The sequence below is a fragment of the Pseudomonas sp. LBUM1679 genome, from assembly GCF_059695565.1.
Genome location: NZ_CP166774.1, coordinates 2,815,379 through 2,871,361 on the forward strand (window position 1 = coordinate 2,815,379; position 55,983 = coordinate 2,871,361).

Sequence of the window (55,983 nt, forward strand, 5' to 3'; positions counted from 1 at the left end):
TGACAAGGGTGCATTGGCACAGATGCACTTCATCTTTCCAGCGACGACAGCGGGCCACACACCGATTAGACTGCCGTATAGATCCCGGAGGTCATATGAGCGCCGAACTTTCCCCAATCGTTTCAGAGTTTGAAACTGAAGAGCAGGCCGCAAGCTACGACCGATGGTTCCGTGCCAAAGTGCAAGCCTCGCTCGATGACCCGCGCCCGAATATCCCGCATGACCAGGTGATGGCTGATATGCGAGCGCTTATCGAATCAAAGCGCAATAAGCGCGATGCTGGGAGTGGCGGCCCGAAGCACGGGCCGAACTGTGGCAAATCCTGAATTACATTGGCGATCTCCGCCTTGTGGCGGCTAGCGAGTTACACCAAGCCATTGAAGCCGCTACATCAGCTCTTCCTCAACACCCCTACCTCTATCGATTTGGCCGTGTTCCCGGAACGCGGGAAATTGTTGTACATCCCAACTACCTGGTGGTTTATCGAGTGACGGACCGGATAGAAATCGTTGCCGTGTTGCATGCCAGGCAAGAATACCCCTGACTCCAAATCTGGGCAGTTTCCCGTAGTTGCGGCTCCCTGCATGCAACTTCATCGAAATCAATGCAAAAACCTGTGGGAGTCGGGCTTGCCCGCGATAGCGGTGTGTCAGTAAACGGATGAGTCGGCTGACACGCCGCCATCGCGGGCAAGCCCGCTCCCACAGGTATTCATGTTTCTTCAGCTCGACCCCATTCAGGTTCACCACGGTCAACACCCGCCCCAAAACCCGACATCGGGGCAAACGGCCATTAGTGGGCTATAACCCTATAGGGGAATCGTCGGGAACAACGTCCATGAACATGCCAACCAAAGCGCTCCAGTCGCAGGAGGGCGATACTCGCCTGCACTCGCGCAAGCCGTCGTTCAATTTGTTGCGCTGGTTTTCGCTGATCAGCCTGGCGGTGATCGGCACGGTTGCCGTGGCGCTGGGGGCGGTGTCCACGCGGTTCGTGATTACCGAGAGCGTGCAGCGTGATGCCTTGCTGACGTCCCAGTTCATTCAGGCGATCGCCTCGGCCGAGGTACGCCATGTGTCGATTCCCAACGTGCGGACCATGGGCGAGTTGCTCGACCCTCGCAAGGACAAGGACTTTCCCGACGTCGACCCCATGGCCCGGGCCAATGCCCGTGGCGAATTCCTCGACCATATCGAACACTTGCCGGACGTGATCCTGGCCAACATCTACGCCCCCGACCGCATGGTGATCTGGTCGACGAACCCGGCATTGATGGGCACCACGATCCATACCGACGACGACCTGGATCAAGCCTTTGCCTCCAAGACCCCGGTGTCGGCCAGCTATCACAACGTCGACCACAATCGCATGGAGCAGAAGTTCGTAACGCCCCCGGAATACATCTTCATCGAGAACTACATTCCGCTGTTCGATGCCGACGGCGACACCGTCACCGCGATGGTCGAGATCTACAAGGAGCCCAAGGACCTGATCAGTCGCATGGAGCGCGGCCTGGTATTGATCTGGCTGGCCACCGCCCTGGGCGGCGGGCTGATTTACCTGGGGCTGTACTGGATCGTGCGCCGGGCCGCGATCCTGCTGGCGGCGCAACAGCAGCAACTGATCACCAACGAAACCTTTGTCGCCCTGGGCGAGATGTCGTCGGCGGTGGCCCACAGCCTGCGCAATCCGTTGGCGACCATTCGCTCCAGCGCTGAACTGGCGCTGGAATTCGACAGCGGCGCGGCGCACAAGAACATCAACGACATCATCGGCCAGGTCGATCGCATGTCGAAATGGGTCAGGGAGCTGTTGCAATCCTTGCGCCCGCTCAACGACGAGGCGGAGCCAGTCAATCTGGTGGCGGCGTTGCACGACAGCCTCATGGCCTTCGAGCAGCAGATCGCCAAGGCCAACGTCCTGGTCGTGTTCGAGCCCGGGGAAACGCCCATGGTCCTGAGCCAGCAGGTGCAGTTGACGCAGATCCTCAACAGTTTGCTGGCCAATGCACTGGAGGCGATGGAGAAGGGCGGCACGCTCACCATCACCCTGGAGCCGACCGATGCCCACGGCGTTTGCGTGGTCGTGAGCGACACCGGCAAAGGCATGAACGAAGAGCAGCGCCATATGGCCTTCCGACCGTTTTACACCACCAAGCGCGGTGGCCTGGGGGTCGGACTGGTGTTGGTCAAGCGGATCATGGATCGTTTCGGCGGCGCGGTGACTCTGGAAAGCCGCGAGGGTGAGGGCACGACGGTCCGTCTTTCGTTCAAACGGCTCACTTGAAAATGGGTGTGAACTTTCCCCGATAGCGGGTGTCATTCCCCAGTCGCTTCCCGGTCATGGCACATTGATGTTGATAAGCCACTGTTTTGGCAGGTGTTAATACTTTGTAAAAACTAGTTACAAATATGGCGAGCTACTTGCAAATCACCATTACCCCTTCATGACTTCGAGGCGGCTGGTGATGGACAGTAGAGCGCGGTTCCCCTTCAAGCGGTTTGGCTTCCTGACGCCTTTGAGCGTCCTTCTGACGATGGCGCTGGGAACAGCGAGCCTGCATGCCAGCCCCATCGATGACGAACGACAGCCCGAACCCACCGACCCGTCGGCATATTACGACGAACCCGCCGATAAACCGGCCGCGCTGAACGCCATCCTGACGATGCCGGAAGCCAACGAAGACGCCTTCGATTTGCCCAATGGCGTCAAAGGCAGCCGCGACACCCCGCGCCAGGAAAACATCCTGCCGCCCAGGGTGCAGACCAGTTTCAATTACCCCACCAATGGCAAGCCGAGCCCGCTGTTCGGCGCTCAGCCATTTACTCAGCAACTGGTGTTGTTCGAAGAGTTCGGCCCGGAAAAACTCGATCCCACCACACCGGCGGCGCCCTTGGGATTTCCACCGGCGGCGATCGGCCCGGCGCCTGCGCAGGACCCCACCAGTGTGGCCCGCAGTGCGCCACCCGGCGCGGCCCTCGATGCGTTCTTGCGCCAACCGGGACTGACGCCATTTCCGAGCCAGTTCTCCAACGTGGTCGATCGCAATCCGTGGCAGGCGCAGATCGAATATTTTCTCAATCGCCACATCGGCTCTTCCGCCGAAGGTCGTCCGCCAGGCAAGGGTTGGTCGCATCAGCGCTGGAACGAGTTCTACCCGCAAGCGGCCTACAAGACCGTGCAGACCGGTGCACGAACCAACGGCGGCCTGCGCGACAGTCGCCAGATGCATGGCTATGCACTGGGTGAGTTCGGTCCCGGAGGTCTCTATCACAACACCGCCGGTGTACCGCTGACCGAGGGCACCGCCAAAGGCGTCGATGCGCGCTTTCACCCGAACATGCCGGTGCAGAACCACAACTCGGTCTGGACCTTCGACGGCACCTTGCCCCCAAAATTACTGATGGTGCGTTACGGTCAGCCGGTGCTGATGCGCCATTACAACGGCTTGCCCATCGATCCGGCGGCCAACATGGGCTTCGGCTTGCACACCATCAGTACCCACGAACACAACGGTCACGCACCGGCGGAAAGCGACGGTTACGCCAACGCGTTTTTCTTCCCGGGGCAGTATTACGACTACCGCTGGCCAATCCAGCTGGCCGGTTACGACAGCATCAATACCCGCGCCGAAGACCCGCGTGCGGCCTTCCCGTGTTCGCCGGGGGAAACCCTCTGGGTCAATGACATGAACCCCGGTCGCAAGACGTGCGACCACGGCACCATCAAGATCCGTGGCGACTGGCGCGAAACCATGAGCACCCACTGGTTCCACGATCACATGCTCGATTTCACCGCGCAGAACGTCTACAAGGGCAATGCGGCGATGATGAACTACTACAGCGCCCTGGACCGTGGCAACGAAGCGGTGAACGACGGCGTCAACCTGCGTTTGCCCAGCGGCAGCGGCTTGCCGTGGGGCAATCGCGACTACGACGTCAACCTGGTGATTGCCGACAAGGCCTGGGATCAGGGCGGCCAACTCTGGTTCAACCCGTTCAACACCGATGGCTTTCTCGGTGATCAGATACTGGTGAACTGGCAGTGGAAACCGATCCTGGACGTGCGCGCCCGCAGCTATCGGTTTCGTATCCTCAACGGCTCGGTGTCGCGTTACTTCAAGCTGGCCCTCGTGCGCGAGGTCAAGGGCAGCAGCGGTGAATTCCCCGGCCCGAAAAACGCCGGGGTCTCCTACAGTCGGGTGCCGTTCCACATGATTGCCAACGACGGCAACATCATGGAACACAGCGTGCCGTTCGACGGCAGCATGGACCTGGATGCCGATGGCAATAAACAGAATCACAATGCGATCCTGCCCACCCAGGGCATCGCCGAACGCTTCGACATCATCGTCAACTTCGCGAAAAACGGGATCAAGCCCGGAGACAAACTGTTCTTCGTCAACCTGCTGGTGCATGACGACGGCAAGGGGCCAAAAGAGCCCGTTTCCCTGGGTGATGTGCTCTCGGAAAAATACCTGGCGGTGATCAAGCAAAGCAGCAAAGGCCCGCAGTGGGACAAGGGCGACCCGGCCGTGGGCAAAGTCTTGCAGCTCAACGTCAAGGCCTACACCGGTCAGGACCTGGCCATGGACCCGGCCGCCTATGAACCCGCCAAACCGGGCAAGGCCGAAGGCAAGGTGATGATCCCGCTGAAGATTCATCGCGATAACGTCGCCGACAAGGCGCTGCTGGCCAAGGCCCGTCACCGCACCTTCACTTACGGGCGCTCGGACGGCACCGACGAAGCGCCCTGGACGGTCAAGACCGACGGCGGCTTCGGTTTCCATATGGACCCGCGTCGCCTGAACACTTCGACTCAGTTGGCCAGTGGCCCCACCGATGCCGGTGTCACCGGTTTCGGCACCCTGGAAGTGTGGAACATCAAGGCCGGCGGCAAGGGCTGGAGCCACCCGGTGCATGTGCACTTTGAGGAGGGGATCATCCTGAGTCGCGGCGGCAAGGCTCCGCCGGAATGGGAAAAATGGGCGCGCAAGGACGTCTACCGCATCGGCTCCGAAGACGATGGCCTGGACAGTGTCGAGTTCGCGATCAACTTCCGCGAATTCGCCGGGACGTACATGGAGCACTGTCACAACACGCAGCACGAGGACAACTCCATGCTGCTGCGCTGGGACATCGAGAAACCGGGGCAATTGCAGTTGATGCCGACGCCGCTGCCGAGCTGGGATGGCGTGCGTTACGTCAACTCCGCCGCATTGCCCACCTTCCGCACCGGCGATGGCTTCGGCCCGCAAGTGCCGGTCAAGAAATGAATCGGGAGAGCGCCGACATGAACGGGCATACGCCGCGCTCCCGTGCCTTGGGCATGCACCTGGTACTGATGCTGGTCGGCTGTCTGCTGGCGACCCGGTTGCTGGTGGCCCACGAGGTCGCCGAGGCGCCGACTGCGGCGGCGACACCTTGGGGCGCCAGTTATTTCCCCAATACCCTGCTGACCGACCAGGACGGCCGGCAGGTGCATTTCTTCGATGACCTGATCCGGGACAAGGTGGTGGTGATCAATTTCATCTTCACGACCTGCAGCGATTCCTGCCCGCTGGAAACCGCACGCCTGCGTCAGGTGCAACAGTTGCTCGGGGACCGGGTGGGCAAGGACATTTTTTTCTATTCCATCAGCATCGATCCGCTCAGCGACACGCCCGAGGTGCTCAAAGCCTACGCGCAGCGGTTCAAGGTCGGGCCGGGCTGGCAATTTCTCACCGGCGACTTCGATGCTGTCACCGAACTGCGGCACAAGCTCGGGCTGTTCATCGAAGGCGTCGACAACGGACGCAACAAAGATCACAACCTGAGCCTGATCGTCGGCAACCAGGCCACGGGCCGCTGGATGAAAGCCTCGCCCTTCGAGAACCCGTGGATTCTGGCCGATCAGTTGGCCAACACCTTGCAGAACTGGAAGCAGCCCAGCGTCGAGCAAAGCTATGCCAATGCACCTGAGCTCCGGCCGCCCAGCAGCGGCGAAGAATTATTTCGCACCCGCTGTGCCTCATGCCACAGCCTCGGCCCGCAGGACGGGCAAGGCATCGGCATGCGCAGCATCGGTCCCGACCTGATCGGCGTCACTCGCCAGCGAGCGCCGGCCTGGCTGGCGCGCTGGATTCGCGAGCCGGACCGTATGCTGGCCGAAAAGGACCCGATCGCGATGGAGTTGTTTGAGCGCTTCGACAAGATACCGATGCCCAACCTGCGTCTGGATGAGAACGCGGCGCAGTCCATCCTGGCTTTTTTGCAGGAAGAAACCGAGCGGCAGCAGCCGTTGCAGGCGGTGCAAACGCAGTAGCGGCCAAATAATATCAATGACACCATCAGCCTCGAACAATGCCACCTACACTGATTCGAAACACGGCTGAAAAGGCTTGATGCAAGCATCCAGGACCCTCCCATGCAGATATTGAAACAACACACTACAGCTGCGTCGTTGCCGACGCCGGCTACAGGACGCAAGGGCAGGCGTGGGCCGTTCAATTTGCTGCGCTGGTTCTCCTTCGGCAGCTTTTTCATCATCGCTGCCGTGGCGCTGGGGTTGGGCTCTGTTTCCACGCGATTCGTGGTGACCGAGAGTGTCGAACGCGATTCCATACTGACCGCGCAGTTCATTCAGGCCATGGGTGAGGCCGAAATCCGCCATGCTTCGATCAGCCCGAACCGAACCATGGGCGAAATGCTCGATCCGCGCCAGGACCAGGCGTATCCCGACGTCGAACCGGCGACCCGAGCCGCCGCGCGCATCGAGTTTCTCGATCATGTGGAGCATTTGCCCGACCTGCTGCTGGCCACGGTGTATGCCCTGGACCGTACCGTCGTCTGGTCGACCAACCCCGAGTTGATCGGCGTGCGCATTGAAGACGATGAAGAGCTGGATGAGTCCTTCGACATGAAGGAGGCGGTGTCCACCAGTTACCACGAAATTGTCGAGGAACGCCCCGAGCAGCGATTGCTGCGCGAGCCCGAATACCTGTTCATCGAGAACTACATCCCGATGTTCAATGCCGACAAAAGCCAAGTGATCGCCATGGTGGAAATTTACAAGGAACCGGTGGATCTGGTGGCGCGCATCCAGCGCGGTTTCAAGGCCATCTGGCTGGCGACCGTGCTGGGCGGCGCTGCGATTTACCTGGCGTTGTTCTGGATAGTGCGGCGTGCGGCCAAGCTGCTCGAGAGCCAGCAGAAACAGCTGATCAGCAACGAGACCTTTGTTGCCCTGGGGGAAATGTCCTCGGCGGTGGCTCACAGCCTGCGCAATCCGCTGGCGAACATACGTTCCAGTGCCGAACTGGCCCAGGACATCGCCAGCCTGGGCGCGCAGAAGAACATTGGCGACATCATCAACCAGGTCGATCGCATGTCACGCTGGGTCCGGGAACTGCTGATGTCGTTGCGGCCAGTGAATGACGACGATGAAACAGTGGACCTGGTGCTGGCCATCGACGACACCCGGGGTGCCTTCGACGCGCTGATCAAGCGCTACGGTGTCGAGGTGCGTTTCACGCCACAGGCTTGTCCGCTTATTGTCAGCCAAAAGGTATTGCTCACGCAGATTCTCAACAGCCTGTTTGCCAATGCCCTGGAAGCCATGCCCAAGGGCGGTGTGCTCAGTATCGATATCGAGTCGCCGCAGCCCGGGCGGGTGTGCATGACCCTGAGCGACACCGGCAAGGGCATGAACCCGCAGCAACAACAAATGGTGTTCAAGCCGTTTTTCACCACCAAACAAGGCGGGTTGGGCGTAGGCCTGGCCCTGGTCAAACGAATAATGGAGCGTTTCGACGGCTCGGTCGAACTGACCAGCCGGGAGCAGGAAGGAACCCGCGTCAGTCTCAACTTTATAGTGGCAACGGGAGGGGAATATGGAGCGCAGCATACTGCTGGTCGAGGATGATGAACTCCTCGCCGAGAATATTCAGACCTATCTGGAGCGCAAAGACTTCGAGGTGACAGTCTGCCACTCGGCCGAGGATGCACTGGAGCAATTGAGCACGTTCGTGCCTGATGTGGTGCTCACCGATAATTCGCTGCCGGGCATGAGCGGTCACGACCTGATCCAGAAGCTGCGCATCAGCGCGCCGGACCTGAAAGTGATCATGATGACCGGTTACGGCAACGTCGAAGATGCCGTGACGGCGATGAAAGAGGGCGCGTTCCATTACGTCACCAAGCCGGTGGCCCTGCCGGAGCTCAAGCTGTTGCTGGACAAGGCCCTGGCCACCGAACGGATGGAACGCACGCTGTCGTTCTATCAGGAACGCGAAGCGCAGAAGTCCGGGGTGCAGGCCTTGATCGGCGATTCGGCGCCCATGCAGTATCTGAAAAACACCATCGGCCAGTTGCTCGACGCCGAGCGGCGGATGGCCAACACCGATCTGCCGCCGGTACTCGTCGAAGGCGAGACCGGCACCGGCAAGGAACTGGTGGCCCGGGCGCTGCACTTCGACGGTCCGCGCAGCAAAGGCCCGTTCATAGAATTCAACTGCGCGTCGATTCCCTCCAACCTGGTGGAGTCGGAACTGTTCGGTCACGAGAAGGGCGCCTTCACCGACGCCAAGGACCGTCGTGTCGGGCTGGTGGAAGCGGCCGATGGCGGTACGCTGTTTCTCGACGAAGTCGGGGAAATGGACCTGTTGCTGCAAGCCAAACTGTTGAAGTTGCTGGAAGACCGGACCATTCGCCGGGTCGGTTCGGTGAAGGAGCGCAAAGTCGATTTGCGGGTGATCAGCGCCACCAACTGCAACCTCGAACAGATGGTCCAGCAGGGCAAGTTCCGCCGCGACCTGTTCTTCCGCTTGCGCATCATCTCGATCAAGGTGCCGCGCCTGTATGCCCGTGGCGAAGACATCCTGGTGCTGGCCCGGCATTTCCTGGCGGCCCATGGCAAACGCTATGGCAAGCCGAACATGCATTTCAGCGACCAGGCCGAAGAGTTGCTGCTCAACTACAGCTGGCCGGGCAACGTGCGCGAGTTGCGCAACATGCTGGAGCAGACCGTGCTGCTGGCCCAGAGCGACACCATTGCCACCCACCAGTTGAACGTGTGCCTGAGCCTGGTGGACGAGCCGCTGGCGTACCAGCAGGAACCCCAACACAACGAGCCGCGTCCGGCCTACAACGGCACCGAGTCGATGAACCTGCCGGAAGTGGAGCGCGACATGGTGCGCAAGATGCTCGACAAGACCGATTGGAACGTCACCAAGTCCGCACGGCTGCTGGGCCTGAGCCGCGACATGCTGCGTTACCGGATCGAAAAACTCGGCCTGGCACGCCCGGACAAGCGTCAGTGGTAGACCTCGGATGCCTGTTCCGGGCGGCTGAGGCAGGCGAGCAGGCAGGTGGGGTCAAGTACTTCTTCGTTGACGTAGACGCCGCGTTCCGCATCGTAGGAGCGGATGAACACCCGCACGGTGGCATCCGCGACTGTGGGTAATCGTGAATCATAGAACACATGCTGGCTCGCAATCGGAATGAAATCCCTCGGGGCCGTCGGGATATACGACCGCGGCGGCACCGTGCTCAGGGACGGCGGAACGGGATGGGCGAAGGGTTGGTTCTCGCCGTAATAGTTGAACTCGCTGCTGTAATCGGTGGTGGGGGTCAGGTCGTCCGCATGGGCGGCGGCGGTCAGGCAGAAAGCGAACGCTAGCGTCAGATCGGTTTTGTTCATGGTTACACCTGCGAAATCGGTAGTCCCGCATTTCCCCAAGGTCATTAACTATAGCTGTCCTGCGGGCACACGTTCGCGCTGCCTGGATTACAAGATCGCAACAAACGCCAAATGGGTTTTTTCAAAACGCTGATCTAGGGGGCGTTCTCAATTAGTTTCCCCTCCGCGCCGGGTCTGCTGTTGTGCAGGGCAAGGCGCGAGAAGCGTGGTTTGGTCATTCCAAATAAGCTTCGAGCAACGCAGCCCTGCACAACAGCAGGCCCGGCCCTTCGGGTTGTGCCTTAAAGCGGGCCAGGCTGCGTTGCAGGCCTTGGAAAGGGAACAACCATTCCCAGCGGCCTGCGCCTTGCCTGGCCCGCTTTAAGGCGACAACGCGGTGGGGAAACTAATTGAGAACGCCCCCTAGACTCGTGCCGGCCAATCAAGACCCGAGTTCTGGAGTGTGCAATGGAAGTGCCGACAAAAGAAAACGCCATCGCCAGCAACCGCGATGCCTGGAATGACTCCGCCCGACACCACAAGGACGCCCCTGAGTGGCAGGCCATTTTGAGTGCCGTGGGCCGTGGGAATTTTTCCTGCCTGGACGAGACCCTGACCGTTTTGCTGGAGCAGGTCGGCGTCGATGGCAAGGATGTGGTGCAACTGGGCTGCAACAACGGACGCGAAAGCCTTTCGCTGTTTGCGCTGGGTGCCCGCAGCGTGGTCGGCGTCGACCAGTCCGCAGCCTTTCTCGATCAGGCGCGGGAGCTGGCGTCCCATTCGCCCCATGCGCCTGAATTTATCGAGGCCGACATCCATCATCTGCCGGGCGAACTTCACGAGCGTTTCGACGTGGCGCTGATCACCATCGGCGTCTTGAACTGGATGCCGGACATCGGCTCATTCTTCCGCCATGTCGCGCAAACCCTCAAGCCTGGCGGCAGCCTGGTGGTGTATGAAACCCATCCGTTTCTGGAAATGTTCGACCCCGAGGCAACCGATCCCTATCGCCTGGACAGCTCGTACTTTCGCCGCGAACCCTTCGTGCAGGAACAGCCGATCGTTTACGAAGGCAAAGTCGAACAGCCCTGCGCGGCGTCCTACTGGTTCGTGCATACCTTGGGCGCGATCTTCACCGGCGCCATCGACGCCGGGCTGCGGATCAGTCACTTCAAGGAGTACCCGCATTCCAACCGCGAGGAACTTTATGACCGGTATCAACAGCAGAAGGCGCAGTTGCCGTTGTGTTTTACGTTGGTGGGGGTGAAGGGTTGAGTGTCTGAGCTGAATTATGTGTAGCTGCCACTGACGCCATCGCGGGCAAGCCCGCTCCCACAGGTATTGTGTCCGTTCACCTACTCGGCGAACGACGCGGTCTTGTGGGAGCGGGCTTGCCCGCGAAGAACGATAACGCGGTGCCTCTGCCGTCCGCTATCCTAGGCCCACTGACCTCAACGAGCCTGCCCCCATGCTGTCGGTCCAAGGCGTCTTCAAAAGCTACGCCACTCCCCAGGGTCCATTGCCGGTGCTGCAAGGCGTCGACCTGAGCTTGAAACCGGGCAGCAGCCTGGCGTTGATGGGCGAGTCGGGCAGTGGCAAGAGCACCTTGCTGCACTTGATCGCCGGGTTGGACAAGGTCGATCGCGGCAGCATCATCAGCGGCGGGCATCGCCTGGAACAGATGAGCGAAGGGCAACTGGCGAACTGGCGGCGGACGGAAATCGGCCTGGTGTTCCAGCAGTTCAACCTGATCGGCAGCTTGCGCGTGGAAGACAATCTGGCGTTTCAGGCACGGCTGGCGGGGCGCCATGATCCGCGTTGGCAGGCGCATCTGGTGCAGCGTCTGGGGTTGGCTGATCTGCTGCGGCGTTATCCGGAGCAATTGTCCGGCGGGCAACAGCAGCGGGTGGCGCTGGGCCGGGCGCTGGCATCGCAACCAAAACTGCTGCTGGCCGACGAACCTACCGGCAGCCTTGATGAAGCCACCAGCGACGAAGTGTTGAAGTTGTTGCTGGAACTGCTCGACGACAGCCCCACAACCTTGTTGATGGTCACCCACAGCCCCCGGGTCGCGGCGCGACTGGCGGAGAAAGTGGTGCTGCAGGGTGGCCGTCTGGCTGGCGCGGACGAGCGCTGAAGTGCGGATCTTCGGCGAAACCTTGCGGGCGCTGCTCAGCCATTGGCGGCAGCACCCGGTGCAATTTTTCAGCGTGCTGACCGGGCTCTGGCTCGCCACCAGTCTGCTGGCCGGCGTGCAGGCGCTGAACAGCCAGGCGCGGGACAGCTATGCCCGGGCCAGTCAGCTGATCGGCGGTGAACCCCAGGCCAGCCTCAGTACGCCCAGCGGCGCGACCTTTTCCCAGCAAGTATTTGTCGACCTGCGCCGTGCAGGCTGGCCGGTGTCGCCGGTGCTGCAGGGCCGGCTAATACTCAAGGGACATGAAGACCAGCGCTTGCAGCTGATGGGCATCGAGCCGGTGTCGCTGCCGGCCGGTTCCGCGGTAGCCGGGCAGGCACTGGCGATCGAGCAGATCGTCGAATTTTTCAGTCCGCCAGGCAGGACCTGGATTTCGCCGCAGACCTTGCAGGCCCTGGGCTTGCATGAAGGTGAACAGCCGTCGAGCCTGGGCGGTGTGGCATTGCCGCCGCTGCGTGTTGAAAACGAGATGGCCCCCGGTGTGTTGCTTGTGGACGTCGGCGTCGCCCAGCAGGTGTTGGGGCTGCCGGATCAACTGTCGCGCCTGCTGTTGCCCAGGGATTTCAGCGCGACGCTGCCCGATCAATTCAAACGCCAGCTGCAATTCAAGAGCAGCGGCGAAGAGAACAATCTCGCGCGCCTGACCGAGAGCTTTCACCTGAACCTCGATGCCCTGGGGTTTCTGTCATTCGTGGTCGGCTTGTTCATCGTTCACGCCGCCATCGGCCTGGCGTTGGAGCAACGCCGAGGATTGTTGCGAACCTTGCGCGCCTGTGGCATCAGTGCCCGGATGTTGATTGCGTGCCTGAGCATTGAACTGGGTGGACTGGCACTGATCGGCGGCCTCGCTGGAGTGATCAGCGGCTACTTGCTGGCCAGTGTGCTGTTGCCGGATGTCGCCGCCAGCCTGCGCGGGTTGTATGGCGCCGAAGTGGCGGGGCAGCTGAGCCTCAGTCCGTGGTGGTGGCTCAGCGGCGTCGGCCTGAGTCTGCTCGGCGCCTTGCTGGCAGGTGCCAACAGTCTGTGGCGGGCAGCGCGTCTGCCGTTGCTGGCCCTGGCTGATCCGCAGGCCTGGCATCAGGCCCATGCGCGCTGGTTGCGACGCCAGGGGTGGGTGGCCGGGACTGCCGCTGTGATTGCGCTGCTGGCATTGCTGCGGGGCGATAGCCTGGCCAGTGGTTTCGTGCTGATGGCCGCGCTGTTGCTCGGCGCCGCGCTGGCGCTGCCGGTGGTGCTCAATAGCGTGCTGAGCCTGGTGTTGCCGCGCAGTCGATCGGTGCTCGGCCAATGGTTTGTTGCCGATTGCCGCCAGCAACTGCCGGCCCTGAGCCTGGCGTTGATGGCGCTGCTGTTGGCCCTGGCGGCCAACATCGGGGCCGGCAGCATGACCGCCGGTTTCCGCCAGACCTTCAGCGACTGGCTCGAACAACGGTTGACCGCCGAGCTCTACCTCAACCCACAAAACCCGGCCCAGGCCAGGGAACTGCACAGCTGGCTCAAACAGCAACCGCAGCTCACGGCGGTGCTGCCCAACTGGCAGGTGTCTGTCCAGGTGCAAGGGTGGCCGGCGGATGTCTTTGGCGTGATCGATCACCCGACCTATCGCTGGCACTGGCCGCTGCTGGAAGCCTTGGGCGACAAGCCGTGGGAGCGCCTGGCCAGCGACGATGCGCTGATGCTCAGCGAGCAACTGGCCCGGCGCTTGAAGGTGCGCCTTGGCGATCACCTGACGATACCGACACCGGGCGGCCCGTGGTCGCCACAGATCGTCGGGATCTACGCCGACTATGGCAACCCCAAGGGCCACATTCTGGTCAACGCCGACCACCTGCTGCGCGCCTGGCCGCAGTTGACCCCCAACCGCTTCAACCTGCGCATCGACCCGCCGTCAATCCCGGCATTCCTGACGGCGCTGCAAGCGCGCTTCAATCTCGATGACAGCCGTATCGTCGATCAGGCGCGGCTCAAGGGCTGGTCCACGCAAGTGTTCGAGCGCACTTTCGCCGCGACTGCTGCACTCAACAGCCTGACCCTCTGCGTGGCGGGCGTGGCGTTGTTCATCAGCCTGTTGACCCAGAGCCAGAGCCGCCTGGGGCAGCTTGCGCCACTGTGGGCGCTGGGTGTGACGCGCCGGCAATTGATGCTGCTCAACCTTGGGCAAACCTGGTTGCTGGCGGTGCTGACGTTGGTGCTGGCATTGCCGTTGGGTATCGCGCTGGCCTGGTGCCTGAATGCTGTGATCAACGTCCAGGCCTTCGGCTGGCGCCTGCCGCTGCAGGTGTTCCCGCTGCAGCTGTTGCAGTTGCTGGGGTGGGCGCTGCTCGCGACCTTGCTGGCGTCGGCGTGGCCGCTGTACTCGCTGTATCGCACGCAACCGGCGGATCTGTTGAGGACCTTTGCCCATGAGGATTAAGGTCGGTGTGTTGATCCTGGCATTGCTCGGCGGGTGCGATCACCCGGCGCCTGTCGAGAAAGGCTTCGCGGGGCTGGGCAATCAGGCTGCCGCGTTCAAGCCGGTGGTGCCTGGCAGAGCCTTCAGTTTCCCGGCGGATCACGGCCCTCACGACGGTTTTCGCATCGAATGGTGGTATGTCACCGCCAACCTCAAGGACGCTCAGGGCAACGAGTTCGGCGCGCAATGGACGTTGTTTCGCAGTGCATTGAACGCGGTGCCCGAGCAAGCTGGCTGGGGTAGCCCGATCATCTGGTTGGGGCATGCTGCGGTGACGTCGGCAACGGTGCACCACGCCGCCGAACGTTACGCCCGGGGTGGCGTTGGTCAGGCCGGGGTGAACCTGACGCCGTTCAGTGCGTGGATCGACGATTGGCATTTCAGCAGTCAGGCCAGCGCTGACAATCCTTTGGCCGACCTGCAGCTCAGCGCCCGGGACAAGGCGTTCAACTACCAATTGCGGCTGACCTCTACGCGTGCGTTGGTGTTGCAGGGCGACCAGGGTTTCAGCCAGAAATCCGAACAGGGCCAGGCGTCCTACTACTACAGCCAACCGTTTTTCCAGGCCAGTGGCACACTCGAAATCGATGGCAAGGCACATCAGGTCAGCGGCCCGGCATGGCTCGATCGCGAGTGGAGCAGCCAGCCGCTGACCGCGAATCAAACGGGCTGGGACTGGTTTTCCCTGCACCTGGACAGCGGCGAACAGGTCATGCTGTACCGCATGCGGCATAAGGACGGCGCGCCGTACCTAACCGGCACCTGGATCGACGCTCAAGGGCAGACGCAGTCATTGCACGCCGCCGACATCCTGCTCACACCGCAGGGCACGGCGAACGTCGCCGGCCGTTCCATGCCCGTGCGCTGGTCGATCAAGATTCCCGGCAAGCAACTCGACATCACCCTCAATGCCCTCAATCCCAATGCCTGGATGGATTTGCGCATTCCCTATTGGGAGGGGCCGGTGCAGGTGAGTGGCAGCCATGGCGGGCAGGGGTATCTGGAAATGACCGGCTATTAAAATCAAAAGATAGCGTTGCACCCGTAGGAGCTGTCGAGCGAAGCGAGGCTGCGATCTCTTGATCTTGATCTTGGTCTTGACCCAATCCCACCGGAACTCCGAACGCCGCCCGACCCTCTACCGTACGAACGCCCAAGCTGGAGCCCGTCATGAGCGACGACCTGAAACCGCCTGACCTTGCATCGTGGCAGCGCCTGTTCGAAGACAAGGCCTACTGGCAGCAGTCCCCCGATGCCCATTTCGCCGAGCTGTTGCGAGTGGCCGATGATTTGCTGGGGCAGGGCGCCATCGACCTCGAACAGTGGCAGGCCTTGAAGGCCAAGGCCGATCAATCCCATAAAGACTCGCCTGCAGTGAACGTCGCCCAGGAAGTCGACGATCCCCAAGCCTGAGGAGAACCGTCATGAACCGCAAAGCGCCTGAGACCACGGAACACCCCGACGAGCCGCGGCCGCCCGGAGAAGTCGAACGCGACAATGACGCCCTGCGCCCCACCGATCCGACCCGGCGCAAGGACAGCGGTAAAGGCACCGACAGTGGCGAATCCACCGCGCAGGAAACGGCGAAGACGCCCTGATCAAGGTCAATGCTCGTCGACACGGACATGGAAGGGATTGAAGTTCAGAGGCAGCGCAAGGATGGCTTATTACCAACCGTGAAATGCTAGTATGAAAATTGAGCATTGACTCTATATGCAATCTTGTACAACTTTTCTGTATAAGGTCGGTCAATGATCGAACTGGTGAGTTTAATCGGTGCATGTAATGATATTGGGATTGGCCTTTGAGAAAAATGTTTCGATAAATTTCATGTTTATATGCGCGGACATATTGTTGAAGTTGCATTAAAATACCGCCCGTTCGCCCAGTGTCAGGGCTCTTTACCAGTGCATGGATTGCCGAGGCCCCTACACTGGGCGAACACCTTTGCTGGAACATCACGTTAAAAGTTCCAGCACGAAAAATGGGCGACCGTCATAGTCGCCCATTTTTATTGGCGATCAATTCTCCTGATTCTATAGATGAATGTATTTCGCGCCACGCTATGCACATGTCATTCATTTGAATAATGCGCTGCAAAAATATATAAGCCAGATCAACCGCATTCAGAATTTATTCAGAAGATTTTTCCTCAAGTGCGCTAGAAGTTGCGCAGCGTTGTGCAATTTGTTGCACTCAACTGAAGACTTTGGTGCGCAGCAGCACAAACGTTCTTTTACAGCCAGGTCATTGCGCCACCTGGCGCGCATCAAGGCCATGCGCCATCACTCAATTCCAGCGGGCGACAAGTGAAACAAACTGTCACCGTGAAGGGTCCATCACACAGGTCCCCCCACGCGGTTCAGCTTGCGAAAACCCTGAAATGGAGTGAGAACGACATGAAAATCCTGATGGTCCTAACGTCACACGATCAATTGGGTGACACCGGCAAGAAAACCGGCTTCTGGCTGGAAGAGTTCGCCGCACCGTATTACGTGTTCAAGGATGCCGGCGCTCAGTTGACGTTGGCCTCGCCCAAGGGCGGCCAGCCCCCCCTGGACCCGAAAAGCGATGAACCGGATGCGCAGACCGCGGCCACCGAGCGTTTTCGCAAAGACTCCGCCGCCCAGTCCGCCTTGGCGTCTACTGCCTTGTTGAGCAGTGTCAGAGCGGCAGATTACGATGCGGTTTTCTATCCGGGAGGCCATGGTCCCCTGTGGGATTTGGCCGAAGACCAGAATTCGATCGCGTTGATCGAGGCGCTGCACCAGGCCGGTAAACCGGTTGCGGCAGTCTGCCACGCGCCGGGGGTATTACGTCACGTCAAGGATGCGGACGGCCAGCCGTTGGTCAAAGGCAAGCGCGTGACGGGCTTCACCAACACCGAGGAGGAGGCTGTGCAACTGACGAATGTCGTGCCGTTTCTGGTGGAGGATATGCTCAAGGCCAATGGTGGTGTTTATTCCAAAGGCGCTGATTGGGCGAGCTACGTGGTCACGGATGGCCTGTTGCTGACGGGGCAGAATCCGGCGTCTTCGGAAGCGGTGGCTGAGGCACTTTTGGCGAAGCTGAAATAAGATCAAGATCAAAAGATCGCAGCCTGCGGCAGCTCCTACATGGGTTTTTGCACACCCGCAGGAGATGGGTTTGTGAACACCCGCAGGAGCTGCCGCAGGCTGCGATCTTTTGACGGCGTTAACGGTTAATCGCTTAATGCTGCGAAACACTGCTCGATCGAACGCCGTTGCGTCTCGGCATACAACCCCAACTCATCGATAGTCGGTCGCCCCAGCGCCTTTTCGAACGCTTGGCGATTGGAATGCACGCCATAGTGAGTCTGTGCCGCATCGCCCAGGTTCGACTGAAAAATCCCCGCCGCGCTGACCGGCAGGAAATCCTCGTACACCAGGGGTTCAACCCGCAAGTAGCCCCCGCTCAGCAGGTCCTCCAGGGTTGAGGATTTCAGCGCGTCTGCCCCCAGGCCTTTTGCCGTAACGAAGTAGCGAAAGTACGCCAGTTCCTGGAGCCGCATACCTTCATAGGTATCAGGGAATTCACTGAAGTGCTGCGCCATCAGCTCGTTGTAGCGGACCGCGTTGGCCTCGTTGGGGAAATCGTCGAGTTCGTCCCGGGCGGCATTGAGCAGGCGGTCGTAAAGCGCACGGCCCTTGGGGGTGAGCGCGGCACCGCGCTGTTCGATTTCACCGAAGCGGGCACTGTGGCTGCCGCCAGCCCCGGCTTGATCGGTGAAGGCGACGGGTTCGTCCAGGGCCTTGAAACTGGTCTGGCGCAACAGGATCGGGCACTGACGGCGGGGCGGTCCTTCGATCACCGCTTTGGGCGTGATGCCGTGGGCGGGCATTTGCGCCTGGACGATGTCGATGTCCAGGGTGCGCGGTGTCAGGTGATTGATGTGCGGGCCTTTGAACGCCACCACGTCGGCGATCAGGCGATGCTGGGCGCTGAGTTTGCGGTACTGCTCGGCGGTGACAGTGGCGCTGTGGTGCCAGCGGAAGGTTTCCAGGGCCTGCTCGACGAAGTCCTGGGCTTGCTGTTCGGTCAGGCCGCCCTGGCTTTCGGCGCGTTCGATGAGAATCAGCGCTGCCGGGGTGAAAATCGAACGCTTGTCCAGTACCGACTGGGCGAACGCCCGAAGTTCCAGGTCTTCGATCAATTCCAGGCGCAGCAGCGAGGTGAACACGCGAAACGGGCTGACCTGCAATGCCGCCTCATGCACGGCACGGAATGCCGTGGAATGTACCGGTACGCCGGCCGGGGTCAGGTCGTAATAACCCACCGGCTGCATGCCCATGACCGCGAACAGGCGGGCGAGGGTGGCGAGTTCAGCGGCGGTGCCGACCCGGATCGCGCCATGTCGCTCCAGGTCCAGCCGTTCGATTTCCCCGGTGCCGTGCAACTGGCGGGCGATCTGCGGATCGCTGTCCACTACATGGCGGTTGGTCTGTTCCACCAATTCCATTAGCGCGCCATACAACGGCACTTCTTCGCGGTACATGTCGGACATCGCTTTGGAGAAGCGTTGGCGGATCAGGTCAGGGCTGACGAAGTTCGGGTGGCTCATGAAAAAGGATTCCTGGCGCGGTGACGTGAAGGATGAGGGAAAAGATCGCAGCCTTCAGCGGCGCCGACAAACGAAGAATCTTCCGGACTTCATTCTGCCAAGGACTGCTTGCTCAGTGCAGCCGTTGGTCCTGCGGGCTTTCCGAGCGCTGGGATGCCAAAAACTCCCGATAGACCCGCGCCGTGTGCGAAGGGTCTTCGACCATCGGCAGATGGCCGATGCCTTCCAGGATCTCCACCCGCAGATCGTCGATGCCTTTACTCCAGATGGCCACGCTGCTGACATCGATCAAGCGGTCCTTGCGCCCCCACACCAACAGCGCCGGGCACCTGATGTCGGGCAGCCGCGGTTCCATCGGCGCACTGGCGCGATAATCCCTGAAGATTTCTTCCAGTTCATCGCAGGCCTGTTCGTAGCGCTGGGCGATGGCGTCCAGCACCACACCGGGCACCCACGGCGGCTGGACCATGGTCATGGCGTAAAAATGCTGGAATTCTTCTTTTGAATGAATCAGGAACGGGTTGTGACCCTTGGCCAGGTGGCGCTCCAGGTCACTGACCTCGGGGGCGGTGACCCCGGCCGGGTCGATCAGGGCGACCGAGACAATGCGGTCCGGATAAGTGGCCGCCAGCCACGCTGCCATGTAGCCACCCATGGCGCTGCCGATCACATGGACCTTTTCGACGCCGCAGACGTCGAGCAACTGGATCATCCGCTTGGCCTGCAGCGCAATGTCGTAACCGCCGCCCGCCTTGAAGCCGGTTTCCCCATGACCGGCAATGTCGGGGATGATCACCCGATAGTTGCCGACAAAGTGCCGGGCAAAACGCAGCCAGATCTGCTTGTCGGCGCTGAAACCGTGGAGCATCAGCACACTGCTGGACGCCTCGTACGGCCCGCCTTGCCAGGTCGAGACGGTCATTTCCGTGATCGGCACGACGAGCTTGTGCAGGCGATACAACTTGGCTTCTGCCGCCATGTTCAGCTCATACAGCCAGTGCCCGATGGCCGGGTAGCTCAACCAGCTCCAGGCCACGAAAACCGCGATTGCGACAACCAACAAAAGCATCAGCGTCTTCCTTCTATCTGATCAGGACAGGTTGTGATCGGCAGGAGTCAACCATTTCAGTGTAGGTCCGTTCCGCTTAGGGGCGAACTTCGATGTGCGCAGGCCTGGTTTTTTTCGATGGACCAACACCGTCACCTGTAGGAGCGAGCTTGCTCGCGAAGATCTTGAGGGCGACGCGCTTATCCAGATACAACGCGTTATCGTTAACGTCCTTCGCGAGCAAGCTCGCTCCTACAGCCGACGGTAGTTAGACCGCCAGCCGGTGATGGCTATTTAACGTTGCCCTGATAGACTTCCAGCACATCTGCAACCCCGGTATGTTCAGGTTCCGTCAGCGGCATAGAGGCCCCATGGAAAAAACGGGAGGAAAAGGACTTTCACTGGCCAGGAGGCTGTATACATCGCGCATCCTGGGCCTGGCCCTTGGGCTGTTGTGCGTGGGCGCGGCGATGTATCCACTCGATCCGGCACCGTGGGTCTGGGTGTTGATGCTGCTCAACGGCATCCTCTGGCCGCACGTGGCCTACCAATGGGCACGCCGGGCGAAGGTGCCCTTCCACGCCGAACACCGCAACATCCTGGTAGATGCCTTTCTCGGCGGTTTCTGGGTCGCCGCCATGCAATTCAACCCGCTGCCCAGCGCGGCGACGCTGTCGATGATGGCGATGAACAATGTGGCGATCGGCGGGCTGCGTTTCCTGCTGGTGGGGACCGTCGCGCAGGTGCTGGGGGGCGGTATCGGCTGGCTGATTTTCAAGCCGTTGTTCATCCCGCAGACCACCCCGTTGCAGTTGTATGCCTGTCTGCCCCTGCTGAGTCTCTATCCGTTGGCGCTGGGCTGGATCTGTTTCCGTCAGGCCACGACCCTGGGTCGGCACAAACGTGAGTTGCTCGCCCTGAGCCGCACTGACAGCCTCACCGGCCTGCTCAATCACGGCGCCTGGAAGGATCAATTGGAAGTCGAATTCCAGCGCTGCCAACGCCAGCATCGGGGCGGGGCGGTTGCCCTGATCGACATTGACCATTTCAAAACCATCAACGACACCTACGGCCATGTCGCCGGGGATATCGTGTTGCGCCAGCTGAGCAAGATGCTCAAACAGAACCTGCGGGCAGCCGACCTCGCCGGGCGTTACGGTGGCGATGAATTCTGTGTGATCCTCCCGGATCTGCCCCTCGCCAGCGCCGCCGCTGCCATGGACGCCCTGCGAGATCGCTTCGCCACGCTGGGCTATGAGCAGAATCCGGCACTGAAAGTCAGTCTGAGTATCGGCCTGGCTGCCTTCAATCCGGCCCACACCGACGCGACCTTCTGGCTCAACGATGCCGACCGGGCGCTGTATGAAGCTAAATCGACGGGGCGCAACCGGGTCATCTGCTGCGGCGATGGCAGGCCTCGTCGCGAATTGCTCGACCCGGTCTGAGGACCTGCACTGGCCCCCTGTAGGAGCTGGCTTGCCAGCGAAAGCGTACTTCCAGACAACATTTTATTGGTTGACACACCGCTTTCGCTGGCAAGCCAGCTCCTACAGGGGAGCGGTCATTCAGGTTCGTATGCGTCGCATTCGGTGTAGAGCCTTGCAGCGTAGTCAGGTAGGGTTTCAGCTCCCCTGACACGAAACAAGGATCGATTCATGACGCTCAATCTCCCTCGCTCCCTGCTCGCCACCAGCCTCGGCTTGACCCTCGCCTTCGGCGCCTTCGCCCCCGTGGCGTTCGCCGAACCCCACAAACAGATCCTCGCCGATTCCGAACAGTACAAGGGCGAAGCCCTGAAACTGCTGGAGCGGCTGGTGAACATCGACTCCGGTTCCGGTTATGAACCGGGCCTGACCCAAGTCAGCGACATTGCCATCGACGAGTTGAAAAAACTCGGCGCCACCATCGAACTCGTGCCGAACACCCCGGACAAAAGCAACCATGTGCTCGCGACCCTGAAAGGCACCGGCAAGGCGAAAATCCTGTTGATGGCGCACATGGACACCGTATTCAAGGAAGGCTCCGCGGCCGAGCGGCCATTCCACATCAAAGAGGGGCGCGCCTACGGGCCGGGGGTGATGGACGACAAGGGCGGCATCGTCGCCGGCATCTATGCGCTGAAAGTCCTGAAAAACCTCGACTTCAAGGATTACGCGCAGATCACCTTCCTGCTCGATGCCAGCGAAGAAACCGGCTCGGACATCGCCACCGACCTGATCAAGAAAACCGCCAAGGCCCACGACGTGACCCTCAACCTCGAGCCTGGGCGCCCGGCGGATGGCCTGGTAGTGTGGCGCAAAGGCAGTGCCACCGCGGTGGTCGAGGTCAAAGGCAAGGCTGCCCACGCCGGTGTCGCGCCGGAGTTGGGGCGCAACGCCGCGATGGAAGCGGCGCACCAGATTCTGCAACTGGGCAAACTGGGGGATGCGGAAAAGAAAACCACCATCAACTTCACTGTGATCAAGGCCGGCGACCGCACCAACGTGATCCCGGATCAGGCCACGGCCAAGGCCGACGTGCGGGCCGCGGTGCCGGAAGAGTTCGACCGGATCGAGAAGGACCTGGCGCGGGTGTCCAAGGACAAACTGATTGCCGAGACTGAAGTTACCACGACGCTGCAACGTGGCTTGCCGCCGATGCCGCAGACGGCGGAATCGGATCGGTTGATGGCCATGGCGCAGGGGATCTACGGTGAAATCGGCCGCAAGTTGACGGAAGAAGGCAGTGGCGGGGCGGCGGATGCCAGCCTCTCGGCCGGTGTGGGGACACCGACCCTGGATGGGTTCGGGATTGTCGGCGGCAATATTCATACGCCGCAGGAATACGCGGAAGTGGAAAGCGTGGCGCCGCGGATTTATCTGTTGTCGCGGATGATTATGGAGTTGGCCAGGAAGTAAGCGAAGCATGGATTAAGGCCGCGGGTTTAGCGGTGTAGCGACTGGCGCCTTCGCGGGCAAGCCCGCACATTAAACAGCGTCCGATTGGACAACTCGGTCAACTGTGGTAGCGAGCTTGCTCGCGAAGGAGTCCTGTCAGTCAACACAGCCATACCTGCCAAATTAAACAGCGTCCGATTGGACAACTCGGTCAACTGTGGGAGCGAGCTTGCTCGCGAAGGCGTCCTGTCAGTCAATACAGCCATACCTGCCGCACACTGTCACTCCTTGACGCTCATGAACTCCTGCGCCCACCGAATATATTCCTCAGGCTGCGTATAGGTATGCGTCAGTTCGGTCGCACTCAGGTCCGAGGCCTGGATAAAGATCTGCCGTTGTTCCCGCAGGCTGTCGTAAGTGGCCTTGATCGCAGCGAAGTACGCACCATGGCCGTCGATGGTGACCCGCACGCCCAGTTCGGCCAGGCGTTTGTCGTCGCGCAGCAGCGGGTTGCCGTAGGTGACCAGCATCAGCGGCACGCTCAGGTGCTCGGCGATCTGTTCGAGATGGTCGAAGTCCCGCACGCCCACCATGCAAATTCCGTCCGCCCCCGCCTGCTGGTAATGCCGGGTGCGGCTGATGATTTCCTGGACCGGCAGGATCCCCGCATGGGTGCGGGCGATGATCGCCATCTCCGGGTCGACCCGGGCTTCCAGCGCCGCGCGAATCTTGCCGACACCTTCGGCGACCGTGATCAGGTCGGTGGATTTGCGGCCGAACTGCGCCGGCAGCAGGGTGTCTTCGATGGTCAGTGCGGCCACGCCGGCGCGCTCGAGTTCGACGATGGTGCGCATCACATTGAGCGCGTTGCCGTAGCCGTGGTCGGCGTCGGCGATGACCGGCAATTGGGCCACGCGGCCGATGCGGGTGGCCTGCTCGGCGAACTCGCTGAGGGTGATCAAGGCAAAATCGGGGGCGCCCAGCACCTGCAACGACGCAACCGAACCGCCGAGGATCCCCACTTCAAAACCCAGGTCAGCGGCAATGCGTGCCGACATCGGGTCGAAGACCGACGCGGTGTGATAACAGGCATTGGAGGCGAACAGCTGGCGAAAGTTACGGCGCAAATCTTGATGAGAAAGCCTGGACATTTGAGTTCCACCAATGGAATGGACGGGCTTGAGCAAAAGTGTCAACGCCGAAGAAACAAAAGGCTATCACGCGCGAGGGGGAGAAATGATGACGAATTTGCAGGCGATTGCGCAATCACGCCGATTCCTGTGGCAAAGGCGCTTGTTGTGGCGAGGGAGCTTGCTCCCGCTCGGCTGCGAAGCGGCCGCAAAGATTTTGGGGCCGCTGCGCGACCCAGCGGGAGCAAGCTCCCTCGCCACAGTGTCATGGCCAATGCCAATGTTGGAGCTTTATCACGCCGCCACGGCCTGCGGTTGTTGATCGAGCAGCGGCACGGCGCGCACCGAGTTGCCGGGTTGCAGTTGCAGGCGTTTGGCGGTGAGGCGGTCGACGATCAGGCTATTTCCCATCCGACGTGCGCGAGCGCTGGTGATGCGGCAGTTTTCCACGCGGCGATTGTGGATCAGCCATACCGGTGCTTCGTCGTCCGGTGTGCCGATGGCCAGCACCAGTGGTTGGCTGTCGCGTACGGTGCGGATTTTCGAAATCGGCGCCTCGATGACCGGGCCGGCATCGAAAATGTCGATATAGCCCTTATGGGCAAAGCCTTCGGCGGTGAGGATTTTCAACGCCGGCCCGGTGCTCGGATGGGCTTTGCCGATCACTGCCCGGGCCTGCTCGGTCAGCAGGCAGGTGTAGAGCGGTTGGCGTGGCATCAGCTCGGCGATGAATGATTTGTTGCCCAGCCCGGACAAGTGATCGGCATGGCTGAAATCCATCTTGAAAAAATGCCGGCCCAGACTGTCCCAGAACGGCGAACTCCCTTGTTCGTCGGCGCTGCCACGCAGTTCTGCGATCAGTTTGTCGCCAAACAGGTGCGCAAACTCTGCAACGAACAATAGTCGCCCCAATGACAGTAATCGACCATTGTTGCCCTGGCGTTGATCGGGTCGCAGGAACAACGAGCAGATTTCCGATTGCCCGGTCATTTCATTGTTGAGGAACAAGGTCGGGATCTGCCGCTGGATACCCAGGTCCGGCGATGAACTGACCGTGAGCCCCACCCGGTAGTTGTACCAGGGCTCACGCAGGCCGACGGCCCCCGTCAGGGCGCTGACCCCCACCACTTGTTGATCGTCATCTTCGAGCACGAACAGGTAATCGGCATCGGCACGCTCGACCTGCCCGGCAAAGGTGCGTTGGGCCCAGCGCAGCCGGTGGGCCAGGCGTTCCTCACTGGCCGGCAGGGTGGTGAACCCGGGGCCGGCCTGCCGCGCAAGCGCGAGCAAGGCTGGCATGTCGGTGACGCTGGCCGGACGGACGATCATGATGCAGTTCCTTGTTCACGCTTGTTCGGACGCGGTCGTTGGGCACAGGGCCGGAGGCTGCTCACAGGGCAATCAGCCGGATCGGGCTGCCTTGTGTCACCTTCAGCGCCGCGCACATCCGGGCATTCAAGGCCACCGGTTGTCCCGGGTTGTAGTCCAGGTCGGCGACGATTGCGCGATAGTCCTTGAGTGAATCGTTACTCACCAGATAGCTGCCACGGGCATCGATGGCCAGGCCCGAGTGCGCGACACCGGCCCGGCTCTGCGCAATCGAGCGAATGTTCGAGGTACGCGCATACAGCATCGGGCCGCCGTCGAACAGGTCGATGTAGTTACTGGTCGCGAATCCTTCGCGCTCGAGGATATCGAAGGCTTCCTGGCCATCGGGGTGGATGCGGCCGATGCAATCCTGTGCGGCCTGGGGCAGCATCGGCACATAGATCGGGTATTGCGGCATCAGTTCGGCGAGGAAGGTCCGGCTCTCCAGGCCGCAGAGTCGCTCGGCCTCGGTGTAGGACAAGTCGAAGAAATGCTTGCCCAGCGCATCCCAGAATGGCGACCCGCCTTGATCGTCGCTGAAGCCGACGATCTCGGTAATCACCGCGTCGGCAAAGCGCCGCGAATGAGCGGCAATGAACAGCAGTCGCGCCCGTGACAGCAACTCGGATGCCGGCGTGCGCTCCAGCGCTGCATCGATATGAAAGCCCCGTAGCAAGGTGTGGCCACTGAGGTCGTGGCATAACGATAACGCGGGTACCCCGTGCTCGATGTTCAGCTCCCGCGAGGCACTGGTGAAGTGCCGGTTGCGCAGGCTGTAGAACGGTTGGCTGAAGCCTGCGGTGGCGAGGATTTCCGAACAGCCCGCCAACCGTCGGGTCGACGGGTCCTCCAGCACGAAGAAGTAATTCTCCGGGCCATTGCGCTGAACGTCTTTTTCGAATGAGGCGCCAGAATCGAGAATCCTGCGGCGCAAGCGTTCGGTGTCGTCCGGCAAGGACGTGACGCCCACCAGGCTTTCGCGGGCAAGTCGCTGCAACTGGGGCAGATCGGTTAACTCGACTGGGCGTAAGACCAGCATGGATGCACTCCTGTATCAATGGGTTCGGTGGTCGGCACCGGACCTGACTATCACTGTCGGTTTCCACGCATTGAATGGGTGATCGTCTGCATGACTGTCAGACGTCACACTTTATTTTTATCAGCCGTTAGTGGGTGGGGCAGCACTGTGCCGGCGACGGGTTTTTTGTTGAAATAGCCGTCGAACTTGCAACTGAGCGCAGGGGGAATCGAGGCGGTCATTGTGGTCGTTGCGAGAGGGCATCCGGGCTCCTGCTGGATGGGGGGTCGGTTTCAATTGCTGATCCGAGAAAACAGTATTTATTTATCGCCTGTCCCATGTCTAGTTAATTTTGCACGGTGTTTCCAGACCCCAAGAATGGGGTGAAATGCCCGTATGCCGGGGCCTACGGCGAACTCGACTGATCGTGTAGGCCATCGCCTATAAAGGTATCGGAGATAGCCGCTTTTCAAGCCGGGATACGCTGTGCAATCGGCTGAAACGAAACGCCCCCGATCGCGCGACTTGCGGCACAATTACCCGGATATTGACGGTTTGAAGCCGTTTTCTTCCTTTAAACAGAGTGATCATTCGTGCAGTCGACCCGTTTGACGCTGATGTGCCACGCTAGAACCGTCGCACAGAAATTTGGGCGTTTTCCTACAGATGAGCCATTGGAGATGGCCGGGCAATCGGCGATGGGTTCCCGCCGTGCCCGGTTCAAGGGAACGCCGCGCCTTCTCTGCGGCCCGGAACTGCGGGCCCGGCAAACCGCCGGGTTGTTCGGCAGCGACGTGGAGGTGGTCCCGGCCCTGAGGGATTGCGATTTCGGGCGCTGGAAAGGTGCGCGGATCGACGATTTGCTTAAATCCGAACCGGAAATGCTCCAGGCCTGGCTCGACAACCCTGACTCGGCCCCCCATGGCGGCGAGTCGGTGGTGCAACTCGGTGAACGAGTGACCGCCTGGCTGTCGACACTGGAGGCGACGCCGGGGCACATCGTCGCCATCACCCATCCGTTTGTCATTCGCGCCGCGCTGATTCAAGTGCTGCAAGCCGCGGCGTTCAATCTGATCGATGTCGAGCCGCTGTCGGCCATCGAGTTACGGTTCAATGGTTGCTGGCGCTTGCGTTTAATCGGCACTGACCTCGAGGAAATACATTGATGAAAAAGCTTCTGGTCATCGGCATCGGTGCCGGCAATCCCGACTACATCACAATGCAAGCGGTGAAAGCGCTGAACCTGGTCGACGTGTTTTTCCTCATGGACAAGGGCCAGAGCAAAGACAAACTGATCGACCTGCGCCGGGAGATCTGCGATCGCTACATCACGGATCGCACGTATCGCTTCGTCGAAGCCCACAGCCCGGAGCGCGAGCGGGGTGATGTGGACTACAAGACCAGCGTGGAAGAGCTGAACCTGGCCAAGCAAATGACTTTCGAATGGCTGATCAATGAGCAAATGTCTGACGACCAGTGCGCCGGTTTTCTGGTATGGGGCGATCCGGCGTTGTACGACAGCACCATAAGGATCCTGCAGGCGATTCTGACTTCGGGTCGCTGTGTGTTCGAGTTTGAAGTGATCCCCGGCATCACCAGCGTCCAGGCCCTGGCGGCGCAGCACAAGGTGCCGTTGAATCGCATCGGCCGCTCGATTGAAATCACCACCGGCAGGCGCCTGGCGGCGGGGCAGGTGAGCGATGCCGATAGCCTGGTGGTGATGCTCGATGCAGAAGATTCCTACCATCAGGTGGCGGATCAACAGACACAGATTTACTGGGGAGCCTACCTGGGGACGCCGGATGAAATCCTCATCAGCGGCAAGCTCGAGGACGTGGCGGATGAGATCGAGCGGGTGCGCAAGGCGGCGCGGCTGGCCAATGGGTGGATCATGGACACCTATTTATTGCGTAAGCCTTGAGGAAATGGCTGTCTGAGTTGGCCTCATCGCGGGCAAGCCCGCTCCCACAGTAATTGTTGGTGAATGCACATGTTGCGCAAACCTCAGATCACTGTGGGAGCGGGCTTGCCCGCGATGGGGCCCTCAAATACACCTCAAAAAACGGCATTGAGCCCCTGCCCAAACCGCTCCCGATACACCGACGGCGGCACCCCGACCACGCTGCGAAACGCCACCCGGAAACTCTCCACCGAACGATAGCCACAGCGCTCGGCAATCTGTTCGGTGTGCAGGCGGGTGCACTCCAGCAGTTCGCGGGCTCGCCCCAGGCGTTCATGCTGCAACCAGGCCTTGGGCGGCATGCCGGTGGCGTCGGTGAAGCGACGCAGGAAGGTGCGTTCACTCATGGCGGCCTCGCTGGCCAGGTCGCGCACCTCCAGCGGTTCATGCAGGCGCTCCCGGGCCCACTGCATGACACGCGAAAGATCGCTGCGCGGCGCAGGGCTGACCGGTGTCGGAATGAATTGCGCCTGGCCGCCGGTGCGTTGTGGCGCCATCACCAGGCGCCGCGCCACCGAGTTCGCCACCTGGGTGCCGAAGTCCCGGGCCACCAGATGCAGGCAGGCATCGATGCCGGCAGCGCTGCCGGCCGAGGTGATCAACTGACCCGAATCGACATAAAGCACGTCCGGGTCCACCCGGATGTTCGGAAACCGCTCCGCCAGTTCCGTGGTGTAGCGCCAATGGGTGGTGGCGCCGTGGCCGTCAAGCAAACCGGTGGCCGCCAGCACGAACACCCCCGAGCAGATCGACAGCAACCGCGCACCCCGGGCATGGGCCTGGCGCAGCGCCGCGATCAATGCCTCGGGCACCGGGGCGTTGCGGTCACGCCAGCCGGGAATGATGATGGTCCGGGCATCCTCGAGCAGCTCCATGCCGCCATCGGCCACCACTTGAATGCCGCCCATGGCCCGCATCGGGCCCTGATCCACGGCGGCGATCCGATGCGAGTACCAAGGGAAGTCGAACTCCGGGCGCGCCAGGCCGAAGACCTCCACGGCGATGCCGAACTCAAACGTGCAAAGGCCGTCATAGGCCAGAATCGCGACCAATCCAGGGGTGGGCTGCATTTGGCGGAAAATTCCCGGTGAGTGTCTTGTGCGCCACTGTAGCGGCAAGCAGCAGGCGGATAAAGTTCTTCTCACACCCACCGAGACTTTGGAGTACAGCCCATGACCAGCCTGGTCCGCGAGATTCCCGCCGCCCCATCGGCCATCGCCCTGATGCATTTCAGTAACCGTCTGACCTATGAAACCGACTGTTCCGACGTTTATGGCAGCCAACAGGCCGGCGACGTGGATTTTATCCTGGTGGATGTGCGCGGCCCGCAGGCGTACGAGCGGGGTCATGTGCCGGGCGCGATCAATATTCCGGGGCGACTGCTGACCGCTGAAGGCCTGGCGGGCTACCCGAAAACCGGCTTGTTCGTGGTGTATTGCGCCGGGCCCCACTGCAATGGCGCCAACAAGGCCGCGGTGAAACTGGCGGCGCTGGGTTACCCGGTCAAGGAGATGATCGGCGGGGTGACGGGGTGGCTGGATGAAGGGTTTGAGTTGAGCGTGGCGGCTGCACGCACCGCCATGGCGATCACCGGTTGCGAATGCTGACCATCAAACACAGCTGATCATTGTGGCGAGGGGGCTTGCCCCCGTTGGGTCGCGAAGCGGCCCCAAAACCTGCGGCCTGATTTATTCGGAAACACCGCAATCGTAGGTTTTGCGGCTGCTGCGCAGCCGAACGGGGGCGAGCCCCCTCACCACAAGAGCCTCGCCAGTTTTCAGGGTTAGTGTGTGCCTGACGATGCCGCCCACCACCCATCCAGCGTCACCTGCAACCAGTCAAAGACGGCTGCATGGGCGGCGCTGTCCTGTGGTTCCCGAGGCAACGGCGACTCGTCGGCAAAGTGCGCATTGAGCGTCGCCACGGATTCAGCATTCCACTCCGGATGAAACTGCAGCCCGACCCGCGTCGGTCCCACGCGATACATCTGCTGGCGACACTGGTCGCTGCTGGCCAGCAACTGCGCGTCAGGCGGCAGCTCGATCGCGTCTTCATGCCACTCCAGCACCTTCAGCGTCTGGCCATCGGCAAACATCACCGGGGTCCAGCCGGTTTCGCTGCGGTCCATCCGCCGTACATTGCCGCCCAGACTCAACGCCAGCAACTGCGCCCCCAGGCAAATCGCAAACACCGCTGCGCCCTGATCCAGGCTGCCCGCCAGCCATTGCCGTTCGGCTTCCAGCCACGCCGGCCCCGCGTTGGATTCAAAGGGCCCGCCCAACAGGATCACCGGTGCCGCACTCACCGGCGGCAACCGGCCGAGGTCGGCGCGAAAGACATTCAGCGTCAGGCCGCGGGCTGCGGCCCATTCGGCAATGGCACCGGGACCTTCGGCGGGGTGGTGCTGGATCAGGTTCAACGTAGGCATCACGCTTCTCGTGTTGGGCGACGGGGCCTCAATGTGCCGCAAAAAACCACTCGTTGCCAGTCGGAGCAATCAATCGGATTTGTACCGAAACCTTGTAGATTTTGTCCGAAGCAAGGGCTTGTCCTACAGTCCTTGTACCGCCTTGGTGCATGCTTCAAACGTCTCTAATTCAGCGATCATTGCGACTTCGAAGCGGCCATTCATCTTTATGCCTTGCCGCAACACTGGCCGCAGTGGCAGTCCCTGGCGGCTCGCCTGAAGGCCGGTGTGGCGTTGTTGTGTGAAGATTCCGGTGGCAGCTCTTTCGATGAGTCCTGCTCCTCGCCCTGGTTGCGTCTGGCAAGGGCATTCCCTGAAGCGGCGATTCCACCGGCCAACCTGGCGACCACACTGGAGCTGGGCAGCATGGGCGACACCCGGGTCGATCAGGCCCGGGCCAATGGCGAGGCGATCCTCGGGTTCCTTGCCGAGCAGGGTTTCATCAAGGGCACCTGGCCGGCGGCGCCGGATGAATGCTGTGAGGGCATGCCGTTCGAAGGCACCGAATACCTGTTTGCGCCTCATCACGGGGTGGTCAGTTTTTTGCGCGAGGCCGGAGAGTGGGTCGAGCAGGGTGATGCGCTGTTCGAAGTGGTCGATCCGTTGAGTGATCGGGTGACGACGGTGCGGGCCGGGACCCGTGGGGGTGTTGTTTGCGATTGATCGCGGCCGGTATACGCAACCGGGTACGTGGCAGGCGAAAGTCGCGGGGCGCGAGCCGATTCGGGCAGGCAAACTAATCAACGACTGACCCAAACCCCTGCGTAGGAGCTGTCGAGTGAAACGAGGCTGCGATTTTTTGATGTTGTTTTTTAAAAGCAAGATCAAAAGATCGCAGCCTGCGGCAGCTCCTACCTGAGGCGCCGATCGGCGACAAGAGTGTTAGGCTCTACCCGAATCCTGCACGTGTGAAGGAAGGTTCATGTTGAAGTTTTTTGCTCTGCTGGCGCTGCTGGCGTCCGCCGCTGTCCACGCTCAAACCCCGCTGCAAACCGATCTGCCGCTCAAGTACCTGGAGCAGACCCACGCCGAATCCAGCGATCAACCCCTGGTGATTTTCCTCCACGGTTACGGCAGTAACGAGCAGGACCTGTTCGATATCAAGGATGAGTTGCCCACGCACTATAACTACCTGTCGGTGCGGGCACCGATGGTGATGGAGGAGGGTAGTTACAAGTGGTTTCGCGAAAAAGGCACCGGTGCCTATAACGGCGAAACCGATGATCTGAAGTCCAGTGCGCAGGTGCTGCAGGATTTCGTCGCACAGGCCGCGAAGAAATATCACACTCAACCGGACAAGGTGTTCCTGGTGGGCTTCAGCCAGGGTGCGATCATGTCCTACGAGGTGGCGTTGCGTCAGCCCGAGGCCGTGGGCGGAATCGCGGCGTTGAGCGGGCGGATTCTGCCGGTGCTCAAGTCCGAGCTCAAGCCGGATGAAAAACGCCAGGCGCTGGCGATTTTCATCGGGCATGGCACCGCGGACAAACGCCTGCCGTACAACGATGGCACGGATGCGAACAGCCTGTTGCAGAGCCTGTCACTCAAGCCTGAGTTCCATGCCTACCCGGGTGTCGGTCACAGCATCAGCGCTACCGAGATGCAGGATTTGAGCGCCTGGCTGCAGCGTCTCAATCCCTGAGGGTTACTTGCCGGTGACGATCTGTTTGACCAGCGCCTCGTGCCCTGCATTGTCGCTGAGGCGGGAAATCACCTGAACGATCGCCATGCGCGTGTTGGACGCGGCCATCAGCGTGGTGTCGAGGGTTTTGCCGCCGCCCTGGGTGGCGGTGCTGTCGATCTGCCGCAGCCCCAGGCCCGTGCCTTTCTGGGTCAGGCTTTTCTCGCTGAGCTTGGTGAAGTCCGGCAGCGCGGCGGCTTGCTCGGTGGCGAAGTTGGACACGGCGGAGTCGAGGAACTGACCGTCGTTGTCCTTGACGTTGACGCCGCCGGGAATGGCGTTTTCAGCAGCGATCACTACGGTTTTGGTGGTCTGGTTGGTGTACATGGTGCCAGTCGCCCCGGCGGTACCGGTGGCCGCGTCGCCGGCGGGCAATGGGGTGGCGACAAAGCCCTTGGGCAAGGTGAACTTGAACTTGCCGCCCAGCATCGAAACCTTCTGTGCCGGCGCCTTGTCGCTGGCCGTCGCCTTGGCGGCCTGTGCATTCAACGCGCCGAGACTGGCGACCGCCACCAGCAACAGGACAACGGCTTTTTTACTCAACAATGACATTCAAAATCTCCAGGGATGGTCGCGCTTTGGCGGGCGATGATCCCACAGAGTCCGGTGCACTCGCACTGTGCCATGCAGGGTCGGGGATGGATTACGACAACTGGTTCAGCCGCTGTCCTGTCTGTTCCTTCAGCTCGTCGGGCAAGCGACCGCCTGGCCGCCAGCCGGTAGGGCAGTTCAGCGCCTGATTGCCGGCCCCCCGACCTCGGGCACTGGTGTCGCCGGTTTTGCCAGCAGGCGCCTGGTGACCCCGAGCATGGCCACGGACACCGCGACGCCGAGGCCGAACCCGCTCAGGCCCATGCTTGGCAAGGTCAATGCCAGGACCAGGCAGAATGCGGTAAAGGAATACATCCCGGTCGCGGTGGCGCGCAGCAAGGCCGCCGTAAATGCCGGTCCGCGGGTTTGCTGGGAGAACACCGCCATCACGCTGCCCAAGACCGGGAACACCGCGAGCAGGCCGCTCCAGCGTTCGCCGACAGTGCTGGCCAGCAGCGTGACGGCCAGGGTCAACAGGGCACCCGCCATCATGCGCAACAGTAATTTGTCGGACTTCGGTGCCGGGCCTGAAAGGATGGGCTGCACCTTTGGAAACAGATACGGCGCCGCCAGCAGCGCTGTCGCGGCGGCAATCACCGAGAACACCAGCGACGGTGGAACCAAAGACAGCACGACAGCCGCCGTGGCCCAGACCGTCAGCGAAATCACCAGTGCCCAAGGCCAACCGGCTCGCTGTGCGACCTGAGCGTAGGTCACACAGAAGGCTATCATCGCGAACATGGCCGATAACGCCGCGGTCGCGGACTGGGCGGCGAACACTTCACCTTGTTCGATGGCGAGGAAGAACAGAATCGGCCCGACCACCACCGGCAACCCTGACAGCCAACCGGCCACACTCGGACCCCAGCGTTTACCGGCCAGGGAAATCAGCAACAGAAATCCGGGAATTACCAACAGTTTGAGCAGCAGCACGCACGCACCTCCGACCTGTGTGAGGCAGCAACGTTAGCATTGCCGGCGGAGGATTGCTGTATCGATGGCCGAGTTTTGTATACAGGCTGAGTGTAAAAAAGCGGCTGATCAGGCCTCGGTCACTGTAGGAGCTGCCGAAGGCTGCGATCTTTTGATCTTGTTTTGGATTTTTTCAAGGCCGCAGAAGAGCAAGATCAAAAGATCGCAGCCTCGTTTCACTCGGCAGCTCCTACAGGGGGGGCGGGTTCACAGTTTTGGTTTTGGGTATGACCCGATGCGACATGAGAGTCGCACCGGGGGGTTGCCAGACTGCGACGGTTCTTCGTGGGCCCCCGCGCAGTCTGTTGAACGCTTTACGCCCGCTCGATCGCCAGTGCCACGCCCTGGCCACCACCGATGCACAGGGTGGCGAGGCCTTTCTTGGCGTCACGCTTGATCATTTCATGCAGCAAGGTCACCAGCACCCGGCAACCCGAGGCACCGATCGGGTGACCCAGGGCGATGGCGCCACCGTTGACGTTGACCTTGTCCAGGTCCCATTCCAGGTCCTTGGCCACCGCCAGGGATTGCGCGGCGAAGGCTTCGTTGGCTTCGATCAGGTCCAGTTGCCCGATCGACCAGCCGGCCTTGTCCAGGCAACGGCGAGTGGCAGAGACCGGGCCGATGCCCATGATGGCCGGGTCGACGCCCGCGTTGGCGTAGGCGGCAATTTTCGCCAGCACTGGCAAACCCAGGGCCTTGGCTTTTTGCGCGCTCATCAGGATCACGGCGGCGGCCCCGTCGTTCAGGGACGACGCGTTACCGGCAGTCACCGAACCGTCCTTCTTGAAGGCGGCTTTGAGCTTGCCCAGGGCTTCGGCGGTGGTGCCGGCCCGTGGCTGTTCATCGGTGGCGAAGGACAGCGGATCGCCCTTGCGCTGTGGAATCAGGATCGGCGTGATCTCATCGACAAATCGCCCGCCTTCGATAGCGGCCGTGGCTTTCTGTTGGGAGGCCGCGGCGAAAGCGTCCTGTTGCTCGCGGGTCAGATTGTATTGTTGCGCCAGGTTCTCGGCGGTGATGCCCATGTGATAATCGTTGAACGCATCCCACAGGCCGTCGCTGATCATGGTGTCGACGATCTGTGCGTGGCCCATGCGCAGGCCGGTGCGGGCACCCGGCATGACGTAGTTGGACAGGCTCATGTTTTCCTGGCCGCCGGCAATGATCACCTCGGCATCGCCACAACGAATGGCCTGGGTGGCCAGGTGCAGGGCTTTGAGGCCCGAGCCGCAGACCTTGTTCAGGGTCATGGCCGGCACGGCGAAGGGCAGGCCGGCCTTGATCGAGGCCTGGCGCGCAGGGTTCTGCCCGGCGCCGGCGGTCAATACCTGGCCCATGATCACTTCATCGACTTCGGCAACGTCCAGGCCGGTTTGCGCCAGCAACTGACGGATCACCGCAGCACCGAGGTCAACCGCGGACACGTTGGCCAGGGCGCCCTGGAAACTGCCGATGGCGGTACGGGTGGCGGCGACAATGACGACTTCTTGCATGGAAGGATTCCTCACTGGGCAGTGAACTGCATTTCCGGAACGTGATCGGGCACGATCAGTTTGCCGGCGGTCTTGGCGACGATTTCCTCAACGCTGACGCCTGGCGCACGTTCCTTGAGAATGAACGCGCCGTTTTCGATTTCAAGATAAGCCAGGTCGGTCAGTACGCGCTTGATGCAACCGGCGCCGGTCAGCGGCAGGCTGCATTTGGACAGGAGCTTGGACTCACCGTCCTTGGAGGCGTGGGTCATGATGACGATAATGTTGTCTGCACCGGCCACCAGGTCCATGGCGCCGCCCATGCCTTTGACCAGCTTGCCGGGGATCATCCATGAGGCAATGTTGCCTTGCACGTCTACTTCAAAGGCACCCAGCACGGTCAGGTCGACATGACCGCCGCGAATCATCGCGAACGACTCGGCCGAGGAAAAGATCGATGCGCCGATACGCGCGGTCACGGTTTGCTTGCCGGCGTTGATCATGTCGGCATCGATGGTTTCTTCGGTAGGGAAGGGACCCATGCCGAGCAGGCCGTTTTCCGACTGCAGCATGACTTCCATGCCTTCGGGGATGTAGTTCGCAACCAGGGTCGGGATGCCGATGCCCAGGTTCACGTAAAAGCCGTCCTGCATTTCGCGGGCGACGCGTTGAGCCATTTGTTCGCGGGAAAGTGCCATTGTTGTTATTCCTTCATTCGGTCCGGGGGCAGGGGTTCACTTACGCACGGTGCGCTGTTCGATGCGCTTCTCGAACGTGCCGCAAATGACCCGGTCGACGTAGATGCCAGGGGTGTGGATCTGCGCCGGGTCCAGCTCGCCGGGTTCGACGATTTCTTCGACTTCGACCACGGTGATCTTGCCGGCGGTAGCGGCCAGCGGATTGAAGTTCTGGGCGGTGTGGCGATAGATCACGTTACCGAAATGGTCGGCTTTCCAGCCTTTGACGATGGCGAAGTCACCGGTGATGGATTCTTCCATCAGGTACTGGCGGCCATGGAATTCGCGCACTTCCTTGCCGTCGGCGACCGGGGTGCCGACGCCGGTGGCGGTGAAGAACGCCGGGATGCCGGCGCCGCCTGCGCGCATTTTTTCGGCAAGGGTGCCTTGGGGGGTCAGGATGACTTCGATTGCGCCGCTCAGCAGTTGCTCCTCGAACATCTTGTTCTCGCCGACGTAGGACGCCACCACTTTGCTGATCTGGCGGTCTTCCAGCAGCACGCCGAGGCCGAAACCGTCGACGCCGCAGTTGTTGGAAACCACGGTCAGGTCGCGAGTGCCTTTGCGCTTGATCTCGTTGATCAGGTTTTCCGGGATCCCGCAGAGGCCGAAGCCGCCGGCGATCACGGTCATGCCGTCTTCCAGACCGGCCAAAGCTTCCTCGTAGGAACTCACGCGCTTGTCGAAACCTGCCATATGCACCTCTTTTATTCTTTATGGGCGGCTGGCTAGCCGTATGGGGTTGAGTGTCTCGCTAGAGAATTGATTTGTTAAGTTGATTTTTAAGGTTGATTGATAGATAAAACTCACCAATGCGTAGGAGCTGCCGAGGGCTTTGATCTTTTGATCTTGATTTTCAGCGGCCTTGAAATCGCTACGATCGATCAAAAGATCGCGGCCTTCGGCAGCTCCTACATTGAATGCGTTTACGTTGGAGACAGTGTTCATGACAGTCAAGCAGATCCGTGCCTTCCTGGCCGTGGCCCAGAGCCTGAGCTTTGCCGTGGCCTGCGAGCGGTTGCACCTGTCGCAATCGGCGTTGAGCCTGACCATCAAGGCGCTGGAGGAGGGCCTGGGCGGGCGTTTGTTCACCCGCAACACGCGCAATGTGGCGCTGACCCCTGAAGGCGAGTCGCTGGTGCCGCTGGCGCGGCGACTGATTGCCGACTGGGACAATGCCGAGGATGAGCTGCGCCAGCGCTTCACCCTGCAGCGCGGTCGCGTGACCCTGGCGGCCATGCCGTCGTTTGCCGGCAACCTGCTGCCACCGATCCTCAAGACGTTTCGCGCGCGGTATCCCAAGGTCAACGTCACCGTGAACGATGTGATCAACGAGCAAGTGCTGGAAATGGTACGTGATCGACAGGTGGAACTGGGGGTGGCGTTTGAGCCGATGCAGAGTTCGTCGCTGCAGTTCACGCCCTTGTACATGGACCGGTTTGTGGCGGTGGTGCCGCACGATTCTGCGTTGGCGGAACTGCGCGACGTCGACTGGCAGACATTGCTGCAGGAGCCGTTCATCACCTTGCAGCGGCCGTCGACGCTGCGGGTGATGCTCGAAGAACACTTGCAGGCCCGGGGCATGAAATTGCCGGTGGAGTTTGAAAGCCATCAATTGGCGACAGTGGGGCGGATGGTCGCCAGCGGGCTGGGTGTCAGCGCAGTGCCAGCGCTGTGCGCCGAACAGATGCGCGAGCTGGGTGCGCGGTGTATTACCTTGCGCGATCCGGTGGTGGAGCGGGCGATCGGGGTGTTGACCACACCTGGAGGGGAACTGTCGGCGGCGGCGCAGGCGTTGTTCGATATCTTGAAAGAAGAAAACCTGGGCGAGCGTCTATCTTTGCGATAAACACAAAACCCTGTGGGAGCGGGCTTGCCCGCGATGAGGCCGGCACATCCAGAATAGTTTTCGACTGACCCACCGCCATCGCGGGCAAGCCCGCTCCCACAGGGTTTGGGATCAATCAGGACGAGAGGTGTTGAGCCAGTAACGGCAGCAACCGTTCACAAGATGCTTCTATTTTCATATTGAGGATGTCATCCGCCCGAGTCTTGCCCAGGTTGATCGCAATCAACGGCTTGCCCTGATCCGCCACCGCCCGACACAACCGAAACGCCGAATACGCCATCAACGAAGACCCCACCACCAGCAATCCAGCCGCCTTTTCGACCGCCGCCATGGCCTTGGCCGCCGTTACCTGCGCTACATTCTCGCCAAAAAACACCACATCCGGCTTCATCCGCTCCCCCGCGCAGTGCGGACAATGGGGTACCTGAAAGCGTGCTTCGAACGCCGCATCCAGCAGCGTATCGCCATCCGGGGCCTGCACCGCATCAACCCCGGCCAGGTAAGGGTTCTGCGTTTCCATCAGGCGCTGGATCGCATCGCGCTCGCTGCGCTGCCCGCAGTCCAGGCACAACACCCGTTGCAGGCTGCCGTGAAGTTCGATCACGTCATGGCTGCCAGCCTGGTCGTGCAAGGTATCGACGTTCTGGGTGATCAGCCCGCCAATCTGCCGGGCGCTTTGCAGGCTGGCCAAGGCTTCGTGGGCCTTGTTCGGCCGGGCCTGGCGCACCCGTGGCCAGCCGATCATCGCCCGCGCCCAATAGCGGCGCCGGGATTCGGGGGCCGAGAGGAATTCCTGGTACATCATCGGTGACCGGCCACGCCGCACACCCTGGTTGTCGCGGTAATCCGGAATGCCCGACGGGGTGCTGATGCCAGCACCGGTCAGGACCACAAACGGTTGATCGGCCATCAGCTGCTGGAGCCGGTCGAGTTGTTCGCGGACGAGGCTGCCTGGCATGTTCAACACTCCGCGGGATTTTGACTGTTGCAGGGTAGCATTTGTCGATCACCCGGGCAGGTGGTCTGCGGGCGGACGGAACAACACAACGCGATCCAATGCACCGCGGTCCAATGTAGGAGCTGCCGCAGGCTGCGATCTTTTGATCTTCAGCGATTTCAGCAGCGCCAGATCAAGATCAAAAGATCGCAGCCTGCGGCAGCTCCTACAGTTAGCCATCAACAATCAACAATCAACAATCAACAATCAACAATCAACAATCAACAATCAACCGTCATCCGTCAGCCGACAGCGGTATCTATTTACGCGCCTCCAGAATCAGGTTGAACGGCGTTTCCGTCGCCCGACGGAACGTCTTGAAGCCCGCCTCGGTAAAGACCTTGCGCAACCGCGCCTCACCCGCCTGGGCACCGAGGCCGAGACCGACTTCCTGGGACAGCGAGTTCGGGGTGCAGATGAAGGTCGAGGCGGCGTAGAACAAGCGGCCAACCGGGGTAATGTTGTCGTCGAGCGAGTCATTGGCGAACGGTTCCACCAGCAGCACCGTGCCGTCCGGTTTCAGCGACTCATAGGCATGCCGCGCCGCGCCCACCGGGTCGCCCATGTCATGCAGGCAGTCGAAGTAGCAGACCAGGTCATAGTCATTGCCGGGGTAGCTTTTTGCCGTGCCCTGGAAGAACCGTGCCCGTCCGGACACGCCGCCTTCTTCCGCGCGCTGGGTGGCCACGGTGACGGAGGGCGCGTGGTAGTCGAAACCGACGAACCGCGAATCCGGAAATGCCTGGGCCATGATCACCGTGGATGCACCATGGCCGCAGCCGATGTCCGCCACCTTGGCGCCAGCTTCCAGTTTGGCGACCACGCCTTCGAGTGCCGGTAGCCATTCGGCGATCAAGTGCGCTTTGTAGCCTGGCCGGAAGAACCGCTCCGTGCCGTTGAACATGCACGGATGGTGATCGCCCCAGGCGAGGGCGCCGTTGCCGCGCATGGCGTTGACCAGTTTGTCCTTGTCATGGAAAAACGATGCGACCACCCCGATACCGCCCGCCACATAGACCGGCGAGTCTTCGTTCGCCAGCGCGAGGGCTTGCTCTTCGGGCAGGCGGAACTGGCCGTCGCGGTGTTCCATGTACCCGGAGGCGGCGTGGGCACTGAGCCATTCACGCAGCAAGCGCGTGTTGCAGCCGGTCTTGTCGGCGAGTGTTTCAGGGGTGATCGGCTGACTGTCGGCCATGGCCCGGTACAGTCCGAGTTCTTCGCCGAGGATGACATTGGCCAGCATCGCCGCGCCGCCCATGTCATTCACCAGTTTACCCATGAAATCATTAAGTCTGGCCTCGTCCATCACGTGTGCTCCTGTGGCAGGATCACGGTCCAGAGGCCTTGTTGTTCGAGGCGTTCGCCACTGGGCGGTGGTCGTGGGAATGAGACAGGACGATGAGTACGTCCTGCGTGCATTAAGTTTAGTCAGGGGGCCGTGCAGCGTAGGCTGGAGCGACGAAAGCGCCCTGTGACTCCAATATCCGGTTTAACGCTGAACCCTGTGGGAGCGGGCTTGCCCGCGATGGCGGCATGTCAGGCGACAAAAATGCTGGATGTGCCGGCCTAATCGCGGGCAAGCCCGCTCCCACAGGGTTTAGCAGTAACCGAATGGATCGTGTGTATCCCACTGTATCCAACTCCCTCCTCGATACAGTACCTCCCATTCCGGGGGGCGGCAGAACACAGTCCCGATACACCCCCGCGATCAACTGTGGTTCCGTTCTGGCAACCCTTGAGATCGACATCATGCAGACCCCCCTCACATCAGCGAAGGCCAGCGTCGGGCTTGGCCTGCGTCGCGGCTTAATGAAAGACCTCCAGGCCGCTCTGGTGGGCGACTTCGACTTTCTGGAAGTCGCGCCGGAGAACTGGATCGGCATCGGCGGCGCCCATGGCGCGGCATTGCGGGCATTGGCCGAACGTTTTCCGTTGTCCTGTCACGGCTTGTCCCTGTCGTTGGGCGGACCGTCCCCGCTGGACGTCAAATTCCTGCAGGAAGTCCGGGGTTTTCTCGATCACTACAACGTGCCGCTGTACAGCGAACACCTGAGCTACTGCAGCGACGATGGTCACCTTTACGATCTGCTGCCGTTGCCGTTCACCGAAGAAGCCGTGCATCACGTTGCCGCGCGGATTCGTCAGGCCCAGGATATCCTCGGTCGGCGCCTGGCGGTGGAAAACGTCTCCTACTACGCCGCGCCACAGCAGGACATGGACGAGGTGACCTTCACCAACGCGGTGTTGCGTGAAGCCGACTGCGACCTGTTGCTGGACGTCAACAATGTCTACGTCAACTCGATCAATCATGATTTCGATCCCCAGGCTTTTCTCGCCTGTATCGACTCGGACCGCGTGGTGGCGATGCACGTGGCCGGGCACTTCGATGAGTCCGACTCCTTGAAAATCGACACCCACGGCGCTTCGGTCAAGCCGGTGGTCTGGTCGTTGCTGGCCCAGGCTTACGGCCGGTTCGGCGCGCAGCCAACCTTGCTGGAACGGGATTTCAATTTCCCGGCATTCTCGGAGCTGGTGGCCGAATTGCAGACTATCCGCCGCCTGCAAGCCGTGGAGGTGAACCGTGGATAAGCACTCGCTGCATCAGCAGCAAACGACGATGGGGCTTTACCTGCGCGACCCCGAGCATTGCCCGCCACCGGCCGGAATGGACGTGGCGCGGGCCCGGGTGTACCGCGAGCTGATCTTCTCAAACTTGTCATCGTTGCTCAGCGGGACCTTTCCGGTGCTGATCAAGCTGCTTGGCGATGAACACTGGCGTTCTCTGGTGCGCAGCTTTTTGCGGGACTACCGCGCGCGCACGCCGAAATTCGGCGTAATCGCCCAGGAGTTTGTCGAGTTCCTCGCCTCTGAACCGCACGCCAGGAGTGCAGGGCCGTGGCCGCCATTCATGGTCGAACTGGCGCATTACGAGTGGATCGAGATGGCACTGCAACAGTCTGAAGCCGAGCTCTTGCCGGCCAGCGATGCCGGGTTGTTGCTGGATCGGCCGCTGCAGGTTTCGCCGCTGGCCTGGCCCTTGGCCTATACCTGGCCAGTCCAGATGGTCGGGCCCGATTATCGACCTGATGCGCCACCGGTTCAGCCGACGCTGCTGTTGGTGCGCCGGACCGAGGACTGGAGTGTGAAGTTTTCCCAACTGAGTCCATTGGCGTGGCGGTTGTTGCAGCGGATCGGGCAGTTGCCCGAGCTCAATGGCCGCGCGCAGCTGGAAGGGCTGGCGGCGGAGGCGGGGGCCTGCGGGTCATCGGAGTTCATCGATAGCGGGCTGGCATTGTTGCGACAAATGCATGGGGAAGGAGTGGTGGGCGTCGTCGCCTAGGGCGCATTCGCCCAAACACCACCCATCAAATGTGGGAGCGAGCTTGCTCGCGATAGCGGTCTTTCAGTCGACATCAATGTTGAATGTGACGCCCTCTTCGCGAGCAAGCTCGCTCCCACATTGGATTGCGGTGTTGCCGCGTCCTGTGTTTCATCGTTGAAACACGCGTAACTTTTTCCCTAATCCCCGTGGAAATCCTCCTCCCGTTCAACGCCCCGCTTTACTGCCCGGCAACCTGAGCTCCGCGCACAAACCACCGCCTTCACGATGACTCAACGTCAACGAGCCCCCGAGCGCCAATGCCAATTGCTGCGCAATCGCCAACCCCAGTCCGGTGCCGCCGGTGCTGCGGTTGCGTGAATTTTCCACACGGTAGAACGGCTCCATCACATGCGCCAGTTCCGCTTCGGCAATGCCAGGACCACGGTCCATCACCTTCACCGACAAATTGCCGTCGGCCTTCGACTCCACCCATAACTCGGCGGCGCCGGCGAACTTCAGTGCGTTGTCCGTCAGGTTCACCAGTACCCGGCGCAGGGCATGGGGCCGGGTATTGATCACCGCTGCGCTTTTGCCGCCCAGCTGCACGTCCTTGCCCATGTCCTGATAGTCGAACACCAGGCTGTCGAGGAACGAATCCAGATCGGTGCGACGACTCTCCTCGGTGGAGCCGTGAACGCTGCGGGCGTAGGCCACGCCTTCGCGCACCAGGTGTTCCATCTCGCCGAGGTCGTTCCACAATTTGTCTTTTTCGCTGGAATCGTCCATGAATTCGGCGCGCAATTTCATGCGGGTGATCGGGGTTTGCAGGTCGTGGGAGATCGCCGCCAGCAGTTGCATGCGCTCCTTGAGGTAGGCGGCGATGCGCGCCTGCATGGCATTGAACGCCTTGGCGGCATGGGCAACTTCGGTCGGACCTTTCTCGTCCAGGAGTACCGCGTGGGTGTTGGGGTCCAGGGTCTCCACCGCCTGGGCGAGGCGGGTGAGAGGGCGGATGGCGATTCTCACGGCCAGCCAGGTGCAGGCGATCATCAGCGCCAGTTGGCCCAGCAACACCATGGGCAACCACGGCGACAACGGCAGCATCGACGGTCGTACATCGATGGTCACCGGGCTGCCATCAGCCAGCTTCAGGTGGACCTGGAAGTGTTTGATCGGCCCGGGAATGTCGGTAACGGTCATCGGGTAATCCTTGCCGATGGCGTCCTTGATCGAGGTCACCGCGATGGGGGTGTCGCTCATGGGCATGCCCGGTGAGCCCTCGTCGAGCAAATAGCGGTAATTGCGCCGTTCCAGTTGTTGCAGCCAGCTGGCACGCTCTTCGGCGGGCAAGCGGTCGAGGATGGCGATGGAGGTCGATACGTCGGTTTCCAGATTGCCCAGCATGGTGTTTTTCGCGCTTTCGTAACGTTCGTAATACTGCGCGCCGAAGGACAAGGCCTGCGCCAGGATCAGGCCGATCAGGAAAATCAGCGACAACCGTGAGGCAAGGGTGCGGGGCCAACGTATCGCGAGGTTCATGACGGTGCACCCAGCACTTCCACCGGCAGGGAAAACACATAGCCTTCACTGCGCACGGTCTTGATATACGCCGGCTCGCGGGCGTCGTCCAGCAAGCGCTGACGCAGGCGACTGACCAGCAAGTCGATGGAACGGTCGAACAGGTCGGCGTCGCGGCCTTGGGTCAGGTTCAGCAACTGGTCGCGATTGAGCACCCGCTGCGGATGATCGAGGAACACCCGCAGCAGCCGGTATTCGGCGCCGCTGAGCGCGACCATGGTGCCGTCGTCATCGAGCAGGTGCCGGGCGGATGTGTCCAGGCGCCAGCGGCCGAAGGCCAGCAAGCGCCCGCTTTCGGTGACCACCAGGTTCGGCGGCAGCATCCGCGTGCGGCGCAATACGGCGTTGATACGCGCGAGCAATTCACGGGCGGCGAACGGCTTGACCAGGTAATCGTCGGCGCCCATTTCCAGACCGATGATGCGGTCGGTTTCATCGTTGCGGGCGGTGAGCATCAGTACCGGGGTGGCCTTGTGTTTGCCGGCGCGCAACTCGCGGCAGAGCATCAGGCCATCGTCGCCCGGCATCATGATGTCGAGCACGATCAGGTCCACCGGCGTGGATTCGAGGAACGCGCGCATTTGCCGCCCGTCCGCCACGACGGTGGTGCGCAGGCCATTCTTTTTCAGGTAGTTGCCTACCAGCTCTCGAATCTCGCGGTCATCGTCCACGATGAGAATGTGATCGACGTGTTCCATGGGGCCAAGCCTCTGTAGATGGGGGATGTCGCACAGTCTATCGAGCGTTGGCCCGCCTGCCCGCAGCCCTTTGTATTGCAGTGTATCTGCTGTAGCAGCGGATACATGCAGACGCAAAAACACTGTTTTTCCATGGTTTTGTATCGCTGTGTATCAGAGGGCGGCTTTGATACGTACCGATTTACACGCGCCTGTTTTCGACACAGACGAGATACCTCGCGGGCTTCTAATAGGCTCCATCGAGGCAAGCCAGGACGCCTCGGCCCAATCAACGATTGACCCATTGAAGCCTGAGGAAACCACCATGAACACCAAAGCCGTTGTCGCCGTCTGCCTGTTTGCCGCACTGAACATCTGCACCCTGTCGGCCCGCGCCGAAGCCGATGTCACCCCTCAAACCTACACCTACGGCACGCACCTGGACATCAAGAAGGTGATCTCGATGAAACAGGACGCCACGCCTTCCTGCGGGATTGTAAATGCCCAGCTGACCTACCTGGATTCCGGGAATAAAACCCAGGTCCTGGACTACCGCAAATTTGCCGACGGCTGCAACGACGACAACTGAGTCCTTCGCTGGCCGATGGCCCAACCCCTTTGCAACAGGAAGAAACATCATGAACAACCTATCGCGCTTTCTGACCGCCGCTGCCTTCTCCCTGGCCGGCGCCGCCGCCCACGCCAATGCCGCCGTGGAACAAGGCAGCTGTGGCAGCAGCACCTGCTTCCAGCTGACTCCGGTGACCAAGCAGGGCGCCGATGCCTTACTGGCACAGGACGGTTTCGGCCGGACTCCGCAGGGGCAACTGCTGGATAACCAGACTGCCTGAATCAACACGGTTCCCCCTGTAGGAGCTGGCTTGCCAGCGAAGACGGCGGCACATTCACCATAGATGTTGACTGACAGAACGCTTTCGCTGGCAAGCCAGCTCCTACAGGGGGCCAGCTTTGCGGCGAAGACGGCGGCACATTCAATATTGATGTGACTGAAAGATCGCTTTCGCTGGCAAGCCAGCTCCTACAGGGGGCGGTGTGTGAAGTGCCACCCTCATACTTTCAAGGTGATCCCCATGTTACTCATCGCGTTCCTGGGCGGCATATTGACCGTCCTCAGTCCCTGCATCCTGCCGGTCGTGCCGTTCCTGTTCGCCGGGGTCGACCGTACGCGGTCCTCGGTCCTGTTCACCCTCGGCGGCATGGTCCTGACTTTTGCCCTGATCTCCAGCCTGGCGGTGGTCAGCAGCGAGTGGGTGGTACAAGCCAACAACACCGGGCGGCACGTGGCCCTGATCGTGATGGTGCTGTTCTCCCTGTCGCTGATCTCTGCCCGTGTGGGTAGCTGGATGGCGCGTCCATTCGTCCTGCTCGGCAACCGCCTCGACCCTGACACCCGCAAAATGTCCGGCCCGCTGGGCTCGGTCATGGTCGGCGTCGCCACCGGCCTGTTGTGGGCGCCGTGCGCCGGGCCAATCCTCGGCGTCATCCTCACCGGCGCCATGCTGCAAGGCGCGAACGCCCAGACCAGTCTGTTGCTGGTGGCGTACGGCCAGGGTAGCGCGTTGTCCCTGGGCACCCTGATCTTCGCCGGTCGTGGCCTGGTCAATCGCTTGAAAGCGTCGATCCCGGTCACCGGTTGGCTGCGTCGTGGTACCGGCGTCGCAGTGCTGGCTGCCGCGGCGGTGATCTCCACCGGCGCCGACAAGACATTGCTCGCCGGCACTTCGTCCGAAGGTGTCAGCAGCATTGAGAAAGGTGTGTTGGAAACCGTTCCGAAAGTCGTTGATTATTTCGTCAGCAAGGTCAAGGCCGACTCGACCCTGGACAACGCTACAGGCCCCATGCCCTCTATCTCCGGCGCGGTCGAGTGGATCAACTCGCCAGCACTGAGCAACGAGTCCTTGAAAGGCAAGGTGGTGCTGGTGGACTTCTGGACCTACGACTGCATCAACTGCCAGCGCACCCTGCCGTACGTGAAGGACTGGGCGCAGAAGTACGAGAAGGATGGCCTGGTCGTGATCGGCGTCCACACCCCTGAATATGGCTTTGAACGCATCATCGCCAACGTCAAGGATCAGGTGAAAAAGCTCGGCATCACCTACCCGGTGGCGATCGATAACAACTATGCGATCTGGCGCAACTTCGACAACCAGTACTGGCCCGCTCATTACCTGATCGACGCCAAGGGCCAGGTGCGTTTCACCCACTTCGGCGAAGGTCGCTATGAGACCCAGGAGAAAATGATCCAGCAGTTGCTGGAAGAGGCCAAGGCAGATACCAAAGCCGCTCCCGCTGCGTAAACCACTTGATCAATGGCTCACAGGCTGCGCGCCGTGGGCCATTGGTTTTTTCTCCTGACTGCGCCGCCACGCCGCCGGGGGGGCCCCGAACTCACGACGGAACGCCCGACTGAATGCCGTATCGGTCTGGTAACCCACTTCTTCGGCAATCCGCATCAATGAACTGTTACTGCTGCGTAACAGGTTGGCCGCCAACAACATCCGCCACTGCGTCAGGTACTGCATCGGCGAAATACCCACCAATTGCTGAAACCGTTCCGCCAGCACCGATCTTGACGTGCCGGCGGTGCGCGCCAGTTCATCCAGCGTCCAGGCGTGACAGGGTTTTTTGTGCAGAGCATTCAGGGCTGCACCGACGATCCGGTCGCTCACGCCCGCCAGCCAGCCGGTACGGCCTTTGCCCTGTTCGTGCATGTACAGGCGCAACACCTCGATGAACAACACCTCGGCCAGCTTGGCCAGGACACCTTCGCCGCCAGGGCGCGGCGAGCGAGCTTCGGCCAGCGCATAACGCACCGAAGACTCCAGCCAGATCCCGGCATTCGAGCCGCGTACGTTGACCCGCACTATGGGCGGCAACCCCGTCAGCAACATGCCCGCCAGCCGTGTGTCGCACGCCAGATAGCCGCACACCAGGCGCGTGACCGCGCCGCCGCCGCCATAGCTCAACTGCCGGGGACGGCGCGCCAGCACCACATCCAGTCGCGCACCGGTGGCGGGCGCGAGACCCGGTCTGGAGCTCATGCGATGGGCGTCCCCTTGCGGGAACACCACCACATCGCCCGCCGTCAGCAGAAGAGGCGGGGCATCACCCAGTTCGACGTAACACTCGCCTTCGGTGATCAAGTGAAAGATCACCACCCGTTCGGCGCCGGGCTCCAGGAAGGGCGCCGCGGTGTCGGCGCTGGGCGACTGGTAGCACCAGGGTGCGGTGAACCTGGCATTGATGAAGATCGCGCCGACCAGGCGGACGACGCGCAGGGTCTGGGACAGGGCGTCCATGATGGTTTTCCCCTGTGTTCGGGGGCTGCTTTTCAAGGGTGAGTTTGATTGTGAGCCCGTCGCGGCAGAACGTGAAATCTCCGGACGATCGGACAGGGTTGGCCGACGATCGGGCAGGACGCCAACGTTCCCCGGCGCGATAGTTGGCACACAGGGTCAGTCGACCCTGTCATCAATAACAAGAATGAGAGGTTGCCATGCCGAAGTTCGTCATAGAACGCGAGATTCCAGGCGCTGGAACACTGTCAGAACGGGATCTGAAAGCCATCTCGCAAAAGTCCAGCAGGGTCTTGCGCGATCTGCCAGAAGTGCAATGGCTGCAGAGTTTCGTCACCGGCGACAAGATCTACTGCGTGTACATCGCGCCGAATGCGGAGCTCATCCGGGAGCATGCCAAGCAGGGTGGTTTCCCGGCCAACAGCGTATCCCAGGTCATGAACATCATCGACCCCACGACGGCGGAGTAATCGAGCGCCCGTTGCCGGTCCGTTGTTTCAACCCGTCAGAGACAGTCTCCATGAGTACACCCATTGATCTTACTGCCCTGAAAAACCGTCAGATGGCCTCCTGGGCCAGCGGCGACTATGCCGTGATCGGCACCACGTTGCAGATCGTCGGCGAGGAACTGGCCGAAGCCTGCGACCTGCTCTGCGACGAACGCGTGCTCGACGTGGCCGCCGGCAATGGCAATGCGACGCTGGCCGCCGCTCGCCGTGGTTGCCGTGTCACCTCCACCGACTACGTGGCTGCGCTGCTCGAGCGCGGCGAAGACCGGTCCAGGGCAGAGCGCCTGGAAGTGACGTTCCAGGTGGCCGATGCCGAGGCATTGCCTTTCGACGATGCCAGCTTTGACGCCGTACTGTCGACCTTCGGTGTGATGTTCACGCCGGACCAGTCCAAGGCCGCCGCGGAACTGGCACGGGTCTGTCGCCCCGGAGGCCGGATAGGCCTGGCCAACTGGACGCCCGAAGGCTTTGTCGGGCAGATGTTCAAGACCCTGGGCCGGCATCTGCCACCACCGCCGGGCGCGCAACCGCCTTCGAACTGGGGCACCGAGGCCTGGCTGCGCTCGCACTTCGATGAGCGCGACTTTCTGCTGCAAGTGGCGCGCAAGCACTTCAACTTCCGCTACCGCTCGGCCGCGCATTTCATCGACACGTTCCGCACCTGGTACGGCCCGGTCCACAAGGCGTTCGCGGCGCTGCCCCCCGAAGGTGCACAGGCCTTTGAAAAAGACATGACCGAGCTGCTGAACCGCTTGAACCGGGCGGGGGACAAGTCGCTGGTGGTGCCGAGTGAATACCTGGAAGTAGTGATTACCCGGCGTTGATCTCGCGACACAAAACCTGTGGGAGCGGGCTTGCCCGCGATGACGGTCGTTCATTCAACATCAATGTCGAATGTATGACCTCATCGCGGGCAAGCCCGCTCCCACAGGGATATATAGTGTCTGATCGTTTGTTCACTCATCCAGCCGCTCGGTATACACCACCCACACACTGCACGGCATTTTGTACAGCAGGTGCTCCACCGTGCTGCCGATCAGCCGGCCCAGCCCGCGATGGCCGACCCGCCCCATGACAATCACGTCGGTGTCATAGGCCTCGGCAAAGCGGATCAGAACCTTGCCCGGACTGCCCATGATCATGTGCCGCTGCTCCGGCGCGATGCCGTTGCGCTCGACCAGTTCGTGGAAGGCGTCTTCCTGGTAGTCGTACAGGGTCTTGGCCTTGCCCGACGAGAAAAACGTCGACCCGTTGTCGAAGCCGAACTCGTCCGCACTGATGGAAGAAAGATCGTAGGCATACACCACGTCGAGCTCGGCATTGCAGGCGCTCGCCAGTTTCGCCGCTTCATGAAGGATCCGGTCGTTGAAGGTCTTGTAGTGATCGTCGCGATGGAAGGGATCGACCGCGGCGACGATCTTGCGCGGCAAGGCGTGCACCGCGTGACTGACGAAGTGTAAAGGTACCGGACACTCACGCAGCAAATGCACATCGAGCGGGGTGAACATCAGCCGAGACCACAGTGATTCATGCTCCAGCGCCTTGATCAGTACGTCCATCGGCTGCTCCTTGAGGTGCAGCAGGATTTCCTCCAGCGGGCGTTCGACCCAAGCCACCTCGGTAGTGACGTGCACACCGATCTTGCGCAAGGGACGGGCCTGTTCCTCCAGCCACTGGCGATGGCGGTCGACGTAGCCCAGGCGCATCTGCTCCAGGGCTTTTTCGTTGACCAGACTGGCAGTCGCCAGGCCCTCCAGATAATCAAAGGCGACGATGTGCAGCGCCGCGTCTTCGGCCTTGGCCAACGCCGCGGCCCGGTCGAAGGCGGGGCTGTGTTCCATCAAGGGCGAGGCGACCAGCATGAAACGTGATTGCTCAGACATGACAAACCTCCCGTGGGTTGACGAGCAGGTGGCGGCACCCCTGTAACAACCAGGAAGTACCGACTTTGCCGCCCGATGTGCGGTCATTCCATAGGCGTTCAATCCCCTAAGTATTGACCATGATCAACCTTCCGTCCGTCAGTCCGGCGCAGGCTGCAGTTCGTGCTGAACTCATGCGCACGCGCACTCTCGGGAGAACTGCCATGGCAACCATGAAAGCCGCGATATTCGTGGAGAAAAACCGCATCGTGCTCGATGACAAACCGATCCCCGAAGTCGGGCCGCTGGATGCGCTGATCCGCATCACCACCACCACGATCTGCGGCACCGACGTGCACATCCTGCGCGGTGAGTACCCCGTGGCCAAGGGGCTGACGATCGGTCACGAACCGGTCGGCATCATCGAGCGGCTCGGTTCGCAGGTGCGTGGTTTTGTCGAAGGGCAAAGGGTGATTGCCGGCGCCATCACCCCCAGCGGGCAAAGTTATGCCTGCCTGTGTGGCTGTGGCTCCCAGGACGGCGCGGACACCCGCCACGGCTTCAAGGCCGCCGGTGGCTGGAAGTTCGGCAATACCATCGACGGCTGCCAGGCCGAGTACGTGCTGGTGCCGGATGCGCTGGCCAATCTGTGCCCGATTCCCGACGGCCTGAGCGACGAACAGGTGCTGATGTGCCCGGACATCATGTCCACCGGGTTTTCCGGTGCGGAGCGGGGCGAGGTCAACATCGGCGATACCGTCGCGGTCTTCGCCCTCGGGCCCATCGGCCTCTGTGCCGTGGCCGGAGCGCGGCTCAAAGGGGCCACCACCATCATTGGCGTCGACGCCGTGCCTGAGCGGATGAGCGTCGCCCGCCAGTTGGGCGCGACCCATATCATCAACTTCCAGGACGGCGATGTGGTTGCGCAGATCATGGCCCTGACCGATGGTCGCGGCGTGGACGTGTCGATCGAAGCGCTGGGCACCCAGGGCACCTTCGAATCCGCGCTGCGAGTGCTGCGCCCCGGTGGCCGTCTATCCAGCCTGGGGGTTTACTCCACTGACTTGCGTATCCCGCTGGATGCCTTTGCCGCGGGCCTGGGGGATTTGAGCATCGTCAGTACCCTGTGCCCCGGTGGCAAGGAACGGATGCGACGGCTGATGGCGGTGGTGGAAAGTGGCGGGGTCGATCTGTCGCCGTTGGTGACCCATAGGTTCAAGCTCGACGACATTGAAGCGGCGTATGAGCTGTTTGCGCATCAGCGGGATGGGGTGATGAAGGTGGCGATTACACCTTGAATCCATCAAACACAACGCAAACCCCTTGTAGGAGCTGGCTTGCCAGCGAAGTCGGCGGGACATTCAACATTGATGTGACTGACAGATCGCCTTCGCTGGCAAGCCAGCTCCTACAGGGGGATTAGTGGGGTTTGTGGTAGCTAAACGACCTTGGCGCCACGCGCCGTCAGCAATTCGCGCAACACCGAACGATGACAGTGCGCCTCTTCCTCGCAATAACACCCGACAGCCAGCGAGGTTTGATGGGAGAGGGCGGCCAACAGATCCAGCAATTGGCTCGGCGCGGGATGGTTCATTTCAGCCTTGAATTTACGCCGAAAGGCTTCCCAGGCCTTCTCATCCTCAGCGGCCTTGGCTTGCGCAACCAGTTCCGCGCTGGGCGAAAGCAACGGTTGCCATACATCATAAAAATCTCGACTGGCAAACTCGGCCTTCGGCACGCCCCGCGGCGGGCGGCGTACCGTGCCTATCCGCAGGCCTTCATCAGGCAGGCGCGGGGTGCCGAGCCGGACGATATGAATGGGCATGGCGGCCTACTTGTGCCGCGACGTGTCAAACCACTCCATCGCCGTACGCCAGATGCAGATCCCCAGGAAATAAGCCGACATCAGCAGCCAAAGCCCCATGACCAGCGGGTTGATCACCGGATGATTGACCACCAGCGACAGGCTGCACAGCAGCCAGACGGCTGTCACCGCGATGTTGATCGGCATGAACCGGCGCACGCGGAACGGGTGCAGGAACTTCATCCGGGTCACGGTCAGCAGCGCCAGGCCGATGACGGTGAGCAGAGTGATCCACGGCGATGGTGCAATGATGTACAGGCACAGGGCGACCACGTTCCAGGCGGCGGGGAAGCCCTGGAAGTAGTTGTCCTTGCTTTTCATGTTGACGTTGCAGAAGCAGAACAGCGACGAGACCAGAATCAGTGACACGGTCAGCAGCAGCGTGTAGTCCGGCAACGGGATGTAGCGATAGATGAACAGCGCCGGGATAAACACATACGTCAGGTAGTCGATCACCAGGTCAAGGACCGAGCCGTCGAAACTCGGCAGTACCGATTGGACATTGACCTTGCGCGCCAGGGCGCCGTCCAGCCCGTCGACGATCAGCGCGACGCCCAGCCACAGCAGGCAGTTGGTGGGTTGGTTTTCCAGCAGGGCGAGGGTCGCGAGGAAGGCAGTGACCACGCCAGTGGCAGTAAAACCATGGGCGCCCCATGCTTTGAGCCTGGCGATGTGTAGAGTCGAAATCACGGGGGCGTTCTCCAGAAAGTGAAGCAAGCCGGTCATCACCCACACTGTTGGGGGCGGCGGCAAACCTGGTCGGGTTGCAGGTATCGACCGGAAATCCGGGAATAAGGTTCACCACTCATGAATCTTAGCTGCGCCACACAAAAATACCCCGGATAAATCCGGGATACGGTTGGAACCGGAGGCCGCCTGTCTGTGGACTAAAGGAGTGCCTGCGGATTGCGACCAAACACCCGGCTATCTTCGGCTGTGGCGGTCTGCTCGGTAAACGCTCCCGACCATTTGGACCTTGGTGACGCAGATGAAGAGGGAACGAACTTCGGCTTAGCATTGTGTTTGCAGCCGGGTTTCACGTCAGCCAAACGGTGGTGGCACATTTGTCTGCGAGGACTATCGTTGCCTGACTGGATCACTCCAACCAAAGAGGATGCCGTCATGAACACCAGCGATCTGCTCGAACAACTTCTGCGCGGTGCCGGCCAGGGCTCGATGCCGCAACAGGGTGACCGTGGTGCTTCGGCCCAGGGCGGGCCTGGCGACCTCGGCGGGTTGCTCGGCGGCCTGTTGGGCGGTGGCGCCGGTTCCAGCGCCGGCGGCGGTGGGCTGGGTGGCTTGCTCGGTGGATTGCTGGGCGGCGGCTCACCCTTGGGTGGTTCGACCCGGAGCCGGTCAGGCGGTGGGGCCAACTACGCGGCGCTGGCTTCGCTGGGGATGATGGCGTTCCAGGCGTATCAGGCCTGGCAACGCAGTCAGGCCGCGGCACCGCAACAGGCACCGCGCACGGTCGACCTGTTGTCTGGCCCGGAAGTCGAGGACCACAGTCATGCGATCCTTCGGGCATTGATTGCCGCGGCCAAGGCCGATGGCCGGATCGATGAGGCGGAAAAGCAGATGATCAGTACCGAGATCGGCCGTCACACCGATGATCCGCAGTTGCAGCAATGGCTGGACGATGAAGTCGCCCGGCCGCTGGACGCCGCCGATGTGGCGCAGTCGGCCACCGATCCTGGCATGGCGGCGGAAATGTACCTGGCCAGTGTGATGCTGGTGGACGATCAGCAGGACGCCGAGCGCATTTATCTGGATGAGCTGGCGGCCGCGCTGAACATTGATCCGGATTTGCAGGTGCATCTGGAGCAACAGGCCAAGGGGGGCGTTGCTTGATAATCGTCCCCATATGCGTCGCAACGATCTAACACGGGCGCTGCGTACGGTGTAGGAGCTGCCGCAGGCTGCGATCTTTTGATCTTGATCTTCGCGGGCTCAAGACCGCCAAAGATCAAAAGATCAAAAGATCGCAGCCTGCGGCAGCTCCTACACGAGAAACGTCACCCCATAACGCTCGGCCACTTCAAAAATCCGCGGTAAATCCTCCGGCACCTTGAGCTGATCCATCGCCGCAAAGAACTGCCCGCCCCGCGGATCGGAAACCACCCCAATGATTTTCGCCGTGGTGCTGAGGTTCTTGTAGGCATGGACCGTCCCGGCAGGGATATGCACATAGCCACCGCTCGACACCGTGTTGGATTGGCCTTCGACCGTCACTTCCACTTGCCCGTCGATGACATAGAAGGCTTCATCCCAGGGATGAAAGTGCGGCGGCGGCCCTCCGCCTTGCACGCCTTGCTGGATATGCACTTCAAAGGGTTTGGACAGATCCCCGCCGGCGAGAATCGTGATCGCCTCACCCACGACGTTGACCGGCCTGGGGATGTTATCCGCCTCGATGACATGAACCGTGCGCATGATTGCTCTCCGAAGGATGGGTCCACACCCGTTGAGTATATTCACTCCAGTGCAAGCCAAGTGCCGCACCGGCAGCCGTTTGTCCGGGCTCTTTCAACCCCGATGGAATTTTTCTGCGCCGCGGTCGCTCTGCTGATGTAGAGACGTGCTGATCCAGCGTCCTGCCACTGGCCTCAGACCGAGAGATGCATCCATGACTGCCCTGACACGACTTGAATCCAGGCCTGCCCACGAACATCCGACTCCCGGCGCCGGCAGCATTAAACAGATCTACCAGCAACTGCTGCTGAGCGACGATGGGCAGCACCGGCATGCACTCGCGCAACGCTTTCTGCAGACTCAGTTGCAGCGTGCGGCGGACTTGCCGGACGAGTTGCCGCAGGACCTGTCGGCACTGCAAGGTTTTGTCGAACAACACAGCATCGCAGTCGCCCGGCAATACGCCGACTATCTGCAACAGCGCAAGGAGGGCGGGCCCCGGCAGTTCTTCAGCAACAAGGCGCACGCGCTGTTTTTCCTGCAGGCCGTTGCCCCGACCAAGCTGGTGGACGGCGCCTGGCTGTGCGGTCTGCTGCGGCACTGGCGCGACCCGCGTTTCGAGGGCCTGATCTGCACTTACCTGGAGGAGCTGGGCGAGGGCAACCCGGCGCAGAATCATGTGGTGATCTACCGTAAATTGCTCGCCGAGCATGGCTTGCAGGACACAGTAGCGATCCCCGACGAACGTTATCTGCAAGGCGCCCTGCAACTGGCGCTGGGTGAAGTCGGCGATGAATGTTTGCCGGAGGTCATCGGCTACAACCTGGGGTATGAACAATTGCCCCTGCATTTATTGATCAGTGCCTATGAACTCAGCGAGCTGGGCATCGATCCGTATTATTTCACCCTGCACGTGACCATCGACAACGCCAGCACCGGCCACGCGCACAAAGCCGTGCAGTCGGTGTTGCAGCTATTGCCGTTGGAGGGCGATCGCGAGGAGTTCCTGCGCAGGGTCGCGCTGGGTTATCGCCTCAACGATCTGGGGCAGGGCAGCCGCGCGATCATCGAGTCGTTCGACTTATACGCTGAAGTCCTGAACATGCTAGAGCGCAAGCGCCCGTTCGGCCAGCACCTGCATTCCGACTACTGCCGTTTCGAAGGCAAGACCGTCAATCAATGGTTGTCGACGCCGGAGCAGTTGCCCGGCTTCCTCGCGGCCCTGGAAACCAAGGGCTGGATCAAGCGCCACCAGGACCCGCAGGCCAGCCGCTTCTGGCAATTGATCGACGGCGACGGCGCCGCCATGTTCGGGGTGTTCAGCCCTTATGAAAAGCAGTTGCTGCATGACTGGATCGCTGGCGACTGGGTGCCTGAGCGTTCAACCG

The 55,983-nt window shown here is 61.2% G+C and carries 54 protein-coding genes and 1 pseudogene (1 of these 55 running past the window's edge); 32 read left to right on the top strand and 23 right to left on the bottom strand.

Translation table 11 applies throughout. From position 1 onward, the window contains the following. Window positions 1-95 precede the first annotated feature (95 nt). From relB to ACA062_RS12965, 7 genes are all read left to right on the top strand, one after another. The gene (gene relB / locus ACA062_RS12935) at window positions 96-326 is read left to right on the top strand and encodes a type II toxin-antitoxin system RelB family antitoxin (RefSeq protein WP_497456718.1); all 231 of its coding nucleotides are present in this window, start codon (window positions 96-98) and stop codon (window positions 324-326) included. Continuing rightward, window positions 311-544, top strand: a complete 234-nt coding sequence (locus tag ACA062_RS12940; protein WP_497457408.1) for a type II toxin-antitoxin system RelE/ParE family toxin — start codon at window positions 311-313, stop codon at window positions 542-544. The genes relB and ACA062_RS12940 overlap by 16 nt, the downstream gene beginning before the upstream one ends. Window positions 545-837: 293 nt before the next feature. Then, on the top strand, window positions 838-2,286 hold the full coding sequence (locus tag ACA062_RS12945) for a sensor histidine kinase (protein WP_497456719.1): 1,449 nt from the start codon (window positions 838-840) through the stop codon (window positions 2,284-2,286). A 181-nt stretch (window positions 2,287-2,467) separates the two neighbouring features. Then, complete coding sequence (locus ACA062_RS12950) at window positions 2,468-5,275, top strand: multicopper oxidase domain-containing protein (protein ID WP_497456720.1); 2,808 nt, start codon at window positions 2,468-2,470, stop codon at window positions 5,273-5,275. Next, window positions 5,272-6,303 (top strand): SCO family protein, encoded by a 1,032-nt coding sequence (locus tag ACA062_RS12955; protein ID WP_497456721.1) that lies wholly within the window; start codon window positions 5,272-5,274, stop codon window positions 6,301-6,303. The genes ACA062_RS12950 and ACA062_RS12955 overlap by 4 nt, the downstream gene beginning before the upstream one ends. 102 nt (window positions 6,304-6,405) lie before the next feature. After that, window positions 6,406-7,902 carry a sensor histidine kinase gene (locus tag ACA062_RS12960; protein ID WP_497456722.1) on the top strand — a complete coding sequence of 499 codons (1,497 nt, stop codon included), beginning with the start codon at window positions 6,406-6,408 and terminating at the stop codon, window positions 7,900-7,902. Then, window positions 7,871-9,301 (top strand): sigma-54-dependent transcriptional regulator, encoded by a 1,431-nt coding sequence (locus ACA062_RS12965; protein ID WP_497456723.1) that lies wholly within the window; start codon window positions 7,871-7,873, stop codon window positions 9,299-9,301. The genes ACA062_RS12960 and ACA062_RS12965 overlap by 32 nt, the downstream gene beginning before the upstream one ends. Here ACA062_RS12965 and ACA062_RS12970 read toward each other — a convergent pair. Continuing rightward, on the bottom strand, window positions 9,292-9,678 hold the full coding sequence (locus ACA062_RS12970) for a hypothetical protein (protein ID WP_497456724.1): 387 nt from the start codon (window positions 9,676-9,678) through the stop codon (window positions 9,292-9,294). The genes ACA062_RS12965 and ACA062_RS12970 overlap by 10 nt on opposite strands. A gap of 447 nt (window positions 9,679-10,125) precedes the next feature. On the opposite strand from ACA062_RS12970, the gene ACA062_RS12975 reads away from it, so the two are divergent. From ACA062_RS12975 to ACA062_RS13005, 7 genes are all read left to right on the top strand, one after another. Beyond that, window positions 10,126-10,932, top strand: coding sequence for a class I SAM-dependent methyltransferase (locus ACA062_RS12975; RefSeq protein WP_497456725.1), 807 nt, complete (start codon window positions 10,126-10,128; stop codon window positions 10,930-10,932). Window positions 10,933-11,125: 193 nt separating this feature from the next. Continuing rightward, on the top strand, window positions 11,126-11,794 hold the full coding sequence (locus tag ACA062_RS12980) for an ABC transporter ATP-binding protein (RefSeq protein ID WP_497456726.1): 669 nt from the start codon (window positions 11,126-11,128) through the stop codon (window positions 11,792-11,794). Between the two features lies 1 nt (window position 11,795). After that, window positions 11,796-14,267 (top strand): ABC transporter permease, encoded by a 2,472-nt coding sequence (locus tag ACA062_RS12985; protein ID WP_497457409.1) that lies wholly within the window; start codon window positions 11,796-11,798, stop codon window positions 14,265-14,267. Beyond that, entirely contained in the window at window positions 14,257-15,327 is a 1,071-nt protein-coding gene (locus tag ACA062_RS12990; protein WP_497456727.1) for a lipocalin-like domain-containing protein, read from the top strand. Before ACA062_RS12985 ends, ACA062_RS12990 begins: the two co-directional genes overlap by 11 nt. A 149-nt stretch (window positions 15,328-15,476) precedes the next feature. Beyond that, entirely contained in the window at window positions 15,477-15,719 is a 243-nt protein-coding gene (locus tag ACA062_RS12995; RefSeq protein WP_497456728.1) for a hypothetical protein, read from the top strand. A gap of 11 nt (window positions 15,720-15,730) precedes the next feature. After that, entirely contained in the window at window positions 15,731-15,904 is a 174-nt protein-coding gene (locus tag ACA062_RS13000) for a hypothetical protein (RefSeq protein WP_497456729.1), read from the top strand. Between the two features lie 801 nt (window positions 15,905-16,705). After that, entirely contained in the window at window positions 16,706-17,383 is a 678-nt protein-coding gene (locus tag ACA062_RS13005; protein ID WP_497456730.1) for a type 1 glutamine amidotransferase domain-containing protein, read from the top strand. Window positions 17,384-17,508: 125 nt separating this feature from the next. On the opposite strand, the gene hglS is transcribed toward ACA062_RS13005, so the two are convergent. Together hglS and ACA062_RS13015 are read right to left on the bottom strand one after the other, a co-directional pair. Continuing rightward, window positions 17,509-18,888 carry a 2-oxoadipate dioxygenase/decarboxylase HglS gene (hglS, locus tag ACA062_RS13010; protein ID WP_497456731.1) on the bottom strand — a complete coding sequence of 460 codons (1,380 nt, stop codon included), beginning with the start codon at window positions 18,886-18,888 and terminating at the stop codon, window positions 17,509-17,511. A 112-nt stretch (window positions 18,889-19,000) separates the two neighbouring features. Next, complete coding sequence (locus ACA062_RS13015; protein ID WP_497456732.1) at window positions 19,001-19,957, bottom strand: alpha/beta fold hydrolase; 957 nt, start codon at window positions 19,955-19,957, stop codon at window positions 19,001-19,003. A 350-nt stretch (window positions 19,958-20,307) separates the two neighbouring features. Between ACA062_RS13015 and ACA062_RS13020 the strand changes: the two genes are divergently transcribed. Both ACA062_RS13020 and ACA062_RS13025 read left to right on the top strand, forming a co-directional pair. Then, entirely contained in the window at window positions 20,308-21,381 is a 1,074-nt protein-coding gene (locus tag ACA062_RS13020) for a diguanylate cyclase (RefSeq protein ID WP_497456733.1), read from the top strand. A gap of 210 nt (window positions 21,382-21,591) precedes the next feature. Continuing rightward, window positions 21,592-22,833 carry a M20/M25/M40 family metallo-hydrolase gene (locus tag ACA062_RS13025; protein ID WP_497456734.1) on the top strand — a complete coding sequence of 414 codons (1,242 nt, stop codon included), beginning with the start codon at window positions 21,592-21,594 and terminating at the stop codon, window positions 22,831-22,833. Between the two features lie 260 nt (window positions 22,834-23,093). Here ACA062_RS13025 and ACA062_RS13030 read toward each other — a convergent pair whose 3' ends face one another. From ACA062_RS13030 to ACA062_RS13040, 3 genes are all read right to left on the bottom strand, one after another. Beyond that, the gene (locus ACA062_RS13030; protein WP_497456735.1) at window positions 23,094-23,963 is read right to left on the bottom strand and encodes an isocitrate lyase/PEP mutase family protein; all 870 of its coding nucleotides are present in this window, start codon (window positions 23,961-23,963) and stop codon (window positions 23,094-23,096) included. Between the two features lie 273 nt (window positions 23,964-24,236). Next, a complete protein-coding gene (astA, locus tag ACA062_RS13035; protein ID WP_497456736.1) occupies window positions 24,237-25,271 on the bottom strand; it encodes an arginine N-succinyltransferase in 1,035 nt (344 codons plus the stop codon). A 61-nt stretch (window positions 25,272-25,332) separates the two neighbouring features. Next, complete coding sequence (locus tag ACA062_RS13040) at window positions 25,333-26,349, bottom strand: arginine N-succinyltransferase (RefSeq protein ID WP_497456737.1); 1,017 nt, start codon at window positions 26,347-26,349, stop codon at window positions 25,333-25,335. A gap of 572 nt (window positions 26,350-26,921) precedes the next feature. Here ACA062_RS13040 and ACA062_RS13045 point away from each other — a divergent pair. Together ACA062_RS13045 and cobF are read left to right on the top strand one after the other, a co-directional pair. After that, complete coding sequence (locus ACA062_RS13045) at window positions 26,922-27,494, top strand: histidine phosphatase family protein (protein ID WP_497456738.1); 573 nt, start codon at window positions 26,922-26,924, stop codon at window positions 27,492-27,494. Continuing rightward, window positions 27,494-28,249: a precorrin-6A synthase (deacetylating) gene (gene cobF, locus ACA062_RS13050; protein WP_497456739.1), complete on the top strand. Its 756-nt coding sequence runs from the start codon at window positions 27,494-27,496 to the stop codon at window positions 28,247-28,249. The genes ACA062_RS13045 and cobF overlap by 1 nt, the downstream gene beginning before the upstream one ends. 134 nt (window positions 28,250-28,383) lie before the next feature. Here the strand turns inward: cobF and ftrA are convergent, their stop codons facing one another. Beyond that, entirely contained in the window at window positions 28,384-29,358 is a 975-nt protein-coding gene (gene ftrA / locus ACA062_RS13055) for a transcriptional regulator FtrA (protein WP_497456740.1), read from the bottom strand. Window positions 29,359-29,460: 102 nt separating this feature from the next. Between ftrA and ACA062_RS13060 the strand changes: the two genes are divergently transcribed. Beyond that, window positions 29,461-29,895 (top strand): rhodanese-like domain-containing protein, encoded by a 435-nt coding sequence (locus ACA062_RS13060; RefSeq protein WP_497456741.1) that lies wholly within the window; start codon window positions 29,461-29,463, stop codon window positions 29,893-29,895. Window positions 29,896-30,071: 176 nt separating this feature from the next. Here the strand turns inward: ACA062_RS13060 and ACA062_RS13065 are convergent, their stop codons facing one another. Beyond that, window positions 30,072-30,716: a type 1 glutamine amidotransferase gene (locus ACA062_RS13065; RefSeq protein WP_497456742.1), complete on the bottom strand. Its 645-nt coding sequence runs from the start codon at window positions 30,714-30,716 to the stop codon at window positions 30,072-30,074. A 177-nt stretch (window positions 30,717-30,893) separates the two neighbouring features. Between ACA062_RS13065 and ACA062_RS13070 the strand changes: the two are divergent. Together ACA062_RS13070 and ACA062_RS13075 are read left to right on the top strand one after the other, a co-directional pair. Beyond that, window positions 30,894-31,506, top strand: a pseudogene (locus tag ACA062_RS13070) (peptidase M14); the annotation flags it as partial. A gap of 171 nt (window positions 31,507-31,677) precedes the next feature. Continuing rightward, window positions 31,678-32,394: an alpha/beta hydrolase gene (locus ACA062_RS13075; RefSeq protein ID WP_497456743.1), complete on the top strand. Its 717-nt coding sequence runs from the start codon at window positions 31,678-31,680 to the stop codon at window positions 32,392-32,394. A gap of 3 nt (window positions 32,395-32,397) precedes the next feature. Here the strand turns inward: ACA062_RS13075 and ACA062_RS13080 are convergent, their stop codons facing one another. The 6 genes from ACA062_RS13080 to ACA062_RS13105 form a co-directional block, all read right to left on the bottom strand. Continuing rightward, on the bottom strand, window positions 32,398-32,985 hold the full coding sequence (locus ACA062_RS13080; protein ID WP_497456744.1) for a DcrB/PsbP domain-containing protein: 588 nt from the start codon (window positions 32,983-32,985) through the stop codon (window positions 32,398-32,400). Window positions 32,986-33,162: 177 nt separating this feature from the next. Beyond that, entirely contained in the window at window positions 33,163-33,957 is a 795-nt protein-coding gene (locus tag ACA062_RS13085) for a hypothetical protein (protein ID WP_497456745.1), read from the bottom strand. Between the two features lie 353 nt (window positions 33,958-34,310). Beyond that, window positions 34,311-35,492, bottom strand: coding sequence for an acetyl-CoA C-acetyltransferase (locus ACA062_RS13090; RefSeq protein ID WP_497456746.1), 1,182 nt, complete (start codon window positions 35,490-35,492; stop codon window positions 34,311-34,313). Window positions 35,493-35,503: 11 nt separating this feature from the next. Continuing rightward, entirely contained in the window at window positions 35,504-36,169 is a 666-nt protein-coding gene (locus tag ACA062_RS13095; protein WP_497456747.1) for a CoA transferase subunit B, read from the bottom strand. Between the two features lie 36 nt (window positions 36,170-36,205). Then, window positions 36,206-36,904, bottom strand: coding sequence for a CoA transferase subunit A (locus ACA062_RS13100; RefSeq protein ID WP_497456748.1), 699 nt, complete (start codon window positions 36,902-36,904; stop codon window positions 36,206-36,208). 18 nt (window positions 36,905-36,922) lie between these two features. Further along, a complete protein-coding gene (locus ACA062_RS13105) occupies window positions 36,923-37,156 on the bottom strand; it encodes a hypothetical protein (protein ID WP_497456749.1) in 234 nt (77 codons plus the stop codon). Between ACA062_RS13105 and ACA062_RS13110 the strand changes: the two genes are divergently transcribed. Continuing rightward, window positions 37,155-38,057, top strand: coding sequence for a LysR family transcriptional regulator (locus ACA062_RS13110; protein WP_497456750.1), 903 nt, complete (start codon window positions 37,155-37,157; stop codon window positions 38,055-38,057). The two genes, ACA062_RS13105 and ACA062_RS13110, sit on opposite strands and share 2 nt — an antisense overlap. A 115-nt stretch (window positions 38,058-38,172) precedes the next feature. Here the strand turns inward: ACA062_RS13110 and ACA062_RS13115 are convergent, their stop codons facing one another. Continuing rightward, complete coding sequence (locus ACA062_RS13115; RefSeq protein ID WP_497456751.1) at window positions 38,173-39,015, bottom strand: NAD-dependent protein deacetylase; 843 nt, start codon at window positions 39,013-39,015, stop codon at window positions 38,173-38,175. A gap of 298 nt (window positions 39,016-39,313) precedes the next feature. Continuing rightward, window positions 39,314-40,360: a class I SAM-dependent methyltransferase gene (locus ACA062_RS13120; RefSeq protein ID WP_497456752.1), complete on the bottom strand. Its 1,047-nt coding sequence runs from the start codon at window positions 40,358-40,360 to the stop codon at window positions 39,314-39,316. 443 nt (window positions 40,361-40,803) lie between these two features. On the opposite strand from ACA062_RS13120, the gene ACA062_RS13125 reads away from it, so the two are divergent. Both ACA062_RS13125 and ACA062_RS13130 read left to right on the top strand, forming a co-directional pair. After that, complete coding sequence (locus tag ACA062_RS13125; protein ID WP_497456753.1) at window positions 40,804-41,643, top strand: HvfB family MNIO-type RiPP peptide maturase; 840 nt, start codon at window positions 40,804-40,806, stop codon at window positions 41,641-41,643. Then, window positions 41,636-42,394, top strand: coding sequence for an HvfC family RiPP maturation protein (locus tag ACA062_RS13130; RefSeq protein WP_497456754.1), 759 nt, complete (start codon window positions 41,636-41,638; stop codon window positions 42,392-42,394). Before ACA062_RS13125 ends, ACA062_RS13130 begins: the two co-directional genes overlap by 8 nt. 207 nt (window positions 42,395-42,601) lie before the next feature. Here ACA062_RS13130 and ACA062_RS13135 read toward each other — a convergent pair whose 3' ends face one another. Both ACA062_RS13135 and ACA062_RS13140 read right to left on the bottom strand, forming a co-directional pair. Next, window positions 42,602-43,915, bottom strand: a complete 1,314-nt coding sequence (locus ACA062_RS13135; RefSeq protein ID WP_497456755.1) for an ATP-binding protein — start codon at window positions 43,913-43,915, stop codon at window positions 42,602-42,604. Beyond that, the gene (locus tag ACA062_RS13140) at window positions 43,912-44,652 is read right to left on the bottom strand and encodes a response regulator (RefSeq protein ID WP_128869984.1); all 741 of its coding nucleotides are present in this window, start codon (window positions 44,650-44,652) and stop codon (window positions 43,912-43,914) included. Before ACA062_RS13140 ends, ACA062_RS13135 begins: the two co-directional genes overlap by 4 nt. 304 nt (window positions 44,653-44,956) lie before the next feature. Here ACA062_RS13140 and ACA062_RS13145 point away from each other — a divergent pair, with 304 nt between their 5' ends. The 3 genes from ACA062_RS13145 to ACA062_RS13155 all read left to right on the top strand — a co-directional run bounded on the left by ACA062_RS13145 (window position 44,957) and on the right by ACA062_RS13155 (window position 46,949). Then, entirely contained in the window at window positions 44,957-45,220 is a 264-nt protein-coding gene (locus ACA062_RS13145) for a DUF2790 domain-containing protein (RefSeq protein ID WP_497456756.1), read from the top strand. A 49-nt stretch (window positions 45,221-45,269) separates the two neighbouring features. Then, a complete protein-coding gene (locus ACA062_RS13150; protein ID WP_497456757.1) occupies window positions 45,270-45,482 on the top strand; it encodes a hypothetical protein in 213 nt (70 codons plus the stop codon). A 240-nt stretch (window positions 45,483-45,722) separates the two neighbouring features. Beyond that, a complete protein-coding gene (locus ACA062_RS13155; RefSeq protein ID WP_497456758.1) occupies window positions 45,723-46,949 on the top strand; it encodes a cytochrome c biogenesis protein DipZ in 1,227 nt (408 codons plus the stop codon). Between the two features lie 9 nt (window positions 46,950-46,958). On the opposite strand, the gene ACA062_RS13160 is transcribed toward ACA062_RS13155, so the two are convergent. Further along, entirely contained in the window at window positions 46,959-47,951 is a 993-nt protein-coding gene (locus tag ACA062_RS13160) for an AraC family transcriptional regulator (RefSeq protein WP_497456759.1), read from the bottom strand. Between the two features lie 197 nt (window positions 47,952-48,148). On the opposite strand from ACA062_RS13160, the gene ACA062_RS13165 reads away from it, so the two are divergent. Beyond that, complete coding sequence (locus tag ACA062_RS13165; RefSeq protein ID WP_497456760.1) at window positions 48,149-48,418, top strand: DUF4242 domain-containing protein; 270 nt, start codon at window positions 48,149-48,151, stop codon at window positions 48,416-48,418. A gap of 50 nt (window positions 48,419-48,468) precedes the next feature. Then, the gene (locus ACA062_RS13170; protein WP_497456761.1) at window positions 48,469-49,281 is read left to right on the top strand and encodes a class I SAM-dependent methyltransferase; all 813 of its coding nucleotides are present in this window, start codon (window positions 48,469-48,471) and stop codon (window positions 49,279-49,281) included. A gap of 132 nt (window positions 49,282-49,413) precedes the next feature. On the opposite strand, the gene ACA062_RS13175 is transcribed toward ACA062_RS13170, so the two are convergent. Next, window positions 49,414-50,340, bottom strand: coding sequence for a universal stress protein (locus ACA062_RS13175; protein ID WP_497456762.1), 927 nt, complete (start codon window positions 50,338-50,340; stop codon window positions 49,414-49,416). Window positions 50,341-50,543: 203 nt separating this feature from the next. Between ACA062_RS13175 and ACA062_RS13180 the strand changes: the two genes are divergently transcribed. Continuing rightward, window positions 50,544-51,617, top strand: coding sequence for an NAD(P)-dependent alcohol dehydrogenase (locus ACA062_RS13180; RefSeq protein WP_497456763.1), 1,074 nt, complete (start codon window positions 50,544-50,546; stop codon window positions 51,615-51,617). A 140-nt stretch (window positions 51,618-51,757) separates the two neighbouring features. Here ACA062_RS13180 and ACA062_RS13185 read toward each other — a convergent pair whose 3' ends face one another. Then, complete coding sequence (locus tag ACA062_RS13185; RefSeq protein WP_497456764.1) at window positions 51,758-52,144, bottom strand: DUF488 domain-containing protein; 387 nt, start codon at window positions 52,142-52,144, stop codon at window positions 51,758-51,760. Between the two features lie 6 nt (window positions 52,145-52,150). Beyond that, window positions 52,151-52,873: a phosphatidylcholine synthase gene (gene pcsA / locus ACA062_RS13190; RefSeq protein ID WP_497456765.1), complete on the bottom strand. Its 723-nt coding sequence runs from the start codon at window positions 52,871-52,873 to the stop codon at window positions 52,151-52,153. A 432-nt stretch (window positions 52,874-53,305) separates the two neighbouring features. Here pcsA and ACA062_RS13195 point away from each other — a divergent pair, with 432 nt between their 5' ends. After that, the gene (locus ACA062_RS13195; protein WP_497456766.1) at window positions 53,306-54,034 is read left to right on the top strand and encodes a tellurite resistance TerB family protein; all 729 of its coding nucleotides are present in this window, start codon (window positions 53,306-53,308) and stop codon (window positions 54,032-54,034) included. Between the two features lie 150 nt (window positions 54,035-54,184). Here ACA062_RS13195 and ACA062_RS13200 read toward each other — a convergent pair whose 3' ends face one another. Then, window positions 54,185-54,616, bottom strand: a complete 432-nt coding sequence (locus ACA062_RS13200) for a cupin domain-containing protein (protein ID WP_497456767.1) — start codon at window positions 54,614-54,616, stop codon at window positions 54,185-54,187. 193 nt (window positions 54,617-54,809) lie between these two features. Here ACA062_RS13200 and ACA062_RS13205 point away from each other — a divergent pair, with 193 nt between their 5' ends. Next, on the top strand, window positions 54,810-55,983 hold the 5' portion of the coding sequence (locus tag ACA062_RS13205) for an iron-containing redox enzyme family protein (RefSeq protein WP_497456768.1). 212 nt of this gene lie beyond the right edge of the window; only the first 1,174 of its 1,386 coding nucleotides appear in the window; the start codon lies at window positions 54,810-54,812; its stop codon lies beyond the right edge, outside the window.

What these genes read in the sequence shown, in the direction of transcription:
- ACA062_RS13150 (WP_497456757.1), top strand. Translation starts at nt 45,270, where the DNA reads ATGAACAACCTATCGCGCTTTCTGACCGCCGCTGCCTTCTCCCTGGCC.
- ACA062_RS13080 (WP_497456744.1), bottom strand. Translation starts at nt 32,985, where the DNA reads ATGTCATTGTTGAGTAAAAAAGCCGTTGTCCTGTTGCTGGTGGCGGTC.
- ACA062_RS12970 (WP_497456724.1), bottom strand. Translation starts at nt 9,678, where the DNA reads ATGAACAAAACCGATCTGACGCTAGCGTTCGCTTTCTGCCTGACCGCC.
- ACA062_RS13020 (WP_497456733.1), top strand. Translation starts at nt 20,308, where the DNA reads ATGGAAAAAACGGGAGGAAAAGGACTTTCACTGGCCAGGAGGCTGTAT.
- ACA062_RS13090 (WP_497456746.1), bottom strand. Translation starts at nt 35,492, where the DNA reads ATGCAAGAAGTCGTCATTGTCGCCGCCACCCGTACCGCCATCGGCAGT.
- ACA062_RS13095 (WP_497456747.1), bottom strand. Translation starts at nt 36,169, where the DNA reads ATGGCACTTTCCCGCGAACAAATGGCTCAACGCGTCGCCCGCGAAATG.
- ACA062_RS13005 (WP_497456730.1), top strand. Translation starts at nt 16,706, where the DNA reads ATGAAAATCCTGATGGTCCTAACGTCACACGATCAATTGGGTGACACC.
- hglS (WP_497456731.1), bottom strand. Translation starts at nt 18,888, where the DNA reads ATGAGCCACCCGAACTTCGTCAGCCCTGACCTGATCCGCCAACGCTTC.
- ACA062_RS12955 (WP_497456721.1), top strand. Translation starts at nt 5,272, where the DNA reads ATGAATCGGGAGAGCGCCGACATGAACGGGCATACGCCGCGCTCCCGT.
- astA (WP_497456736.1), bottom strand. Translation starts at nt 25,271, where the DNA reads ATGATCGTCCGTCCGGCCAGCGTCACCGACATGCCAGCCTTGCTCGCG.
- ACA062_RS13135 (WP_497456755.1), bottom strand. Translation starts at nt 43,915, where the DNA reads ATGAACCTCGCGATACGTTGGCCCCGCACCCTTGCCTCACGGTTGTCG.
- ACA062_RS12980 (WP_497456726.1), top strand. Translation starts at nt 11,126, where the DNA reads ATGCTGTCGGTCCAAGGCGTCTTCAAAAGCTACGCCACTCCCCAGGGT.
- ACA062_RS13015 (WP_497456732.1), bottom strand. Translation starts at nt 19,957, where the DNA reads ATGCTTTTGTTGGTTGTCGCAATCGCGGTTTTCGTGGCCTGGAGCTGG.
- ACA062_RS13180 (WP_497456763.1), top strand. Translation starts at nt 50,544, where the DNA reads ATGGCAACCATGAAAGCCGCGATATTCGTGGAGAAAAACCGCATCGTG.
- ACA062_RS13040 (WP_497456737.1), bottom strand. Translation starts at nt 26,349, where the DNA reads ATGCTGGTCTTACGCCCAGTCGAGTTAACCGATCTGCCCCAGTTGCAG.
- ACA062_RS12995 (WP_497456728.1), top strand. Translation starts at nt 15,477, where the DNA reads ATGAGCGACGACCTGAAACCGCCTGACCTTGCATCGTGGCAGCGCCTG.
- ACA062_RS13185 (WP_497456764.1), bottom strand. Translation starts at nt 52,144, where the DNA reads ATGCCCATTCATATCGTCCGGCTCGGCACCCCGCGCCTGCCTGATGAA.
- ACA062_RS12990 (WP_497456727.1), top strand. Translation starts at nt 14,257, where the DNA reads ATGAGGATTAAGGTCGGTGTGTTGATCCTGGCATTGCTCGGCGGGTGC.
- ACA062_RS12950 (WP_497456720.1), top strand. Translation starts at nt 2,468, where the DNA reads ATGGACAGTAGAGCGCGGTTCCCCTTCAAGCGGTTTGGCTTCCTGACG.
- ACA062_RS13160 (WP_497456759.1), bottom strand. Translation starts at nt 47,951, where the DNA reads ATGGACGCCCTGTCCCAGACCCTGCGCGTCGTCCGCCTGGTCGGCGCG.
- ACA062_RS13170 (WP_497456761.1), top strand. Translation starts at nt 48,469, where the DNA reads ATGAGTACACCCATTGATCTTACTGCCCTGAAAAACCGTCAGATGGCC.
- ACA062_RS13175 (WP_497456762.1), bottom strand. Translation starts at nt 50,340, where the DNA reads ATGTCTGAGCAATCACGTTTCATGCTGGTCGCCTCGCCCTTGATGGAA.
- ACA062_RS13030 (WP_497456735.1), bottom strand. Translation starts at nt 23,963, where the DNA reads ATGTCCAGGCTTTCTCATCAAGATTTGCGCCGTAACTTTCGCCAGCTG.
- ACA062_RS13145 (WP_497456756.1), top strand. Translation starts at nt 44,957, where the DNA reads ATGAACACCAAAGCCGTTGTCGCCGTCTGCCTGTTTGCCGCACTGAAC.
- ACA062_RS13105 (WP_497456749.1), bottom strand. Translation starts at nt 37,156, where the DNA reads ATGAACACTGTCTCCAACGTAAACGCATTCAATGTAGGAGCTGCCGAA.
- ACA062_RS12965 (WP_497456723.1), top strand. Translation starts at nt 7,871, where the DNA reads ATGGAGCGCAGCATACTGCTGGTCGAGGATGATGAACTCCTCGCCGAG.
- ACA062_RS13115 (WP_497456751.1), bottom strand. Translation starts at nt 39,015, where the DNA reads ATGCCAGGCAGCCTCGTCCGCGAACAACTCGACCGGCTCCAGCAGCTG.
- relB (WP_497456718.1), top strand. Translation starts at nt 96, where the DNA reads ATGAGCGCCGAACTTTCCCCAATCGTTTCAGAGTTTGAAACTGAAGAG.
- ACA062_RS13125 (WP_497456753.1), top strand. Translation starts at nt 40,804, where the DNA reads ATGCAGACCCCCCTCACATCAGCGAAGGCCAGCGTCGGGCTTGGCCTG.
- ACA062_RS13100 (WP_497456748.1), bottom strand. Translation starts at nt 36,904, where the DNA reads ATGGCAGGTTTCGACAAGCGCGTGAGTTCCTACGAGGAAGCTTTGGCC.
- ACA062_RS12960 (WP_497456722.1), top strand. Translation starts at nt 6,406, where the DNA reads ATGCAGATATTGAAACAACACACTACAGCTGCGTCGTTGCCGACGCCG.
- ACA062_RS13075 (WP_497456743.1), top strand. Translation starts at nt 31,678, where the DNA reads ATGTTGAAGTTTTTTGCTCTGCTGGCGCTGCTGGCGTCCGCCGCTGTC.
- cobF (WP_497456739.1), top strand. Translation starts at nt 27,494, where the DNA reads ATGAAAAAGCTTCTGGTCATCGGCATCGGTGCCGGCAATCCCGACTAC.
- ACA062_RS13165 (WP_497456760.1), top strand. Translation starts at nt 48,149, where the DNA reads ATGCCGAAGTTCGTCATAGAACGCGAGATTCCAGGCGCTGGAACACTG.
- ACA062_RS12945 (WP_497456719.1), top strand. Translation starts at nt 838, where the DNA reads ATGAACATGCCAACCAAAGCGCTCCAGTCGCAGGAGGGCGATACTCGC.
- ACA062_RS13025 (WP_497456734.1), top strand. Translation starts at nt 21,592, where the DNA reads ATGACGCTCAATCTCCCTCGCTCCCTGCTCGCCACCAGCCTCGGCTTG.
- ACA062_RS13000 (WP_497456729.1), top strand. Translation starts at nt 15,731, where the DNA reads ATGAACCGCAAAGCGCCTGAGACCACGGAACACCCCGACGAGCCGCGG.
- ACA062_RS13060 (WP_497456741.1), top strand. Translation starts at nt 29,461, where the DNA reads ATGACCAGCCTGGTCCGCGAGATTCCCGCCGCCCCATCGGCCATCGCC.
- ACA062_RS13140 (WP_128869984.1), bottom strand. Translation starts at nt 44,652, where the DNA reads ATGGAACACGTCGATCACATTCTCATCGTGGACGATGACCGCGAGATT.
- ACA062_RS13110 (WP_497456750.1), top strand. Translation starts at nt 37,155, where the DNA reads ATGACAGTCAAGCAGATCCGTGCCTTCCTGGCCGTGGCCCAGAGCCTG.
- ftrA (WP_497456740.1), bottom strand. Translation starts at nt 29,358, where the DNA reads ATGCAGCCCACCCCTGGATTGGTCGCGATTCTGGCCTATGACGGCCTT.
- ACA062_RS12975 (WP_497456725.1), top strand. Translation starts at nt 10,126, where the DNA reads ATGGAAGTGCCGACAAAAGAAAACGCCATCGCCAGCAACCGCGATGCC.
- ACA062_RS13120 (WP_497456752.1), bottom strand. Translation starts at nt 40,360, where the DNA reads ATGGACGAGGCCAGACTTAATGATTTCATGGGTAAACTGGTGAATGAC.
- ACA062_RS13155 (WP_497456758.1), top strand. Translation starts at nt 45,723, where the DNA reads ATGTTACTCATCGCGTTCCTGGGCGGCATATTGACCGTCCTCAGTCCC.
- ACA062_RS13200 (WP_497456767.1), bottom strand. Translation starts at nt 54,616, where the DNA reads ATGCGCACGGTTCATGTCATCGAGGCGGATAACATCCCCAGGCCGGTC.
- ACA062_RS13065 (WP_497456742.1), bottom strand. Translation starts at nt 30,716, where the DNA reads ATGCCTACGTTGAACCTGATCCAGCACCACCCCGCCGAAGGTCCCGGT.
- ACA062_RS13195 (WP_497456766.1), top strand. Translation starts at nt 53,306, where the DNA reads ATGAACACCAGCGATCTGCTCGAACAACTTCTGCGCGGTGCCGGCCAG.